Annotated in this window: 46 protein-coding genes; 18 read left to right on the forward strand and 28 right to left on the reverse strand. The window is 69.0% G+C overall.

Annotation, left to right across the window (positions count from 1 at the left end):
• The first annotated feature begins 128 nt into the window (after positions 1-128).
• From M4I32_RS13670 to M4I32_RS13690, 5 genes are all read left to right on the forward strand, one after another.
• Complete coding sequence (locus M4I32_RS13670; protein WP_319035035.1) at positions 129-1,778, forward strand: glycerol-3-phosphate dehydrogenase/oxidase; 1,650 nt, start codon at positions 129-131, stop codon at positions 1,776-1,778.
• Positions 1,779-1,798: 20 nt separating this feature from the next.
• Positions 1,799-3,289, forward strand: coding sequence for an FGGY-family carbohydrate kinase (locus M4I32_RS13675; RefSeq protein ID WP_319035036.1), 1,491 nt, complete (start codon positions 1,799-1,801; stop codon positions 3,287-3,289).
• Positions 3,286-5,217 carry an SDR family oxidoreductase gene (locus tag M4I32_RS13680; RefSeq protein WP_319035037.1) on the forward strand — a complete coding sequence of 644 codons (1,932 nt, stop codon included), beginning with the start codon at positions 3,286-3,288 and terminating at the stop codon, positions 5,215-5,217. The genes M4I32_RS13675 and M4I32_RS13680 overlap by 4 nt, the downstream gene beginning before the upstream one ends.
• A gap of 35 nt (positions 5,218-5,252) precedes the next feature.
• Positions 5,253-5,990, forward strand: coding sequence for a VIT family protein (locus M4I32_RS13685; protein WP_319035038.1), 738 nt, complete (start codon positions 5,253-5,255; stop codon positions 5,988-5,990).
• 239 nt (positions 5,991-6,229) lie between these two features.
• Entirely contained in the window at positions 6,230-8,002 is a 1,773-nt protein-coding gene (locus M4I32_RS13690; RefSeq protein WP_319035039.1) for a hypothetical protein, read from the forward strand.
• Here the strand turns inward: M4I32_RS13690 and M4I32_RS13695 are convergent.
• On the reverse strand, positions 7,984-9,678 hold the full coding sequence (locus M4I32_RS13695) for a sensor histidine kinase (protein WP_319035040.1): 1,695 nt from the start codon (positions 9,676-9,678) through the stop codon (positions 7,984-7,986). The two genes, M4I32_RS13690 and M4I32_RS13695, sit on opposite strands and share 19 nt — an antisense overlap.
• Before the next feature lie 277 nt (positions 9,679-9,955).
• The gene (locus M4I32_RS13700) at positions 9,956-10,561 is read right to left on the reverse strand and encodes a TetR family transcriptional regulator (RefSeq protein ID WP_319035041.1); all 606 of its coding nucleotides are present in this window, start codon (positions 10,559-10,561) and stop codon (positions 9,956-9,958) included.
• Positions 10,562-10,657: 96 nt separating this feature from the next.
• On the opposite strand from M4I32_RS13700, the gene M4I32_RS13705 reads away from it, so the two are divergent.
• A complete protein-coding gene (locus tag M4I32_RS13705) occupies positions 10,658-12,268 on the forward strand; it encodes an FAD-binding protein (protein WP_319035042.1) in 1,611 nt (536 codons plus the stop codon).
• Between the two features lie 121 nt (positions 12,269-12,389).
• Entirely contained in the window at positions 12,390-13,067 is a 678-nt protein-coding gene (locus tag M4I32_RS13710; RefSeq protein WP_319035043.1) for an SDR family NAD(P)-dependent oxidoreductase, read from the forward strand.
• A gap of 24 nt (positions 13,068-13,091) precedes the next feature.
• Here the strand turns inward: M4I32_RS13710 and M4I32_RS13715 are convergent, their stop codons facing one another.
• The 7 genes from M4I32_RS13715 to M4I32_RS13745 all read right to left on the reverse strand — a co-directional run bounded on the left by M4I32_RS13715 (position 13,092) and on the right by M4I32_RS13745 (position 22,530).
• Entirely contained in the window at positions 13,092-13,982 is an 891-nt protein-coding gene (locus M4I32_RS13715) for a metallophosphoesterase (protein ID WP_319035044.1), read from the reverse strand.
• A gap of 429 nt (positions 13,983-14,411) precedes the next feature.
• The gene (locus M4I32_RS13720; protein WP_319035045.1) at positions 14,412-15,098 is read right to left on the reverse strand and encodes a TetR/AcrR family transcriptional regulator; all 687 of its coding nucleotides are present in this window, start codon (positions 15,096-15,098) and stop codon (positions 14,412-14,414) included.
• Positions 15,082-15,927 (reverse strand): hypothetical protein, encoded by an 846-nt coding sequence (locus M4I32_RS13725; protein ID WP_319035046.1) that lies wholly within the window; start codon positions 15,925-15,927, stop codon positions 15,082-15,084. Before M4I32_RS13725 ends, M4I32_RS13720 begins: the two co-directional genes overlap by 17 nt.
• Entirely contained in the window at positions 15,924-18,476 is a 2,553-nt protein-coding gene (locus M4I32_RS13730) for a dipeptide ABC transporter ATP-binding protein (RefSeq protein WP_319035047.1), read from the reverse strand. Before M4I32_RS13730 ends, M4I32_RS13725 begins: the two co-directional genes overlap by 4 nt.
• Before the next feature lie 68 nt (positions 18,477-18,544).
• Positions 18,545-19,486: an ABC transporter permease gene (locus tag M4I32_RS13735; protein WP_319035048.1), complete on the reverse strand. Its 942-nt coding sequence runs from the start codon at positions 19,484-19,486 to the stop codon at positions 18,545-18,547.
• Positions 19,487-19,515: 29 nt separating this feature from the next.
• Complete coding sequence (locus tag M4I32_RS13740) at positions 19,516-21,054, reverse strand: ABC transporter substrate-binding protein (RefSeq protein WP_319035049.1); 1,539 nt, start codon at positions 21,052-21,054, stop codon at positions 19,516-19,518.
• Positions 21,055-21,102: 48 nt separating this feature from the next.
• The gene (locus M4I32_RS13745; RefSeq protein WP_319035050.1) at positions 21,103-22,530 is read right to left on the reverse strand and encodes a GH1 family beta-glucosidase; all 1,428 of its coding nucleotides are present in this window, start codon (positions 22,528-22,530) and stop codon (positions 21,103-21,105) included.
• 443 nt (positions 22,531-22,973) lie between these two features.
• Here M4I32_RS13745 and M4I32_RS13750 point away from each other — a divergent pair, with 443 nt between their 5' ends.
• The 4 genes from M4I32_RS13750 (at position 22,974) to M4I32_RS13765 (ending at position 24,426) form a co-directional block, all read left to right on the forward strand.
• Positions 22,974-23,348 (forward strand): nuclear transport factor 2 family protein, encoded by a 375-nt coding sequence (locus M4I32_RS13750; protein WP_319035051.1) that lies wholly within the window; start codon positions 22,974-22,976, stop codon positions 23,346-23,348.
• Between the two features lie 15 nt (positions 23,349-23,363).
• A complete protein-coding gene (locus M4I32_RS13755; protein WP_319035052.1) occupies positions 23,364-23,768 on the forward strand; it encodes a cupin domain-containing protein in 405 nt (134 codons plus the stop codon).
• A 61-nt stretch (positions 23,769-23,829) separates the two neighbouring features.
• Positions 23,830-24,096, forward strand: a complete 267-nt coding sequence (locus M4I32_RS13760; RefSeq protein ID WP_319035053.1) for a hypothetical protein — start codon at positions 23,830-23,832, stop codon at positions 24,094-24,096.
• Between the two features lie 126 nt (positions 24,097-24,222).
• The gene (locus M4I32_RS13765; RefSeq protein WP_319035054.1) at positions 24,223-24,426 is read left to right on the forward strand and encodes a hypothetical protein; all 204 of its coding nucleotides are present in this window, start codon (positions 24,223-24,225) and stop codon (positions 24,424-24,426) included.
• 14 nt (positions 24,427-24,440) lie between these two features.
• Here the strand turns inward: M4I32_RS13765 and M4I32_RS13770 are convergent, their stop codons facing one another.
• The 3 genes from M4I32_RS13770 to M4I32_RS13780 all read right to left on the reverse strand — a co-directional run bounded on the left by M4I32_RS13770 (position 24,441) and on the right by M4I32_RS13780 (position 28,956).
• The gene (locus M4I32_RS13770; RefSeq protein WP_319035055.1) at positions 24,441-26,564 is read right to left on the reverse strand and encodes a right-handed parallel beta-helix repeat-containing protein; all 2,124 of its coding nucleotides are present in this window, start codon (positions 26,562-26,564) and stop codon (positions 24,441-24,443) included.
• The gene (locus tag M4I32_RS13775) at positions 26,561-27,838 is read right to left on the reverse strand and encodes a glycosyltransferase (protein ID WP_319035056.1); all 1,278 of its coding nucleotides are present in this window, start codon (positions 27,836-27,838) and stop codon (positions 26,561-26,563) included. Before M4I32_RS13775 ends, M4I32_RS13770 begins: the two co-directional genes overlap by 4 nt.
• Before the next feature lie 89 nt (positions 27,839-27,927).
• Positions 27,928-28,956, reverse strand: coding sequence for a nitrous oxide reductase family maturation protein NosD (locus M4I32_RS13780; protein ID WP_319035057.1), 1,029 nt, complete (start codon positions 28,954-28,956; stop codon positions 27,928-27,930).
• A 291-nt stretch (positions 28,957-29,247) separates the two neighbouring features.
• Between M4I32_RS13780 and M4I32_RS13785 the strand changes: the two genes are divergently transcribed.
• Together M4I32_RS13785 and M4I32_RS13790 are read left to right on the forward strand one after the other, a co-directional pair.
• Positions 29,248-29,634, forward strand: coding sequence for a cupin domain-containing protein (locus tag M4I32_RS13785; RefSeq protein ID WP_319035058.1), 387 nt, complete (start codon positions 29,248-29,250; stop codon positions 29,632-29,634).
• Between the two features lie 71 nt (positions 29,635-29,705).
• Positions 29,706-29,951: a hypothetical protein gene (locus M4I32_RS13790; protein WP_319035059.1), complete on the forward strand. Its 246-nt coding sequence runs from the start codon at positions 29,706-29,708 to the stop codon at positions 29,949-29,951.
• Between the two features lie 71 nt (positions 29,952-30,022).
• Here the strand turns inward: M4I32_RS13790 and M4I32_RS13795 are convergent, their stop codons facing one another.
• From M4I32_RS13795 to M4I32_RS13805, 3 genes are all read right to left on the reverse strand, one after another.
• Positions 30,023-30,214, reverse strand: coding sequence for a hypothetical protein (locus tag M4I32_RS13795; protein ID WP_319035060.1), 192 nt, complete (start codon positions 30,212-30,214; stop codon positions 30,023-30,025).
• The gene (locus tag M4I32_RS13800) at positions 30,211-31,674 is read right to left on the reverse strand and encodes an SIR2 family protein (RefSeq protein WP_319035061.1); all 1,464 of its coding nucleotides are present in this window, start codon (positions 31,672-31,674) and stop codon (positions 30,211-30,213) included. The genes M4I32_RS13795 and M4I32_RS13800 overlap by 4 nt, the downstream gene beginning before the upstream one ends.
• Before the next feature lie 75 nt (positions 31,675-31,749).
• Entirely contained in the window at positions 31,750-32,670 is a 921-nt protein-coding gene (locus M4I32_RS13805; RefSeq protein ID WP_319035062.1) for a hypothetical protein, read from the reverse strand.
• Positions 32,671-32,790: 120 nt separating this feature from the next.
• Here M4I32_RS13805 and M4I32_RS13810 point away from each other — a divergent pair, with 120 nt between their 5' ends.
• Both M4I32_RS13810 and M4I32_RS13815 read left to right on the forward strand, forming a co-directional pair.
• The gene (locus tag M4I32_RS13810) at positions 32,791-32,994 is read left to right on the forward strand and encodes a hypothetical protein (protein ID WP_319035063.1); all 204 of its coding nucleotides are present in this window, start codon (positions 32,791-32,793) and stop codon (positions 32,992-32,994) included.
• Between the two features lie 184 nt (positions 32,995-33,178).
• Positions 33,179-34,342 (forward strand): M23 family metallopeptidase, encoded by a 1,164-nt coding sequence (locus M4I32_RS13815; protein ID WP_319035064.1) that lies wholly within the window; start codon positions 33,179-33,181, stop codon positions 34,340-34,342.
• Between the two features lie 149 nt (positions 34,343-34,491).
• On the opposite strand, the gene M4I32_RS13820 is transcribed toward M4I32_RS13815, so the two are convergent.
• From M4I32_RS13820 to M4I32_RS13845, 6 genes are all read right to left on the reverse strand, one after another.
• On the reverse strand, positions 34,492-35,787 hold the full coding sequence (locus tag M4I32_RS13820; RefSeq protein WP_319035065.1) for an HNH endonuclease signature motif containing protein: 1,296 nt from the start codon (positions 35,785-35,787) through the stop codon (positions 34,492-34,494).
• 242 nt (positions 35,788-36,029) lie between these two features.
• Positions 36,030-36,248, reverse strand: a complete 219-nt coding sequence (locus M4I32_RS13825) for a hypothetical protein (RefSeq protein WP_319035066.1) — start codon at positions 36,246-36,248, stop codon at positions 36,030-36,032.
• Positions 36,249-36,438: 190 nt separating this feature from the next.
• Positions 36,439-37,788, reverse strand: coding sequence for a TIGR02679 family protein (locus M4I32_RS13830; protein WP_319035067.1), 1,350 nt, complete (start codon positions 37,786-37,788; stop codon positions 36,439-36,441).
• Entirely contained in the window at positions 37,785-41,873 is a 4,089-nt protein-coding gene (locus M4I32_RS13835; protein ID WP_319035068.1) for a TIGR02680 family protein, read from the reverse strand. The genes M4I32_RS13830 and M4I32_RS13835 overlap by 4 nt, the downstream gene beginning before the upstream one ends.
• Entirely contained in the window at positions 41,870-43,117 is a 1,248-nt protein-coding gene (locus tag M4I32_RS13840) for a TIGR02678 family protein (protein WP_319035069.1), read from the reverse strand. Before M4I32_RS13840 ends, M4I32_RS13835 begins: the two co-directional genes overlap by 4 nt.
• Positions 43,114-44,721, reverse strand: coding sequence for a TIGR02677 family protein (locus tag M4I32_RS13845; protein ID WP_319035070.1), 1,608 nt, complete (start codon positions 44,719-44,721; stop codon positions 43,114-43,116). Before M4I32_RS13845 ends, M4I32_RS13840 begins: the two co-directional genes overlap by 4 nt.
• Positions 44,722-44,773: 52 nt before the next feature.
• Here M4I32_RS13845 and M4I32_RS13850 point away from each other — a divergent pair, with 52 nt between their 5' ends.
• Positions 44,774-46,264, forward strand: a complete 1,491-nt coding sequence (locus M4I32_RS13850; RefSeq protein WP_319035071.1) for a plasmid pRiA4b ORF-3 family protein — start codon at positions 44,774-44,776, stop codon at positions 46,262-46,264.
• Positions 46,265-46,325: 61 nt separating this feature from the next.
• Here the strand turns inward: M4I32_RS13850 and M4I32_RS13855 are convergent, their stop codons facing one another.
• From M4I32_RS13855 to M4I32_RS13870, 4 genes are all read right to left on the reverse strand, one after another.
• Entirely contained in the window at positions 46,326-46,592 is a 267-nt protein-coding gene (locus M4I32_RS13855) for a type II toxin-antitoxin system RelE/ParE family toxin (RefSeq protein ID WP_319035072.1), read from the reverse strand.
• Positions 46,589-46,849 carry a type II toxin-antitoxin system Phd/YefM family antitoxin gene (locus M4I32_RS13860; protein WP_319035073.1) on the reverse strand — a complete coding sequence of 87 codons (261 nt, stop codon included), beginning with the start codon at positions 46,847-46,849 and terminating at the stop codon, positions 46,589-46,591. Before M4I32_RS13860 ends, M4I32_RS13855 begins: the two co-directional genes overlap by 4 nt.
• A 92-nt stretch (positions 46,850-46,941) precedes the next feature.
• Positions 46,942-48,168 carry a type II toxin-antitoxin system HipA family toxin gene (locus M4I32_RS13865; protein ID WP_319035074.1) on the reverse strand — a complete coding sequence of 409 codons (1,227 nt, stop codon included), beginning with the start codon at positions 48,166-48,168 and terminating at the stop codon, positions 46,942-46,944.
• Entirely contained in the window at positions 48,165-48,401 is a 237-nt protein-coding gene (locus M4I32_RS13870) for a helix-turn-helix domain-containing protein (protein WP_319035075.1), read from the reverse strand. Before M4I32_RS13870 ends, M4I32_RS13865 begins: the two co-directional genes overlap by 4 nt.
• Positions 48,402-48,648: 247 nt before the next feature.
• On the opposite strand from M4I32_RS13870, the gene M4I32_RS13875 reads away from it, so the two are divergent.
• Positions 48,649-48,897, forward strand: coding sequence for a ribbon-helix-helix protein, CopG family (locus tag M4I32_RS13875; RefSeq protein ID WP_319035076.1), 249 nt, complete (start codon positions 48,649-48,651; stop codon positions 48,895-48,897).
• Positions 48,894-49,181, forward strand: a complete 288-nt coding sequence (locus M4I32_RS13880; RefSeq protein ID WP_319035077.1) for a type II toxin-antitoxin system RelE/ParE family toxin — start codon at positions 48,894-48,896, stop codon at positions 49,179-49,181. The genes M4I32_RS13875 and M4I32_RS13880 overlap by 4 nt, the downstream gene beginning before the upstream one ends.
• A gap of 140 nt (positions 49,182-49,321) precedes the next feature.
• On the opposite strand, the gene M4I32_RS13885 is transcribed toward M4I32_RS13880, so the two are convergent.
• From M4I32_RS13885 to M4I32_RS13895, 3 genes are all read right to left on the reverse strand, one after another.
• Positions 49,322-50,605 carry an HNH endonuclease signature motif containing protein gene (locus tag M4I32_RS13885; protein WP_319035078.1) on the reverse strand — a complete coding sequence of 428 codons (1,284 nt, stop codon included), beginning with the start codon at positions 50,603-50,605 and terminating at the stop codon, positions 49,322-49,324.
• Positions 50,606-50,970: 365 nt separating this feature from the next.
• Complete coding sequence (locus tag M4I32_RS13890; RefSeq protein ID WP_319035079.1) at positions 50,971-51,393, reverse strand: hypothetical protein; 423 nt, start codon at positions 51,391-51,393, stop codon at positions 50,971-50,973.
• Positions 51,386-51,864 (reverse strand): hypothetical protein (locus M4I32_RS13895; RefSeq protein WP_319035080.1); only part of this gene is annotated, 479 nt, incomplete at its 5' end. The genes M4I32_RS13890 and M4I32_RS13895, both read right to left, overlap by 8 nt.

Genomic DNA, 51,864 nt, shown 5'->3' on the forward strand with positions numbered 1-51,864 from the left:
GGGTGGCGGGGGGGGGCGCCCCCCCCCCCGCCCCCCCCCCGCCCGCGGGGCCCCGCCGCCCCCCCCCCCCCCCCCCCGCCCCGGGCCCGGGGCGCCGCGGGGCCCCCCCCGCGACTCGAGGAACAGCCATGTCCACTGTGAGTACCTATGCCGCTCCGACGACGGCAGACGTCGTCGTGATCGGAGCCGGCATCAACGGCCTCGCCATCACGCGCGAGATCGCGCGCCGCGGCCTGCACGTCGTGATGATCGACCAGGACGACATCGCCGCGCGCACATCGGCCATCTCGACGCGTCTGATCCACGGCGGTCTGAAGTACCTCGAGCGGCTCGAGGTGCCGCTGGTCTTCGAGTCGATCCGGGAGCGCAACATCCTCCTGCGCACCGCGCCTCATCTGGTGAAGCCGTACCCGATGCTCATCCCCTTCTCGAAGTCGGCATCACGGCCCGGATGGCTGCTCTCGTGCGGGCTCGTGCTGCACGACGTCTTGTCGATCGGCAAGCGACTGCCGCTCAACCGCATCGTCTTCTCCTCGCGGTTGAAGCGCGAGTGGCCCTCCGTTGCGGCAGGCGGCGTCAAGTGGGGCGGCCTGTTCCAGGACGCCCACGTGCCCGTGACGGAGCGTTTCGCGATCGAGCTCGCGATCGACGCGTCCCGGCACGGGGCGACCGTGCTCACTCACACTCCGGTGACGGGTCTGCTCCACGAGAGTGGACGCGTCGCCGGCGTCAGGTATCGCGATCGGCTGAGCGGCGAGGAACGCGAGGTGCGGGCGAGCGTCGTCGTGAACTCTGCGGGGCCGTGGGTGGATGCCGTCCTGGATCTCGAGGGCGGTCACCCGCGCAAGATCGGGCCCACCAAAGGAAGCCACTTCGTCGTCGATCGCTTCGAGGGCGCTCCCGAGACATGCATCTTCTTCGAGTCGCCGGATGACCAGCGCCCCATGTTCGTGCTGCCCTGGTGGGACGGCAAGTACATGATCGGCACGACGGACCTGCCGTACACGGGGTCGATCGACGACGTCGTGATCGACGCCGACGAGATCGACTACCTGCTGCGCGCGGTCAACGGCCTGCTCCCCGGGGCAGGCCTGACGCCGGACGATGTGCTGTGGTCGTACTCCGGCGTCCGTCCGCTGCCGTTCGTGGGCGACGTGGACAATCCGGCATCCGTCAGCCGCGACAGCGAGATCATCAGCCATGACGGCGATAGCGCCGGACTCGTGACGGTGATCGGGGGCAAGTACACCACGCATCGGGCGCTCGGCGAGGAGGTGCTGCATCGCATCGAGAAGACCCTGGGGGTCGAGCACCGCGCCTCGTCGACGCGCCGGGCACCGTTTCCCGGTGCACCGGCGATGCCCATGGTGCGGTTCCGCAAGGCATTCGTCGACCGCAGTGTGCTGCCTGTCCGCTCGGCCGCGCGGCTCGCCGACCTCTACGGGTCGCTCGCGCACGGCATCGAGATGCTCGCGGCATCCGATCCCGCCCTGGCGGAGGTGATCGACGACGAGACCGGAGCCATTGCCGCCGAGCTCGTCCATGCCGTACGCAACGAGGGCGCGGTCACGCTCGAGGACGTGCTGCTGCGACGCAGCGCCATCGCTTTGAACAGCGATGTGGCGCTTTCGTGTGCGCCGCGCGCAGCCGACCTGCTGGTCACGCACGCGGGGTGGGATGCGGAGTATGCCCTGGGCGAAGTGAGGCGTTACCGTGAATCGGTTCGGCGCTTCGCACCGCGTGCGCTGCAGACGTCGCCGCGCGGGATGGCGCCGTGAGAGAAGAAGACGAGGGATCAGTGAAGATCTGTGTGATCGGCATCGACGTCGGGCTGACCGCCGCCAAGGCTGCGGCCTTCGACGAGGCGGGGCGGGAGATCTGCACCTTCTCGGCCCCGAACCCGCGAGTAGCCGTCTCGCGTGAGCGTCAAGAAGTCGACATGGACGCGCTGTGGGAGGTCGTCGCCGACGTGTTGCGCGACCTCACCGGCGAGCTCAAGCGCCGAGCGTGGACCGTCGGGGGCGTCGCGGCCACCGGTCACGGCAACGGCCTCTACCTCGTGGATGAGGACCTCCGGCCCACGCGTGCGGCGATCGCCTCGACCGACAGTCGGGCGGAGGCGGTGGTGGCCGCATTGGACCCGGGCACGGTCGAGGGGGTGCGCCGCGTCACCGGATCGATGCCGTGGGCGGCGCAGCCCGCCGTGCTGCTGCGTTGGCTGCGTGAGAACGAGCCCGAGGTGCTCGCTCGCACACGGTGGGCGCTGACCTGCAAGGACTGGTTGACGCTCTGCATGACCGGGGCGCCGAGCGCCGACCTCTCCGATTCGTCCGGCTGCGGCCTCGTGAACCTGCAGGCGCGGGAGTATGAGCCCGCCGTGCTCGACATGCTGGGTCTGCCGGCCGAGATGGCCCGCATCTTCCCGCCGCTCGCGGGGTCGGAAGACGTCGTCGGCCACGTCACCGAGGCAGCCGCCGCCCAGACGGGCCTGCCGGTCGGCACGCCCGTCGTCGCCGGCTGCATGGATTGCGTCGCGAGCCCCCTCGGGGCCGGTTCGGCTCAGCGTGGCGACGTCACGATCATCGTCGGCACCTGGGCCATCAACAGCGTCGTCGTGCCTTCGCACATCGAGCCGCCCCGTGTGACAATCAACGCCCTGCTGCCGGAGCCGGGCATGATGCTGGCGATGGAGGTGGCGCCCACGTCGGCGGCCAGCATCGAGTGGGCCTCGCAGGTGCTGGGGGCCACGGCCACCATGCCGATCACTCCGCGCGACCTTCTCGATGCCGCGCAGCACGCGCCACCGCTCGCCGATGGGCTGATCTTCCTGCCCTTCATCCATGGGGCGCCCGAGCATCTGGGTGCTTCGGGCACCCTGCTCGGGATCAAGGGCAGCCATCGGTACGAGCACGTGGCGCGCGCCGTCGCCGAGGGGATCACCCAGTATCACCGGGTGCAGCTCGGCAAGGTGCGCTCCTGTGGCGCGACCGTGTCGGAAGGGCCGTGGACACTCGCCGGGGGAGGCGCCAAGAACCCTCTGTGGGCACAGATGTTCGCCGATATCGTCGGGCGGCCGATGCGCCGACAGCTCGGCACGGAGCTGGGCGCACGCGGGGTGGCGTCGCTCGCGGCGCGGGGGATCGGCATCGATGTCGGGCCCTGGAACACCGAACCGGATCCCGCCCTCGTGGTCCCGCCCGGCGAGGGACGCGCCGCCTACGAACAGCAGGCGCGGGTGTTCGACCGTTCGATCGCGGCGATGGGCGCCGTCTGGGAGGCAATGGCATGAGCACCGCGACCATCGACGTCGACACGGCGCTCGCCGAGATCGTGCGGGTGAGCCGCCGGCTGGGCGCCGACGCCTCGCTGGTCCTCCACGGTGGAGGCAACACCTCGATCAAGGCGACCGGCGTCGATGTCACCGGCGAGGCCGTCGACCTCGTTCTCGTCAAAGGAAGCGGCTGGAACCTCGCGACGATCGAATCCGGAGGCTTCGCCCCGCTGCGTCGCAGTCGACTCGACGCACTGCTGCAGCTCGAACACCTGGACGACCCCACGATGGTGAACGAACTGCGGCAGGCTTCACTCGACGCCGGCGCCCCCACGGCATCCATCGAGGCGCTCCTGCACGCCTACCTGCCCGGTCGCGTCGTGTTGCACTCGCACGCCGACGCGATCGTGGCGTTGACGAACCGGGACATCGACGTCGACGAGGTGCGCGATGCTCTGGGCGAGGGGGTGCTCGTGCTGCCGTATGTCATGCCCGGCTTTCCGCTTGCTCGGTTGATCGCACAGACCGACGTGGGTGGCGCGGATGCCGTGGTGCTGAGCAATCACGGCCTGTTCACCTTCGGCGACGACCCGGATGCCGTGCTCCGGCGCCACCGTGAGCTGGTCGAGCGTGCGGCCGAGGTCGCGGGCGTCGACGACTGGGGGAGCGAGGGCGACGCCATCGAGCGCCGCGGCGAGCCTCGCGAGATCGCGCAGCTGCGGCACGCGATCTGTGAGGTGGCGGCTGCGCCGATGCTGCTGCAACAGTCCGTCTCTGGGCGGGGCGCCGAGTACGCGCGGCGCGACGATCTCGACGCGGTCACCAGTCGAGGCACCGCCACCCCCGAGCACGTGCTCTATACCAAGCGCGCACCGCTCATCGGTCGCGACGTTGTCGCCTATGCCGACCGGTACCGCGAATATGTGCAGCGCCACCGGTCCCGGGCGACGACCGAGATCACCGAGCGTGATCCCGCGCCGAGAGTGGTCTTCGACGGCGAGCTGGGATTTCTCGTCGCCGGCGAGAGCGTGGCGGCGCTGCAGGTGACGCACGATGTGGCCGTGCACACGATGGATGTCGTGGATGCCGCCGACCGTCTGGGTGGCTACCGTTCGCTCGACGAGCCGCACACGTTCGACATCGAGTACTGGTCGCTCGAGCAGGCCAAGCTCGCAGGTCGCGTGCGCCGCCCCCTGACGGGCGAGGTCGCCATCGTCACCGGCGCCGCCTCGGGGATCGGCCGTGCCATCGCCGAGAGACTCCTCAGCGACGGGGGAGCGGTCGTCGGGATCGATCTTGACGCCAGAGTGAGGGACCTCGTCGACGACGACGCCTGGCGCGGTGTCGTCGGGGACGTGAGCGACCCACAGGTGCTCGCCGCAGCGGTCGACACCGCCGTGCGTGATTTCGGAGGCATCGACGTGGTCGTGATCGCCGCCGGGATCTTTCCGCCCAGCATGTCCATCGCAGACCTCGACGACGATGTATGGGACCGCGCTTTCAGGGTCAACGCGGCGGCGCCCGCCCGCCTGTTGCGCGCCGCGCACCCGTACCTCGCGCTCTCGCCGCGCGGTGGTCGCGTCGTGCTCGTCTCGACGAAGAATGTCGCCGCCCCCGGCCCCGGCGTCGGCGCATACTCGGCGAGCAAGGCCGCGGCCGCGCAGCTGGCTCGTGTCGCGGCGCTCGAGTGGGCCCCGGACGGCATCCGCGTCAACCAGGTCGAGCCGGATGCCGTCTTCGACACGGCCATCTGGACCGACGAGCTGCTCGAAGCCCGAGCCGCACACTACGGGCTCAGCGTGGAGGAGTATCGCACGCGCAACCTGCTGCGAATCGAGGTGAGAAGTGCGATGGTCGCGGACGCGGTCGCCGCCTTCTGTGAAGCCCTGCCGGCCACCACGGGCGCGCACCTCAGCGTTGACGGGGGCAATGAGCGCGTGATCTGAGGCCGTCCGAACTTCTCCCGTGGTTGTCTGTTCCCATGTCGCCGCACGGAACCGCACCCGTACCCGCCCCGCATCCCGACGAGCCGCACCGGGGAGGGCTCGCCCAGCGCCTCAACTGGCTGCGCGCGGGCGTGCTGGGCGCCAACGACGGCATCGTCTCGGTCGCCGCGATCGTCGTCGGCGTCGCCGGGGCGACCAGCGAGGTCGCGCCCATCCTCACGGCCGGTGTCGCCGGTCTGGTCGGTGGCGCCATCTCGATGGCGCTCGGCGAGTACGTGTCGGTGAGCAGCCAGAGCGACAGTGAGCGGGCGTTGATCTCCAAGGAGAAGCGCGAGCTGCGTGAGATGCCCGAGGAGGAGCTGCAGGAGCTCGCGGGCCTGTACGAGGCCAAGGGCCTGCGCCCCGAGACCGCCCACCAGGTCGCCGTCGAGCTCACCGCCCACGACGCGGTCGCCGCGCATCTGTCGGCCGAGCTGAACATCGACGAGACGGATGTCGTGAGCGCCTGGCATGCCGCCGGAGCGTCCACGCTCGCTTTCGCCGTCGGCGCCCTGCTGCCGCTGCTGGCGATCCTGCTGCCCCCGGAGGGCTGGCGTGTTGCCGCGACCTTCGTCTCGGTGCTCGTCGCGCTCGCGCTGACCGGCTGGATCTCGGCTCACCTCGGCGGCAGCTCCAAGCCCAGGTCCATCCTCCGTATCGTGATCGGCGGAGCCATCGCCCTGGCCGCCACCTTCGGCGTCGGCTCTCTGCTGGGGGCCTCGGGAGTGGTCTAGTCCCGTCTGGCGCGTCACCCCCCATTCATCCTTGTGCGAGCGGCGCGAACTGGATAGGAAAGGAGGCACACGAGAGCCACGCGTTCGACAGGGCGCAGCGGGGGTGGCGACGTGGATCGGCCGCATGCGTGGGTGTAAGTCGCCCGCGTCGGGCACCGGCGCCCCCGCGGTCATCGACTCTGGGGAGACGATCATGACGACATCCGCCCACCACGAAGCGCGGGCCTAGGCACATGCGAGTGCGCAGACCTCTCGCCGCGATCGCGCTGGCCGCGGCGACGTGGGCCGGCGCCACGGCCAGCGCCCACGCCGCAGACCGTGCCCCGGCATCCACCGCCCCCGCGTCCGCAGCGCCCGGCCCGGTCGTCTGCGACGACCTCATCGACCAGCCGCTGCAGGCCGAGCTCGCCGAGGCCGGCTATCGCCCCGCCGACATGGTGCAGACCAGCGACGAGCCGACGATGCACGACGAGAGCGTGGAGTGGAGCGCCTGGGCCTATATCTTCGAGCAGGACGGGCTGACCTGCTGGTGGCTGCGCGACGTCGATCCGGATGCCGCGGCCGTCGGCTATGCGGTGGTCTCCGACCAGGAGGCCCTCGAGGCCGACCTGGTCGAGAGCGGATACACCCTCGCCGACACGGAGTTCGGCCCCGTCTACACGCTCGCCCCCGAGTCCGAGGTTGGGGCGCCCGTCGTCACCTTCTCGGCGAATGAGGTGCTCCTGGGCGAGGGCGTGGTGATGGCCGCGCGGGGCCTGCATCACAGCGCGCTCGCGCAGATCCGCACCCGCATCCTGCCCCTGCTCGACATTCCCGAGCCCGTGGTCGAGGAGCCGGTGGTGGAGGAGCCGATCGCGGATGCCGACACGTCTGACGCAGACACATCCGACAGCGCCCTCGAACCCGCGACCGACACGGGCGTGCCCGCGGCGGCATCCGCGAGCCTCGACGATTCCGCGGCCGCCCCCTCGACCCTCAGCGGGCTGCGCACGCCCGGCCAGGTGAATCTCGACCCGGTGATCCTGGGCTGCACCCTCGCCATGACGCTGGTGTTCGCGGCGATCCTGGCGTTCCCGGGCAAGCTGATGGAGACGGCGATCAGCGAGAACTACGACCGCGTCTCCCGCGTGTGGGCGCCGCTCACCGCCGCGGGCCGGCGCGCCGGAGCGTCGCTGGCTCGGGCGCCGCTGACCCGAGCGGCGAGGTCTAGGGCGAGCCGGATGCCGCGCGCGGCGCCGCTGGCGATCGGGGTGCTCGCCGCGGCCATCATCGCCGGATTCGTCGATCCCTCGTTCGGCTTCAACGCCGGGTCGGTGCGCATGGTCGCCTCGAACCTGGTCTCGTTCGGCGTCGAGGCGATCGTCGGCGCCGCACTCGTCGCGGGGGTCGCGCGCCGCTGGGCGATCGCGCCGACCGCGCGCATCGGGCTGGTCGCCGGGTCGCTCGGCATCCTGCTGGTGACGGTGCTCGCGTCGCGGCTCACGGGCTTCGTGCCCGGCGTGGTGTTCGGCCTGATCGTCGCGGCGAGCGTGCCGTCGGCTCTGGCCAAGCGCGACGGACTGCGCCTCGCGGTCGTCGAGGTCGTCTACGTCGCCGGCGCCGGGATGCTGGCGTGGGCCTTCTACGGGGTGCTCGCCGAGCCGCTGGCCGCGTCCGGCGGCATCCTCGATCGCTTCGCCGTGGAGGCGCTCGCCGCGATCGCCGTGCTCGGCCTCTCGGCCCTGCCCATCCTGCTGCTGCCGTTCCGAGGGATGGCCGGCGCGGCGATCTTCGCGGTCAGCCGCGGCATGTGGATGGTCGCCTACGTGCTCGGCACGTCGCTGTTCATGCTCGTGCTGCTGCCGTTCCCGGGCAGCTGGGAGCAGACGTCGTCGCCGTTCTGGGTCTGGGTGACCCTGTTCGCGGTCTACGCGGTCGTCTCGGTGATCGTCTGGTTCGTGCTCACGAAGACGCGGCGCCGGCCGGGCGGGGAGTCGCAGCCCAACGCGGTCGATCACGCCCGTGTCAGGTGAGCGCGCGGAGCAGCCGGCGCCCCGGCCGGCACCGTGAACGTCACGCGCGTGCCTTCGCCCAAGCGACTGTGGATGTGCACGTGGCCCCCGTGGGCGCGCGCGATGCTGCGCACCAGCGCCAGCCCGAGCCCGAACCCCGGAACGGCCTGGCGGCGCGATGCCGGCGAACGGTAGAAGCGGTCGAAGGCGCGGGCCTGCTCGCCGACGGTCAGTCCGAGGCCCTCGTCGGCGACGAAGACGCCCACGATGCCGTCCTGCTGCTGCACGCCGACGATGACGGACGAGCCGGCCGGAGAGAACTTGAGCGCGTTCGTGATGAGCTCGTCGATTGCCTGCGTCGCGAGCCGTGGATCCAGATGAGCAGTCACCCCGTCGGCGGCGTGCGCCACGGTCAGCTCGATCCACCGCGCCTCAGCCGGCTCGGAGTGCCGCGCGACCAGTTGCGTGACAAGACCGGTGACGTCGATCGTGCGAGGTCGGATGTCGTGCGATGAGTCTGCGGCAGACACGAGCTCGGCGATGCGTGCGGCCAGGTGGTGCGTCTTTCGCTGCACGATGGCCATCAGACGGTCCGACTTCGGGTCCGGCTGCGGGGCGGACTCGAGATGCTCCTGCAGCAGGTCGAGGTATCCGGTGATGGGGGTCAGCGGGGTGCGCAGCTCGTGCGAGACGGTGCGCAGGAACTCCTCCCGCACCTGCACGGCTTCTGCGAGCTCGGTCACGTCGTAGAGCACCGCCACCGTGCCGAGCGGCACACCGTCCTTGCGGCGCACCTTGCTTCGCGAGGCGACGACCGCCACCTGGCGCGAGGCCGGGCCCCACCACTGCAGCGAGCCGTCGATGTGCTCACCGCGGAACACACGTGAGAGCACCTGCTCGTCGAGCGAGACGAAGGTCTCGCGGTCGGCCGCTCGCACGTTCGGCCCCACGTACGGGGGCGTGTCGAGACGGATCCCGGCCAGTTCGGTCAGATCGCGCGCGATCTGGTTCGACAGCAGCACGTCGCCGTTCGCGTCGAGGAACACGACGCCGGCATCCACGGCATCCACGATGCCGCGCGCGAGGATCTCGTTGTCTTGCGCCCGGCGGAGGGCCTCGCCCTGCGTGCGGTGCGCCGAGATGAGCTGCGTCGTGCGCTGCCGCAGCTGACGCGACGCGATGTTCGCGACGAGCGCGATGCCGATCGCCAGCGCCGGCAGCGTGACGACGTTCAGCCAGGCGACCGCGTCCGCCGGCCACGACCTCGCATAGACGAAGGGAAAGCTCGGGATGAACAGCGCGCTCACGACGCAGGCGACCAGCATGCGTGCCCCGAAGCCGTATGCCAGCCACAGCACCGGAAAGATCGTGAGCAGGCCGGCGGCGGGAACCAGGGGAAGCAGCTCGGTGCGCAGGAACGCCACGCCGACGACGTCCGCGAAGGCCACGGCCAGCAGCCACGGCGGCGGAAACCTCTCCCACGGCACCATGAGCCCCGCCGTGGTCGCGACGATGATCACGGCCGTGCCGGCGAGAAACAGCGGGCTCATGAGGATCTCTGGCATGACGAGACCGGTCGAGACCACCACGAACGCCGCGCTGCCGAAAAGCGGCAGCTGCGCGCGGGTGAACACCCGCAGCCGGCCGGCCCTCGTCGTGGCCTCCTCGAACATCGGCACGCGGGCCTCTCCCTTCACGCGGCACAGGCCACTCAGGGCATTATGCGATCTGATCCGCTCGCGGCCGGGATCTCGGCGGCAGTGGCGCCGAGCACGGCCGGCTCGACGGCGTGGTGGTGACCGCCGCACCCAGTGCGCGCACGCTCGACCCGGCACTGGCGTCGGATCCCGACGACGTGCTCGATGCGATCGCAACGCCGCCCTCATCCTCGCGGCGAAGAATCTGGCGGATGCTGCCGCGGGTAGCGGTGTGACGGGCGACGCCGCCGCCGAGCCGGGCACGCCCCGAATCCTCTCAGCGGGCGAAGGATGCCGTGAAGCCGACTTCGAGCGCGTCCAGCGCCTCGCAGACCACCCCAACCGGATCGTCGGCGGCTCCGTGCGTCGCCCACCATGTCAGAGCCGACATCGTGGTCGCCTGCACCGCCGCGCCGGCGACGACGGCAAGCAGGGCGGTGGGCTCCGATCCTGTGCGCGTGGCGACGAAATCGGTGATCGCCTGGCGCCAGCGCACGAAGGGCTCCGAGCCGTGGGAGTGCAGTTCGGGGGTGCGGCCGATGAGCCGCATCCGCATGCGCGTGGTGAGCTCGTCTTCGTCGTGGTCGGCGAAGGACGCGGTGATCCCGTCGCGCAGGGCCACCTGCAGAGGCACGTCGATCGGCGTTTCGTCGAGTCGCCGCCGCAACGTCGCGAACGAGGTGTCCACCGGCCCCCACACGATGTCGGCCTTCGTCGGGAAGTACCGATGAAGGGTGCGGATGCTGAGCCCCACCTCGGCCGCGACGTCCGACATCGTGCAGTCGCGGTAGCCGTGGAGGTCCAGCACACTGAGCGCCCGCGCGGCGAGCGTCTTGGCGTCCGCAAGCCTCGGTCGCCCTCGCCCCGTCACCGTATGGCCCACGGGCTCAGGCTACCCGCTCCTCTAGACCCGCTCCCGTTTGTGGCATAGCCTGCCAAAAGTGGCGGTGACGCCGGACGGATGGCAAAGGAGCTCGACGTGGAAACGACAGCGGAGCAGTTCGATGTGATCGTGGTGGGTTTCGGCGCGGCGGGAGCATCGGCCGCGATCGAGGCGGCGGATGCGGGCGCGCGAGTGCTCGTTCTCGACCGCGGATATGGCGGCGGAGCATCAGCCCTGTCGGGCGGTGTGGTCTACGCCGGGGGCGGCACAAAGATTCAGCAGCAGGCGGGGATCGAGGATTCGCCCGAGAACATGTTCGCCTACCTCAGGCAGGAGACGGGCGGGGTGGTCTCTGACGAGACCTTGCGCCGCTTCTGCGAGGGCAGCCGCGATCAGGTCGCGTGGCTCGAGGAACAGGGCGCGGAGTACCGGGGCACACTCGCGCCGTACAAGACCTCGTACCCCACCGACGCGCATTACCTGTACTACTCCGGCAACGAGAAGGCCCACCCCTACAAGGAGGCCGCCTCGCCCGCTGCGCGCGGACACCGTCACGTCGCGAAGGGACTCGGCTCGGGCAAGGCGTGGTTCGCGCAGCTTCGCCGATCGGCCCTCGCCAAAGGCGTGGACTTCCGTCCCCTCAGCCACGTCGAAGAGCTGGTGATCGAGGACGGCGCCGTCGTCGGTGTGACCTATCGCACGCTTCCGGCCGATGCGGCGGGCCGTGCACAGCACAAGCGCCTCACCGCGCTCGGGGGCAAGCTCGGCATCTGGGCGCCGCCGATCGGAGCGAAGATCAACCGTCGGGCGCAGAACATCTGGGAGCGTGGTGCCCGCGACCAGGTGGCCCGCGCATCGTCGGTGATCCTCAGCGCCGGCGGGTTCGTCTTCAACCCGGAATGGAAGGCGCGGTACGGCGCGCCGTACAAAGACATCACACCGCTGGGCACCAGTGGCGACGATGGGCACGGCATCGAGCTGGGTATGTCGGCAGGGGGGTCGATCTCGCAGATGGAACGGATGACGGCGTGGAGGTTCATGTCTCCGCCCAGCGCCATGATCGAAGGCGTCTCGGTCGGTGGCGAAGGAACCCGCATCCTCAACGAGGACCTGTATGGCGCAACGCATTCCGAGGCGCTCATCCACCAGCATGGCGGGCGCGGCTACCTCGTCGTCGACTCCCGCATCTGGAAGAAGGCGCGCGGGCAGGTTCGGGAGCAGACCCAGGCGTTCCAAGCCGCCCAACTGCTCTACGTCTTCACCCTCGGCCACAAGAAGGCGGCAACCCTGGCCCAGCTGGCGAAGAAGATCGGCGTCCCCGCCGCAGCCCTGCAGCAGACCGTGTCTGCCTACAATTCGGGGATCGCGGCCGGGGGCGACGGAGATCCCGCCCACAAGGCGCCCGAGTTGTGCAGCCCTGTGCAGGAGGGCCCGTTCTACGCCATCGACATCTCGATCAAGAACTCGCCCTTCTACCCGGCCCCGGGTCTCACTCTCGGCGGGCTTCGCGTCGACGAGCAATCGGGCAACGTCATCACGGATCAGAACATGCCGATCCCGGGGCTGTACGCCGCGGGCCGCAACGCCGTCGGCATCTGCTCCAACAGCTACATCAGTGGACTTTCGCTGGCCGACTGCGTCTTCAGCGGCCGCCGGGCGGGCGTCCACGCGGTCAGCGCGGGCCAGTCGACGCCGCAGAAGGCGTAGGTCGAGCCAGGACGACGAGCGTTGTCGGCCGCGATCCCCTCTCCGCCTCGGAAGGGGCGAGCACGATGAATGGCCGAGCACGACAAGGGTGCGGCTCCCGGAAGCGCGGTACCGTCTCACCATGGATCTTCGTCTCGATGAACGCGTCATTCTGGTGGTGGGCGGTGCCGGGTACATCGGCTCCGCAATCGCCGCGGCGCTGGCGGCCGAGGGCGCGACGGTGGTCGGCGCATCGCGGCACGGCGGCGACCTCACCATGGACGCCCGTGACGCGACCTCGGTGGCCGCCGCGGTCGAGAAGGTGCTCGCTGAGCACGGCCGGCTCGACGGCGTGGTGGTGACCGCCGCCCCCAGCGCGCGCACGCTCGACCCGGCCCTGTCCACCGATCCCGACGACGTGCTCGATGCGATCGATGGCAAGGCGATGTCGTTCCTGCGCGTGGCGCGGGCCGCGCTCGGCCCGATGCGCGAGGCCGGCTACGGCAGGATCGTCGGCATATCGGGTCAGAACGCGTTTCTGACCGGCGACCTGCGCGGGTCGGTGCGCAACGCGGCCCTCATCCTCGCGGCGAAGAATCTGGCGGATGCTGCCGCGGGTAGCGGTGTGACGGTGAACGTCGTCAATCCCGGGACCGTCGTCGATGAGCCGAGCACGACGGTCAGCGTAGGCAAGAGCGGAGAGTCGGCGCCGACCGACATCGCCGCACTGGTCGCTTTTCTCGTCTCTCCGCTCGCCGGGGCGATCTCGGGGGAGTCGATCGCCGTCGGCCACCGGGTGCGCGGTGCGTCCGGCCTCTGACCGGGCGCGGCTCGCGGGGTTCGCTCAACCCCCGTTGGCCGCCACCAGCTCGAAGTACACGACCTGCGGCGGAGCGTTGAACCGGGCCGGGATGCCGCTGAAGCCGATGCCGCAGGTGACGTAGAGCATGTTGCCCTCCGCCCCGAAATCATCCGGGGCGTATCCATCGGCAACCATCGGGTCTTCGGTGGTGAGCGCCATCCACGACGAGTGGGGTGAGCCCGGCATCGCGAACTGTCCGCAGTGCGTGTGTCCGGCGACGGCGAGCGGGGCGGCATCCGCCGGGATGCGGGGGAACACCTGCGGGTTGTGCATCATCACCACGCGGGGCTGTTCGGCCGAGACGCCCGCGAAGGCGGTGTCGATGTCGGCCAGGCCCGCGTGTGCGGGCGCGATGCCGACGACCCAGAGCGGGCGCTGCACGTCCGACCCCTCCAGCGGCACGATTGCGGCGTCATTGCTCAGCACGCGGATGCCGGCGGCCTCGAGCGCCGCGGTCATCTCCGCCGCCCCGTCCGATTCGTAGTCGTGGTTGCCCAGCACCGCGAACGAGGGAATCCCGGACTCCACCAGCGGCGCGAGCGCGTCCATGACGGTCTCGACCTGCTTCTCGGCATCCGGGGTCTGGCTGTAGAGAAAGTCGCCGGCCAGCAGCACCGCAGCCGGTCGCTCCTCGACGATCTGCTCGACGGCCTGCTCGGCCATGTCGGTGTTGGCGAACCACATGCCCACCTGAAAGTCCGAGACCACCGCGATTGTCTCGCCCTCCCACGCCTCGTCGAGGTGGGGGATCTCGGCCTCGTGATGTCGCTCTTCGAGCAGCAACTGCGGCTCGATGAACACGGCGTACCCGAGCATCACGACGAGCACGCCCACGACCACAGCCCCGACGGAGCCGAGTACCCGCGCGATCATGACGCTGCCCACCTCTCCCCACGCCGATGCGACGTGCCGGCCCCCAGGCTCCCCACGCCCGGCGCATCCCCGCAACCCCCTTGCGGCCTTGCCCCGGCCCCGCCACGTGCACAACTGCGGCAGAGCCCGCCGACACCCCGCACGAACGGAGCGCAACCACGGCGCGGCGCCCCGGCATCCGCAGTTGTGCACGGCGAGCTTTCCGATCGCGGGCACGTGCGCCGCCCACGGCCGCCGCGTTGCGGCCTACCCTGGCACCATGCACCATGCACCATGCACCATGCACCATGCACCATGCACCATGCACCATGCACCTTCGCGCCGCCGACGGCGAGCCGCGCCCCGCGCTGTATCAGCAGAACGACCGCCACCCACTGAACCGACCGCCCGAGCCCTCGCGCTCCCATCGCCGGTCGCGTTCAGCCGGCGCTAAGAGACGGGTTCGGCGTCGGGATCGTGCGGTGCCGCGACCATCGAATCCGCAAGCAGCGATGCGACCGCCCGAAAGCTGCCGGCCATGTCAACCGTCTCGTCGATCAGCCACTGGTATTGGAGGCCGTCCATCAATGCCAGGAGGGCGGTCGCAAGCCCGTGGGTATCTACCTCGGCCTTGATGATGCCGCGCTGCTGCGCATCCTCAAGATGACCGTGCAGCAATTCTCGTGCGCGACGGAATCTTTGGGAGAAGTACTCGTGGCTCGGATGCTCCTCCGAGACGCTCTCGGCCAGCAGCACCGAGAAGAGCAGGACATCCGCGCGCTGCCCTTGATTCTCTTCGACGAGGTTTCCGAGACGCGTGAGCAGTTCGGTGCCGTCTGTACTCGGCTCCGTCAGGAGTATCTCGTCGTCGCGCCCGAATCGCGTCTCGAGCAGGGCCATCAGAAGGCCGGCCTTCGACTGGAAGTGATGGAGGAGGCCGGGATTGGTCACCCCTGCTTCTGCAGCTATTGCTGCGGTCGAGACGCCGCGAAAGCCGCCCTGCCCGAAGTGAGCCTTTGCGATCTCGAGAATCTGACCACGGGTCAGCTGGCCGCGCGAGTTCGTGACGGGGCGGCGACCACGCGCCGCCGCCCCGTGCGAGCCTCGCGGCTGCGCCTGGTCACCAGGCTTCGTCATAGACACGTGCTTCCTTGATCAGACCGTCCTCGCCGAGCTCGTATGCGGCGACCCCTGCCGAGGTGCGGTTTACGGGGTGATTGGCGTGGATGATGTTGAACTCGAGGATCGTCGTCGTGCCGTCGGTGAAAGAGTTCAGCTTCTCGATGATCGCACCTGCGTGCTCCTCTTCGCCGCTTTCGTAGCCGGCTTCCTCATCGCCCACCTCGAACATCTGCTTGAGGACCGCGCGGATGTTCTCGCGTCCCTTGTATACGCCCATGCCGAGACCGTCGCGCAGGTCCTGCGACTCGCCGTGACCGTTGAACACGCCGTCGGGACTGAACGTGTCGGCCTGACCGTCGGGGTCGCCGGCACGAAGCTGCTTCTGGTATTCGGCGAGCGTCGGGTTGAACGGCTCGAGATTGATCGGTTCCTCACCGAGAATCCGCGTGCGCACGTGCTGCTCGCCGGTGACGCGTGCCAGGCGGTAATATAGGCGGTTGCGGACGAGGCCGCCGGTCTCGTTGAACTCGCTCACCACGACGATGTCGAGATCTTTGTCGGCCCCGTTCTTGTCGAGCGTGAGGGTGATCTCGGTGCCGTTGAAGCGGCCGTTCGCACCCGTGACCGAGTGCGTGACGTTCGAGGCCTTGACGCGCGTGATGGTCGCGGGGGCCCATTCGCGCACCAGCTTCTCGAATCCGCCATCGATCTGCCGGCCCGCCGCCGAGTCGTCGATGTCGGCCGGACCGTCATACAGAGCGCGCACGGCGGCGACGTCGTGTGAAACGAGTCCCTCGATCAGTGCGGCGGCGACATCCTGCGGGTTGGTGGTGGAGGTGGTCATGGGCTTCCTTCTGTTTCGGTGGTGGTGGTTCTGCTCGCGAGCCAGAGCTTGCGGCGTTCGGCCTGCTCGACCGGGTCCGGGACGGGCGCGGCCAGCAGAAGACGTCGTGTGTAGGGGTGACGGGGTGAGGCCCCGATCGTCTCGGGGTCGCCCGTCTCCATGACCTCGCCCCGGTAGAGGACCACGACCCGGTCGCTGATATTGCGGACGACGGCGAGATCGTGGCCGATGAACAGGTAGGCGACGCCCGTGTCTCGCTGGATATCGTGCAGCAGTTCGACGACACGCGCCTGCGTAGAGAGGTCGAGAGCCGAGAGGGCCTCGTCGCACACGATGAGCCGAGGCGACATGGCGAGCGCCCGTGCGATGGCGATTCGTTGCCGCTGTCCGCCGCTGAACTCGGATGGACGGCGCTGGAGGGCGTCCGCGGGAAGGTGGACGCGATCCAGCAGTTCGGTGACACGTCTGCGTGCGGCCGCGCCGCGGTAGACGCCATGCGCCTTGAGCGGTTCCTCGAGGATCTGCCCGATGGTCAACCTGGGATCGAGTGAGCTGTAGGGGTCTTGGAAGACGACCTGGATGTCGGTGCTCAACTCTCGCCGGCGCCGCGCGGAGGCGTGCGTGATGTCTTCGCCATCGAAGATCACGCGTCCGGATGCCGCAGGCGTCAACCCGAGGATGGCCCGTCCGATCGTCGTCTTTCCGGATCCCGACTCGCCCACCAGCCCGACGGTCTCGCCGGGGCGGACGTCGAGCGAGACTCCCTTGAGTGCGTGGAAGGGTTCGCGAAATGCACCCTGGCGGAACGCCACCTTCAGGTCCTCGACGGCGAGGAGCGGGGGGGCGTCGACGGCGGCGCGCGTCGTCGTCTGCGGCCACGCGTCCGGCACAGCCTCGAGGAGTGTGCGGGTGTAGGCGTCCTGGGGTCGCGCGAACGTGCGCTGGACGTCACCCGATTCCACCACGCGACCGGAGCGCATCACCGCGACGTGGTCGCAGATGTCAGCGACGACCCCGAAGTTGTGGGTCACGATGAGAACGGCCATCCCGAGATCGTCCCTGAGCGTTCTCAGAAGTTCGAGGATCTCGGCTTGAACGGTCACATCCAGTGCGGTCGTCGGCTCGTCAGCTACCAATACCCGTGGCTGCCCGGTGAGGGCGACCGCGATCGCCACGCGCTGGGCCATGCCGCCCGACAGCTGGAACGGGTATCGACGCAGTATCGCGGAGGGGTCGGGGATGCCGACCTGTGCGAGGAGCGTCGAGGCGAGCCGGTGCGCCTCGCCTCGGGAGATGCGCCGATGCTTGCGCAACGGTTCGACGAGAAGCGCGCGCACGGTGCTGGACGGGTCGAGCGCGACCATAGGCTCTTGTGACACGTAGGCGATCGTGGAACCCCGCAGCGGGGCGAGCGTCTGATCGGATGCGTCCGTGACGTCGCGATCTGCAATGCGGATGCGTCCGCCGGTCATCCGGACACCGTCGGGAAGAAGCCCGAGCGCAGCCAGCGCCGTGAGTGTCTTGCCCGATCCGGACTCGCCCACGAGGCCCAGGGTCTGCCCGTCGCGCACCGCGAAGGAGATGCCGTGGACGAGCGGTGTGCCCGATTCCGTCGCTATCGTCAGGTCGGTCACCGACAACGCCGCGGGCGTGTTGTGGTCACCTGACGTGGCCGAATCCGACTCCGGCGTGGATGCCGGCACGGGGCGTCGCCGTCGGGTGCGCCGATGCGGACGGATGGATGTCGTGTCGACGAGCGCATCGCCGATGACGTTGAACGCGAGCGCCGTGAGGATGATGGCAAGGCCGGTGGGAACCATCAGCCACGGGAACCGGTAGATCACATCGGACGCTTCGCGCACCATCGAGCCCCACTGCGGCGCGGGGGGCGGCGGACCTTGGCCGAGAAAGCTGAGCCCGGCCTGCAACAGCAGGGCGAGCGTGGCGGTGATCGACGCCTGCACGATCGTGGGACGGAGGACGTTCGGGAGCACGTGGCGAGCCAAGATGGGCAGGACCCGGATGCCGGCGACTTTCGCGGCATCGACGTGCAGCTCCTTCGAGACCACCAGCGTGCTCGACCGCACGATGCGGAAGACACCGGCGCTCAGCAGGATTCCGAGTGTCGCCATGCCGACGGCGAGGTCGGTGCCGAAGATCGCGACCGCGAGCAGCATCACGATGATGCCCGGCAGGGTCTGCAGTACTTCGCCCACCGTGGAGGCGGCGGCGTCCACCGCCCCGCCGTAGTATCCGGCCAGCAAGCCGAGCGACAGCCCGAGCAGCGTGGCGATGGCGACGCAGAGCAGAACGCCGGCAATGGCCTCGCCTCCGGCGAAGATCAGGCGCGACAGCACGTCTCGCCCGAGAGTGTCGGTGCCGAGCCAATGGGATGTGGACGGCAGCGCACCGGCGTCGGCAAGATCCTGGGCGAGCGGGTCGGCCAGTACCCCCCACTCCACCAACGGAAGGGTGGTGGCGGCGATGCTGGTGATCGCGACGAGAAGAATCCACGCGACCGCGACGATCGCGGAGGGGGTTCGCAGCAACTCCCTTGTCGCGGAGCGTGGCCGGGGGCGGTGAAGATCGACAGTCTGTCCGTCGGCGATGTGTGTGCTCATGAGATTCGTGCCCGGGGGTTGAGTGCCGCGACGGCGACGTCGATGACGATGTTCACGATCAGAACGACGATGGCGCTCACGACGACGGCGCCGAGGAGAACCGGCAGGTCACGTGCGGAGGCCGACTGCACGATCGCGCGCCCGAGACCGGGAAGCGCGAAGACCTGTTCGATGATGATGGCCCCGCCGAGCACCCCGACGAACTGCAGGCCCGCGGTGTTGAGAACGGGCGCCGCAGCGTTGCGCAGGGTGTGGCGCGAGACGATGCTCGCGCGGGATATTCCTGCGCCCCGCAGGGTGCGGACGTAGTCGCTGCTCAGCTGCTCGATCATGCTGGTGCGCGTCTGGCGAGCGAACGACGCGATCATGGCGATCGCGAGAGTGGCGACAGGGAGGATCAGATGATTCGCCCACTGCGCGGGATCCGATGTGAACGGCACATAGCCCGTGGCGGGGACGAGCGCGAGGTTGAGGCTGAAGATCAGCACCAGGATCGATGCCAGCCAGAAGTTCGGCAGGGCCAGGCCCACGCCAGAGCCGCCGGTCAGCACGCGGTCGATCCAGCCACCGCGTACGGCGGCACCCGTGCCGATGAGGATGCCGATGAGCATCGCGACGAGGGTCGCCAATGTCGCGAGCGTCATGGTGACGGGCAGGCGCGAGGCCAGGATCTCTGCGACCGGTTGCTCTGTGAGCCATGATTCACCGAGGTCGAGGACGAGCAGGCGTCCCATGTACTCCGCGTACTGCACCAATACCGGACGATCGAGCCCTAGACCGGTCTCGAATCGCGCGATCGCTTCGGGTGTCGCCTGGGTCCCCAGCACGGCGGCGGCCGGGGACCCAGGCGTGAACTGCACGAGGAAGAACGCGACGGTCGCAACGACGAGCACGAGCGGTATGCCCATGAGCGCGCGCCGAAGTATCAGCCTGATCATCGTTGTCGTCCTTCACTCGTGCGAGGGGTTCAGTCGGCCGGAGCCCACTGGTAGTACATCGGCGGACGGAACGTCTGCCATTCGACGCCCGTAACGTCGTCCGACAACGCGTAGCCGTAGGCGTCGTTGAACATCGGCAGGAACCAGGCGAGCTCCACCACGCGCGCGTTCAGCTGTTCGAGGATGGCGGCGCGTTCCTCGTCGTTGGTAGCGGAACCGGCTTCGGCGTAGAGGTCGTTGATCTGTTCGTCGCTCGACCCCATCGGGTTGAAGCCGCCTTCGGGCGTCACCAGCTGACCGAAGTCGAAGTACGCGTCGACCATCCCGTACGGGAGGAAGGCTGTCGGGTACTCGCCGCTCAGGATGCTGGGGATGTACTGGTCCGGCGGCACGTTCACCACGTTGAGGGTCACGCCGACCTCGGCCAGGTAGCCGACCAGCGCCTGCACCTGGGTGTCCGCGAGGGAGATGCTCACGGCATCCATCTCGAACCCATCCGGGTAGCCGGCCTCGGCGAGCAGCTCACGCGCCATTTCGGGGTCGTAGGGGTAGACGTTGTTGAGCGTCTCGTCATAGCCCGCCATGCCCGGCTTGACCAGCTGGGTCGTGGGGGAGCCGAGTCCCTGGTTGACCGACTCGACGATGGCCGCACGGTCGATGGCGTGGTTCAGCGCCTGGCGCACCTCGACCTCGCCGAGTGCAGGCACGAGCTCCCCCGCGCGGTCTTCGAGGTGAAGGGTCCAGACGTTGTTCGAGGCGCCGGTGAAGTCCAGCCCCGCGTTCTCAACCCGCACGATGTCGCCCGCGGTGCCGAGCTCGACCATGTCGACCTGCCCGGACTCGAGTGCGTTGACTGCCGCCGCGGCATCCGGGATCACCTTGACCTCGATGCGGTCGTAGGGGTAGTCGTCGCTAGCCCAGTAGTCATCACGCTTCTCGTACACGTAGGTGTCATTGCTGATCGACTCGTCGGCCAGGTACTCATACGGACCGGAACCATCGGGCTGCGTCGCGAGTTCGCCGCCTTCGATCGCGGCTGGGTTCGCGATCATTCCGGACACCCCCGAGAGGGTGAGGGGGAGGGAGGGGTTGGGCGTGCTGAGCGTGATCACGACGCGGTTGTCGTCTACCGCTTCGATGCTGTCGATCGTCGCGAAGTCCGAAGCGAGGGGCCCCGTACCGTTCTTCACGTTCTCGAGGTTGGCCACGACCGCAGCGGCGTCGAGCGGTGTTCCGTCCGCGAAGGTGACGTCGTCCCGCAGCGTCATACTGAATTCGGTGGGGCTCTCGTACCCCCACTCGGTCGCGAGATTCGGCTCGTAGCTACCATCGCTGAGGCGACGGAGGAGCGTGTCGTAGACCGGCGCCAGGTAGGTGGTTACGGTGATCGAACCGACTCCCGGGTCGAAGTTGATCTGCGTATTGCCATCGTGGGCCATCGTCAGTGTGCTGTCGGAGTCGCCGCCGGTGTCGGCGTCTCCTCCGGTGCCGCAACCGCTGACGGCGAGAGCGAGGACGACGAGTCCCCCCAGGCCGGCTGCGACCGAACGGCCGAATCTTGCGCGCATTACATTCTCCTTTGGATGCAAGGCCCCTTACGAGGCGTGGGTGGTGCGTTAGTGGGATCCCCCGCTGATCGCGTTGGACTGGATGACGCGCCGGTACCAGTGAAAGCTGGACTTCGGCGTGCGGCGGCCTGTGGGGTAGTCGACGTACGTGATCCCGAAGCGCGGCAGGTAGCCCTCGGCCCACTCGAAATTGTCGAGGAAGCTCCACAGAAAGTAGCCGCGCAAGTCGACGCCGGCGGCGATGGCTTCGCCGGCCGCTGCGATGTGGCCGCGAAGGTAATCGATCCGTTCGGGGTCCTTCGCCTCACCTGTCTGGTCGAGATAGTCCGCGCCCGCAAAGCCGTTCTCGCTCACGTAGAGCGGCAGATCCGGGTACAGCTGAGAGACCTTGATCAGGATGTCGCGCAGGCCCTGCGGTTCGAGGATCCACCCCATGATGCTCTTCGGTGCGGACCCGCGAGTGACGTCGACGAAGGGCTGGCCGATCGTGAACGGCGTGCCGGACTCGCCGACCCAGCCGTCGCGGCGCACCGTGTCGAGGTCTTCGGGCGCCACGACATATCGGGGGTGGTACTCGTTGATCGACAACCAGTCGGGGCGCTGCCTTGCGATGGCGGGCAGGTCGTCCTCGGCGACGATGTCGCCGTCTGCGCTCCACAGCTCGCTGTAGCCGACGAGATTCGCGGGGTACTCGCCCCCCATGAGGGGCGCGAGGAACGACGTGACCAGTTGGTCGAAGGCCAGTGCGGCGGCATCCCGTGATGCGGCGGTGTCGGTGGCGGGATAGATCTCGCTCATGTTCAGAGCGATTCCGATCGAGGCATCGGTCACGGTCTCGCGCAGGGCGGCGGCCCCGGCAGCGTGGGCGAGGAGGATGTTGTGGTGCACCCGCGCGGCGGCCGTCGTGCTCGTCTTGCCCGGGGCATGTGCGCCGACCGCGTAGCCGAGGTAGGTGAGCACCCATGGTTCGTTGATGGTGGTCCACATCGACACCCGGTCCCCGTATCGCCGGCCCATGAGCGTCGCATACTCTGCGAACGCCTCGACCGTGGAGCGCTCCTCCCAGCCACCTTCGTCGTCAAGAGCTTGGGGCAGATCCCAGTGATACAGCGTGGCGACGGGCCGGATGCCCCGTGCGAGCAGGCCATCGATCAGGCGGTCGTAGAAGGTGAGCCCGGCCTCATTGACCGTGCCCCGGCCGCTCGGCAGAACACGCGACCACGAGAACGAGAAACGGTAGACCTTCGTCCCGAGCTCGGCCAGCAGGTCCAGGTCCTCGTCGAGACGGTGGTAGTGGTCGGTGGCCACGTCGCCCGTGTCGCCGTGGAGTACGCGACCTGCCTCATGGCTGAATGTGTCCCAGATGCTCGGCCCGCGCCCGTCTTCCGCTGCGGCGCCCTCGATCTGGTAAGCCGCCGTCGAGACGCCCCACAGAAAATCGTGCGGGAAGGGCAGGGGCGCAGGGGACTGTTCCACAAGGACTCCGTTGTCTAGAGCGTTTACTTACTTAGTGCTAGGTAAGTAAACCTCGAATCTGTTTAGGTGTCAACAGGTCCGATACCGTCGCCGAGCCCCACAAGCCAACCGCCACGGCATCGAAAGCCTGCCTCCCACCACGCTGAGACTCACCGCAACCCGTCGCCCCACGCCGCCCACGCCGCCGCGACGTCACCGCTCACGCCCGCCCCCGGTCCACGGTCCTGCTCAGGGCCTTGTCGCCTACTCCTGCGCCTGCAACGGCGCGTTCCGCCGACTCCTGCAGGCGCGTGCACAACTGCGGCAGAGCCTGCCAACACCCCGCACGAACGGAGCGCAACCACGGCGCGGCGCCCCGGCATCCGCAGTTGTGCACGGCGAGCTTTCCGATCGCGGGCACGTGCGCCGCCCACGGCCGCCGCGTTGCGGCCTACCCTGGCCCCATGCACCCTCTCACGGTCGAGAACCTGCTCGCCCTCGAGCGCGCCGGCTGGGATTCGCTCTGCACCTCGACAGGCGCGAACTTCTACGGCGACCTCATGACAGCGGATGCCGTGATGATCCTGGTCAACGGCATGGTGCTCGATCGCGCGACCGTCGCCGCCTCGCTCGACGAATCCCCGCCGTGGTCGGGATACGACCTCACCGACGTGCGCCTCGTGCCCATCGACGACGCGACGGCCGCGCTGCTCTATCGCGCCACCGCGACGCGCGACGGCGACGAGCACCCCTTCGTCGCACGCATGGCGAGCACCTATACCGTCGTCGCCGGCGAGCCGCGCCTCGTGCTGTATCAGCAGACGACCGTCACCCACTGAACCGGAGTCCGCCTCGTGCCCAGCCGCCCCGTAGACAGCACCCACCCCGCAGACAGCACCCCCGACCTACCCCGCATCGTCGGAGAGACCAGCGCGGACGTGCATGCGGATGCCGCCGGCTCGGTCTGGCAGCTGACTCCCGCGCAGCGCGATCTCGATTCCAACGTCATCGTGCTGCCGCCCGGCGACGAGATCCGTCGTCACGTCGGCCCCGACCTCGACGTGCTGGTGCTCGTGCTCGATGGTTCCGGCACTCTCGAGACCGAGGGCGACACCCTCGCGCTCCAGCCTGGGGCGATCGTCTGGCTGCCGCGCCGCTCGCAGCGCCGCTTCATCGCCGGCGACGGCGGCTTGCGCTACTTCTCGGTGCATCAGCGCAAACCCGGCCTCGGCATCACGAAGCGGCCCGGCGACGTGTGACGCCCTCTGCTACCTTCGGTCGGGATCGTCCACACCCGAGCGCCGAGGGAGTTGCTCAATCATGACGCCCAAGAAACCAGCGAAAGGCGCTTACACCGGTGTCGGACTTGCGGTGGGTGTCGGCGTCGGGACCGCATTGGGTGTCGCGACCGACAACATCGCACTGTGGCTGGCGATCGGCCTCGGCCTGGGGATCGCGATCGGGGTCGCCCTCGACGCCAACGGCAACGGCGGCAGCGGCGAAGACGACAGCACAGACGGCCCCGGCCCCGGCCCCGGCGACAGCACAGACGGCCCCGGCGAAGACGACGAGCACGGCTCCCGCTGACCCCCTCACGCGGCAACCCCCTCACCACGCACCGCAGCCGCAGCTCACCCCGCACCGGCTTGATCACGCCGCCCCGTCACCCGCAACCCCCTCCCGCCGCATCGCGCGCGGGCGGAGACTGCCGGTATGGACGATCGAGACGACATCAGACAGCCCCAGGACCACCTGCCTCCGCAGGAGGAACGCGACGACGAGACCGAGGTCGAGCAGCCGGAGTACCCCGACACGGGTGAGCCCGCGGGCGGGTCTCCCGTCTCGCCCGACACCGCCGCCGAGCCCGACGCCCCCAACCGTCACGGCATCGACAGCATTCCGCCCCGAGCGCGCTGAGACTCACCGCAACGTCACCGCTGACGCTCGGCCCCGTCCCCGCCCGCGGCCTCATCGCGCGCCTCCTGCGCCCGCACGGCGCGCTCGACCGACTCCTGCAGGCGCCACGACGACAGCCGGAACAGCGACGCCACCGTGCGCAGCGGATACCCGCCCTCGAGCACCGCGGCGATCGCGAAGTCCTGCATCGAGGCGAACTCACGGTCGGCGAGGGGCCCCGTCCGCAGGTCGGTGAGCGACCGTGGCGCAACCGGCGCAACCGGCGCATCAGGCGTGCCAGCTTGCACACCCGAAGTATCCCGGATGCCGGTGGCCTCACCGGCCGCCGACACCGCGGGCCGCGCGGCCACACCCGCCCCCGCGAACTGCTCCGCACCCCCGTCACCAGAAGTTCCCGAACCCCCGTCCGCAGCAGCCCCCTCATCCCCGTACCCGGCGATCTGCGCCGCGCCGTACCGCACCAGCGCCTGCTCGAACAGCGCGCGCAGCTCGCGGTGGCGCCGGCGTCGGCGGGCGATCAGCGGCAGCCCGATCGCCGGCACCACCAGCACCACGAGCCACAGCCATCCCAGCGGGTGCTCGTTGAGCCACCGCGTCGCCTCCCACTCGACGCTCCACCCCGACGCGTCGGTGCCGTTGTCGGCCACGCTCGCCGCGTTCGCCACCTGCATCGCCGACGGCCCCGACCCCGAGAGGGCGTTGTCGGTCGCCGTGACATTCGCCGAGCCCGCGACGACGACGGCGTGCCCGTCGCCGGTGATCGTGTTGGCCGTCACGACCGCATCGACGTCGTCAAGCATCACGCCCGTGCGCCCGGTGAGCGTGTTCTCGGTCACCGCCACGCCCTCCGCGGGCCCGATCAGCGCCAGCGCGGTGCCGTCTTCGGCGACGGTGCTGCCGAAGATCTCGGCCGCGTCCATCGAGAGCACCCGGATGCCGCCCTGACCGTTGCCCGATGTCTTCGCCCCGTCGATCACGAGCCCCTCCGAGTGGCGCGTGCCATATCCCTGCGGGTTGGGTCCGTCGGCCAGCGCGTTGCCGTCGACCTCGATGCCCCACCCGCCCGATCCGGTGACCGACGTGCCCGACACCTCGATCGCCGTGCTCTCGCGCCGCACCGCGATCCCCGTGCCCGCCGAACCGACGACGGACCCGCCCGTCACGCTCACGGCGCGGGAGTCGTCGGTGATCAGGATGCCGTCGGTCAGGGAATCCGTGACCGTCACCGCCTCGAGGGCCGCCGTCTGCGTGCGCGAGAGGAACGCCCCCAGATGCAGGCCCGTGTGCGTCGTGCGGGTCAGGGTGGCGGTCGCTGCTCCGTCTTCGGTGGCGACCGCCGCGACTCCGCCGGTGCGCCCGCTCCAGAAGCCCAGGTCGCGAAAGGTCGTGTCGGTCGCGGTCAGCGACCCGTCGCGGGCCAGCACGTACGTCCGCCCGTCGTCGGTCTGGATGTCGGTGGCCCCGGCCTCCTCGCTCCAGCTCTGCAGCACGAGGGGCGAGTCGGGTGCGCCCGCGAGCACGAGGTCGCCGCCCCACGCGACGATGCTCGTGAATCCTTCGGGTGTGCTCGTCATCTGCAGGGTCACGCCGGGCTGGTCGATGCGCAGGGTGGCCCCCGATCGCACGATCACGGCGAGGCTCAGCACGAACGTGTTGCTGCGTGCCTCCTCGACGGCGCCCGCCTTGATGAGGTCGGCGAACGTGTATGCGGCGGGGCGCGACCCGAGCACGAGAGTGTGCTCCTCAGCATTCACGCGTGCGCGACCGTTGAGCGACGAGCTGCCCAGCTTGCGCAGGCGCGCATCCTCGGCCGACACCCGCTCGGCCGTTGTCAGCGGCGTGGAACCGGGGGAGGGCGTCGCCCCCGCCGTGGCGCCGGGGCTCGGCGCACCCCCGGGCGAGGCGGATGCCGCGGCTCGCGCGCTTGCACCGGCACCGGCACCGGCACCGGCACCGGCATCGGCATCCGCGGCATCCCACGGCCACCTGCCCTCGGACGTGTTGCCCACGACGACGACCACGATGACCGCGGCGACCAGCAGGCCGACGAGCCCGATGCGCACCAGCCGTCGGACACCCGGCGAGAGCGTCTCGCCGCGTTCCTCTCGGGTGAATTCCGGCGTCTCGGGCGACGTCATACGGTGACGCTCTCGGTCGACCCGCCAGCGTCCCCAGCGCCGCCAACGTCCCCCGACCCGCCAGTGCCCAGGCTCGCCTCGCTCTGCCCCTCACCGCCCTCGTGATCGGCGGAGCGGGTGAGCCACCCCTGCTTGTTCATCGTCAGCAGCGCGTAGAACTTGATCGGCAGCGCGACGAGGATGATCGTCACCGTCACGAGTGGCAGCAGCCAGAGGTCTTCGGGGCGGCGCCACAGGTGCGAGATGCCGCGGATGCCGCGCCCGATGAACATCCACACCAGGGCCAGCGCCAGCGCGAGCGCGGGGTGGTCCGACCGCACCGACAGGGCGATGTAGGCGAGGGCGACGAACATGGTGAACGGGGTCAGCAGCACCTGCATGATCGTCAGCTGCGAGATGATCGGCGTCTTGAAGATCCATCCGTGCCGGATCGCGGTCAGGTAGCACCGGTACGAGTTGCGGCTCCACCGCACGCGCTGCTTGACGAACGCCCGGAACGTGCCGGGGAACATCGACAGCGCGCGCGCACTGTCTTGCTGCACCACCCGGAATCCCTGCGACAGCACCATCCACGTGAGGCGCCCGTCGTCGCCGGCGATGCACTCGCGCCCCAGAAAGATCTCGTGTTCGAGGTCGTGCACCCGCGGCTGCACGAGCTTCGTGCGATACGCGGCCGTGCGGCCCGACGCGCAGATGACCCCGCCGTAGCGCCCCATCGCGGGGGCGTAGTCGAAGTAGCGCAGGTCGATGATCCAGTCGGCGACGCGCCGCCAGATGTTCGACTTGGGCATGTAGACGTTCTGCCGGGTGCTGACCGCCCCCACCGCGGGGTCGAGGAAGGGCATCTGGATCGCCTCGTACATGTCCGGTTCCCACGCGGTGTCGGAGTCGACGAAGATCGTCAGCTCGGTGTCGACCATGCGGATGCCGACGCCCAGCGCCGAGCGTTTGCCGTGGTGCGCGAACATCACGGCCTCGACGTTCGGCAGGTCGAGTGTCTCGATGCGCTGCTGCGCTTCGGTGTCGGCGACGTCGAGCACGATGATGATGCGCGTGGGGTTCTGTCGCAGCCAGGTGCCCAGGCAGCGCATGAGCACGTCGGGGTCTTCGTGGAACGAGGGCACGACGATCGTCGTCGTTGTCCGGAACGAGTTGACGACGGGCCGGGTGATGGCCGAGAGGAACTTGCGGGTGCCCCAGAGTCCCCACGAGAGGATGCCGATCACGCCGAAGGGCAGAATCCAGAGCAGATTCGGCATCTCGATGCTCGGCATTGTTCGGGGATCCTCCGGGCGGCACCGGCGGTGCCCGGCGCCCGAAGCCTAGCGGGGTTGTGTGGTTGGTGTGTTTCGTGGGGCCCCTGCTACCGACATGAGACGTTGCTGCTGACGCGGGCGCCCGCGGGCGTCGCGTTGTCGCACCGCACGATGTTGCCGGCCGCGCGCGCGTCGCCGACGACCTCGATGCCCAGCCGGTCATCGGGCACGGCGATGACGTTGCCGCCGAGCACGTTCTGCGCCCCCCAGCCCGGCACGATGACGTGGATGCTGGCGCCGTCGCCGCGCGTGGAGGTGAGGGTGTTTCCCGACACCTCCCACTGCGCGCCCTTCAGGTCGATGAGCGAGTCGACGACGGCGCGGTCGGAGCCGGTGAGGGCGTTGCCCACCAGGCGCCCCCCGGTGGTGCCCTCCTTGATGTCGATCGCCTCGGCGGTGGTGTCGACGATCGTGTTGCCGCGGATGGTGTTGCGGTCGCTGCGGTCGGGTTCGCAGCCGGTGTATTCGCACCAGTTCGATTCGGCGCTGCCGACGTAGATGCCCTCGCCGAACTCGGGCGTGCGCAGTCCCGTCGCCGAGATCGTGTTGCCCTCGACCACGTTGTCGCTGCTGTGGGCGCGCAGGTGGATGCCCTCGTCGCCGATTCGCGAGACCTCGATGCCGGTGATCTCGTTGTGATTCGAATCATCGAGCACGATGCCCTTGCCGCCGTTCGTGATCCGAAACCCCTCGAGCCGCCAGTGCGACGCACCGCGCAGGTGCAGCACGTAGCCCCCGTCGGTCGCGCCGCCCTCGATCACCGAGTCTTCGGACCCGCACAGCACGATCGGCGCCGCTTCGGTGCCCGACCGGGTGATCTCGAGCGTGCCGGTGTAGGTCGTCTCGGCGAGGGCGAGCACGTCGCCGGGCCGGGCGCCGTCGACCGCCGCCTGCAGGTCTGCCAGTTGAGGCCCGACCGAGATCGCATCTGCGGCACACGCATCCCCGGACCCGCCCCCGGAGGCCGACGGCGCCGCAGGCGCGTTTGCGTCGAGCCCCCCGCCACACCCCGCCAGCCCGAGCACGACGACCACCATCCCGGCGAGACGCCAGGCGAGGCGGGTGCGGCGCAACATCCCTCGAAGTATCCCACCCCGCCCGCCCGCCCTCGCTCGGGCGCTCACCGAGCGCGGCGCGGGCGCCCCGCGTGCACAACTGCGGATCTCGCGCCCGACACCCCGCAGGCACACGCGATGCCACGGCGCGTCGCTCCCGGCACCCGCAGTTGCGCACGCTCAGGGCTCGGCAGGTGCGTGTCGACATGTCGACACCGGCCTTTCCAGCCAACCCCGCCCACATCCATCCCTCCCGCCCCCGCCCCTACGATGACCCCATGCACCCCATCACCCACTGACCGGAGCCCCCTCGTGCCCACCCACCCCACAGACAGCACTCCCGACCGGCCCCGCATCGTCGGAGAGGCCAATGCCGAGACGCAACCGGATGCCGCCGGCTCGGTCTGGCAGCTGACTCCGGCGCAGCGCGACCTCGATTCCAACGTCATCGTGCTGCCGCCCGGCGACGAGATCCGTCGCCACGACGGCCCCGACCTCGACGTTCTGGTGCTCGTGCTCGAGGGCTCCGGCACCCTCGAGACCGCGGAGGACGCCATCGCCCTTTACCCCGGAGCGATCGTGTGGCTGCCGCGCCGCTCGCAGCGCCGCTTCATCGCCGGCGATGACGGCCTGCGCTACTTCTCGGTGCACCAGCGCAAGCCCGGTCTCGGCATCACGAAGCGGCCCAGCGATAGCTGATCGTCAACCGAGCCCTCTGCTACGTTCGGTCGGGATCGCCTGCACCCGAGCGCCGAGGGAGTTGCTCAACCATGACCCCCAAGAAGCCAGCCAGAGGCGCGTACACCGGCGTCGGACTTGCGGTGGGTGTCGGCGTGGGGACCGCATTGGGTGTCGCAACCGACAACCTCGCGCTGTGGCTGGCGATCGGCCTCGGCCTGGGGATCGCGATCGGGGCCGCGCTCGACGCCAACGGCACCCGTGACACCGACAAAGACGACAGCAGCGACAGCCCCGACGGCAGCGACAGTCCCGACGGCTCGGACGCAGACAACTAGCGGCCTTGCGCTAGTCACCGGAGGGACGTGGTTGCCCGGTCGGCTGCTTCAGGACCTGCAGTCCGCAGCAATCAAGGCGTTGCGTCCGCTGCGTCTGCGCTGCGTCGAACGGTGATCGAGCCACTTGCGTTCCGCGTGATCTCGGACTCGGCGGCACGCTTGGTGGTGTAGTTCCCGGTCATTGCATCTCGTCTGGATGCGGTGATGACGTAGGCGCCTCCGGAGAGGCGGTGGTACTTGCCGGACACGGCAGCATTCGTCATGGTGCGCCTCCTAGGTGATTGTCGATCTTAGTCTCGCTGCGAGAGAACGCGTGGTCTTGCAGTCGTTTTCCCCACTCAATTGCGACCTTGTCCACCGCTTCGGCCCACTCGTCCTGCGCAGCGCGATATTGACTCGCTTTGTCAGGCAGGCCGAACGTCACCACTCCGCATCCGAAGGACGGGTGTAGGCCGTCTGAGACGAATATCGGCACGGCGAGTACCGATTGCCATTGTCTCGTCGGATCTGGCCCGCCTGGCCGCCCTTTGACGAGTACCTCTTCGGTGCCGAGCGCTTGCCCTGCAACCCAGGCGCTGTCGTATCCACTCGGGATGTGTCGCAAGTGTGGAGCGGAGGTGTAGATCCGGTCCTGCGACGCCCACCTGCAGAGGCCGCCGTCGGGATGCGCGAGCCAAAGCGTGCCGCTTGTGAGCGCGGATCCGAAGACTCTTTCAAGCCCCAGGGCATCACCCGCGAGTTGGTTCGAATGGGCCGCCTGCAGAACGTCGAATTCGGTCGCGTGTGCATCCCAAACGGTACGGGCTCGGTCGTGCGGGGCAGCGTAGCCGGGGTCACGCACGTGCCGTAGTTCGCGGAGGATCTGGGCGGTGTCTGCGAAGTCGTCGACCGGGACCGCACGAAGTCCGATGGACTCCCACACGCCTACGAGCGCTGACCGTGCGAGCGCGAATTCCTCTTTGCTGAGGCCGAAGGCCTGGCGAACGATCAGCACGACGGCGGGGTGCTTCGGTTGTTTGTCGCGCAGGATCACATGAAGCCAGTGCCGGATGTCTGGATCTCGGTAGGACGTTCCGACGAGGAGAAGGGTCCCGTTCTCGAGTGCGGATTCGAGGATTTCGCGCTGCCACGGTGAGCGCGCGTCGACCAGCTCCGCATAGTCGCTGTACCCGACAATGGGGTCCAGAGCGAAGTCCGACGTGATGACACCGTGCAGATGGTGAACGGTTGCGTCATTCCCCTCGCCCGGTTGGGATTCGTGGGGCTCGTCGCGACCGACTTTCACCTCGACGGATGACGCTCCAGCTCCGACCAGAGCCAGCTCAAGAAGAACGTCGTAGTTCAATGTGAGGAGAGTCGTCCTCGTCGTCGATGTGGCGCGAAAATGTCCGGCCGCCGCGAGGTGTACGGATGATGGCTTGAGCGGAGCATCTCCTTCGTAGAGTGCACGCTGCAGTGCTTCGTGCCATCGGTCCTTTGCCGCCGCGTGGGCGGCTTCGACGACGATGCTCGGCTCCTGTTCCTTCGACTTGACCAGCACATCGGCAGTCTTGCGTGAGGTGACAGCTCCGCTCGTGACAAGGAGGCGCGCAGCGAACTCGTCCCAACTGGGCAGTCCTACAGGGATGGATGCTCCTGCACCGAGCAGGATCGTCACGTGTGACTCGGCGCCAGCGGCGAAGAGCTGCCCCATCACGTTGGCATCCAGGTCGGGAGCACTCATTCCCTCACGGTAGACCGCACCGCCGACACCGCTCTTCCCCTTAGTAGCCGCGAAGCTGTCCAGCGCACGCTTGCGTCACCCTTCTTCTTCCGGCTCCTCGATGTCGGCGAGTTGGTGGACGAGCTTCATTCCTTCGGAAAGGAAGGCTCTCTCCGGCAACGGCGCGAAGTCCTCACGTGGATCGGTTGCGATGTACTCCTGCATGTGGCCGCGCTGGGTGGTCTCGGTCACGACTGCCCATGCATCCGCGAGGTAGATCAAGACGGCGGCGCCACGAGTCCTTGTTGTGAAGCCGTGCCCGACCTGGCCACGCCCGCTCTTGTGCACGGAGAAGACAGCTCGGTGCTCGTCGATTCCGGCGTGCGCCGACTTCGACAGCTGTCCGTACAGTCGACCAAGATGCGGCAGCGTACGCGCCAGGCGCCCGATCGTTTTTGTGGTGTTGATCGCATCGAGTTGCTCGTGCGAGTCCATGGTCTCGGCAGTGAGAGCCCACCCCAGTTGCTCAAGCATCTGGCGAGCGACGGTGTCCGCTTCGAATACGAGCCCGAACTGGTACAGAAGATGCGCCGCGAAGAGCGTGTACTTCAGTCGCTGTAGGGCGATGGATGCCGCGAATACACCGAGAGATGCGTCCGCTTCGGGCTCAGGCTTCAACGACTCCCATACACGAGTCATGTGGTTTGTCGCGAGCCGGTAGGAAGCCGTATAGAGAGCGTGAGCGGGCGCCGCAGTCGCGGCTGAGATGCGCTCCTCGTCCACATACAAACGTCGCACTCGATCCACGCTCTTGAGGCGAGCATTCGTCGCGATGGCGGCAGCGCTCAGGTTGGTCGCGAAATCGCTGAACGAAGCAAGTGAACCGTTGTAGAGCACAGCACCCGTCGCGGGCGTGTAAACGACGCGGACGTCTTCGAGAGTCGCGAAGATATCGGCTAGTCCCAGGGAGAGCTCCTCGAGCGGGTCCTCGAAGATGTCGCCCGGATCTCGTTCCATCTCTGCAGGCTATGTCCCGTCCCAAAGAAATGACGAGCGGTCCCGCCCCGTCTTGATCACGCCCCGCCGCCGCTCGCAACCCCCTCCCGCAGCACTGCCACGAAGTCGCAGACTGCCCACATGAACGATCGAGACGAAGCCAAGCAGCCCCAGGACCACCTGCCCCCGCAGGAGGAGCGCGACGACGACACCGAGGTCGAGCAGCCGGAGTATCCCGATGGAGGTGCCCCCGCGGGCGGCTCTCCCGTGTCGCCCGACACCGCCGCTGAGCCCGACCAGCCCAACCGTCACGGCATCGACAGCATCCCACCCAGAGCGCGCTGACAGCCCCACCGTCCCCGGCGAGCGGATGCCGCCTCGCCCCGCACCAACCGGGCGGATGCCGCAATCCGCCCGCCGAGCGGGTGCCGCAATCCGCCCGCCGAGCGGGTGCCACCGTGCGCCCCTCTCGAGCCGCCCCCGGCCAGCCTCACCAGCACCACAGGCACCGCTCTATACGATACAAACCGTGTCAGATCGCGCGGGCTCTTCCTCCGACGCCGCCCTCCCGGCGGCGTTCGACGCCGCGCTTGATGCGCCCGAGACGATCCTCGACCGCCTCGCCATCTCGCGCCGCTCGATGGTCGGCGGGGGCATTCTCGCCGCGCTCGGCCTGACTGCCCTGGGTGGCTCCGTGTACCCGACTCCGGCTGCCGCAGCCGCCGACTGGTACTACCCGTTCAGCACGCGCGGGCGCATCAACAACCCCTTCGACCCCTACAACACGTGGTATGCCGACGGGCACAAAGGCATCGACTGCCACGAGGCCAGTGGGGCCGACGAGTCCATCCGCGCCATCCGCAGCGGCACGGTCGCCTATGCCGGCTCGCTCGGCCAACTCGGCAACACCGCGATCGTCAACCATGCCCAGCACTGGTCGCTCTACGCTCACATGACCCCGGGGTCGCCCTACGTCTCGGTCGGCGAGACCGTGCTCGCGGGGTCCGTGCTCGGGATGAAGGGCACCACCGGTCTGAGCACCGGCCCGCACCTGCACCTCGAGATCGGGCGCGGCGCGTGGCGGGGTATGTCTGGACGTACCTACAGCTACCTTCTCGATCCTGAGACGCTCGTGGGCGATGCGCCGCCGGCCCCGACAACGCCGATTCCCACAGCCCCGAATCTGTCGATCCCTGGAGATGAATACTTGCGCGTCATCAAGAACACCAGCAGTGGCCAGCACTATGTGGTCGGCCCGCAGTACATCTGCCACATCACGAGCGACACGCAGGCGGCGGTGATGGGCAGTCTGTACAACGTGGGCGTCGACTGGAACAAGCAGGCGAACAACGTCATCAACCTTTCGGACAACCAGTTCAACATCGTGCTCGACGCACTCGCCATTCCCCGATCGAGAAAGAACTCCGTGCTCTCGGGCGGGGACTGGTCGCTGGTGAGTGATTCGCACGCCCATACCGTCGCCGCTGCCCGCCGCAACTTCTATAAGAGGGACGGGTCGACGCTCTGGCTGTATGTCCTGCCCAGCGGGGACTACATTCGAACGATCTACCACTGGAAAGCAACGCTGTACAAAGAGATCGGCGGCGGCTTGACGTCGCTCACCATCTCGGCCGACGCGTTCGACCGGCTGGTGTCGGACCTGCAGGCGGGCGGCGGCCGAAACCTCGCCTAGACCCCACGCGTTCGTTGAGCGAGCGAAGCGAGCCGAAACGCGCGCTACTCCGCCGCTCGGTTCTGTTGTCGCCGCAGAACGGCGGATGCTGCCGCCTATGCCTCGAGCGACGGTGCACCCGCGGGCGCGGGGCTCAGAACGGCGCGGGTTCAGAACGGCGCCGGCTCCTCGGGGTCGCTGAATCGCACCATCGATGGTGGTGTGTCGGTGTAGACCAGCCCACCGGGCGACGTCCATTCGAGGACGCCGTGGTCGATCTGTTTCACTTTCCAGGCGGTCTCGCCCTTCACGGTGTGATGTCGTCGGCAGAGCGCCGCCAGGTTCCGGGCCTCGGTTTTGCCGCCGAGGGCATAGTCCAGGGTGTGGTCGAGGTCGCAGCGGTGGACGGGTTGTCGGCATCCGGGGAACCGGCAGTGCTGGTCCCGCGCCCGCAGGTACCGTTTCATGTCCGCCGAGGGGGTGTACCTGTCGACCGCGAGGATTCCACCGCTGATCGGATCGGTGAGCACCCGTTCCCATCCGGGTGCGCGGCCGGCGATCTCGCGGGCGGTGTGAATGTCGACCGGTGCCCGCCCGACCAGCTCGCCCGGCTCGGCGGTCACGCCGGCCAGCGCTGTCGCGGAGACGGTGACGTTGACCACGGGCGTGATCGATCCGAGTCCGCCGTACCCGTCGGCGAGTCCGTCCCCGGTGTCGACGTTGGGGGTGGAGGTGAGGAGCATGTCGGCGGCGAGGTCGGAGCGGATCTGATCCACCGTCCGCGGATCGTCCGGGTCGGCCGTCTTGATCGCCCGCGCCTGTGCCGTCAACCGTTCCTGGATGCCGTGGGCGAGGGTGATCGGTTGCACGATCAGGATCCCTCCCATCCCGTCCTCCAGCTCCTGCACCGACGTGCCCCGCGTCGCCCGCGCCTCCTGGTGCCGCTCGGCCAGCGACCGCGGCTGCAGCTCCTCCGACAGCCGGCCGATCGCGGCCCGCAGCCGCCCCGGTGTCGTCTCCGCCGCGCGCTCCAGCGCTTCACGCTCGAACATTGCCCGTGCAGTGCCGTCCTGGATGGGCATCCCGTGTTCGACGATCGCCGTCACGTGCCCCCGCGCGATCGCGCCGTGCTCCCACGCGCCCAATGTCGCGGGGAAGTGGCGGGCGATCATCGCCGCTTCATCCATCCGCCGCTGCACGGTCCGATCCGGCTGCCGCGCCGCCGCGCCCAGCTCCGCCGCCAACGCTCGCACGGGCAGCTCCGCTTCCCGAGCCGCCGCGGCCGGCAGTGCCGCGACCCGCTCCTCCGCGAGCGTCTCGGCTTCGGCCAGCACCCGCGCCACCGCGGCCTGCGCGGCCGCTTCAGCCCGGCATGCGGCCGCGTACCGCTCCGCAAGGTCCCGCGCGGCGACATCGATGCCGTCCTCGACACCGCCCTCGGGACCCACCGCGACTTTCGTCTTCATGTTCGAAACTCTACGACCGACCTCCGACATTGAACCCCGAAAGACGGCGTTCTCGGGCGACCCGTCAAAACTTCTTCATGAAACTTCTCTCATGTTTCGACGCGAGCCGGTTCGCCCACACCCGCCGACCGCTCCGTCGGTGGCAAGGGATCGCCCGCGATCCCGCGGCAGCCTTCTGCGGCGTTCGACCCGGACCGTTCACTCGACCGCGAAGAAGTCGTCCCCACCTGCGCCCTGAGCCGCTACAGCCCGAGCTGCCGAATGATGCGGTGCTGCCTGCGCGACCAGAACGATTCGGTGGGCTCGCGCGGCTCGGGCAGTGACGGGTCGTCTTCGACGTCGTCGAGATCGCCGAGTCCGCAGACGACGTTCGCGATGAGTCCGGTCGGAGCGAGCGGCTGATACTTCTCGACGAGCAGGGTGAGCCATTCTTCGACGGGAAGGTGCTCGTCCAGGCGCATGGCGTATTCGCCACCATCCGTCGTTCTCGGGGGCTGTGCCGCTGGCGACGATGTGCTCGCGTTCGCTCACGAGCTGCTGAGCGCGGAGTACCCGGAGTCCCGCGCACTTCCGGCTGGATTTCGGTGTCGAACCGCGTTCGGCAAGGATGTGGTCGACGACGTCTCGAGAGGCATACCTCGGGTGTCTGTTCTAGCCGGTGGACCGACGCTCCTGCACCAGGTCGTCGACCAGACCGTCGAGGACTGCCTCCTCTTCGACCGCGCGCCCGATCTCGACCATCGCCGCCGCGAGTCCCACATCCCAGGGTGATTCCGACGGACGACCCGCGAGTTCGAGCGACGCTTCTTCTGTGGCCGCAGCGGCGCGATAGTCGGCGGCGCCGAAACGCCATGCGACCCACGGCACGCGCATTCCGAGCGCGGCGGCGATCCGCAGTCCCGGCCAGTCGAAGTCGCCGTGGTAGCGGCATTCTGCGCCGGATGCCGTGAGCTGATCGAGCAGTTCGATCACGGCGAACGAGGGCTGACCCGATGTGCACACCAGCACGGGGTCGACATCTGCAGCCGCACGCGACCAGCGGTCGGCAGCGACCTCGACCACGGTGGGGTTCTCGCACACGTGCACGACGCCCTCGGGTGGCAGCACCCGCGCCCCTCCGGATCGGACCTGTTCGAGAGTCAGGATGACCGGAGCGCGAGCCGTGCGCATCGCCTCCAGCATGCTCGCCGTCGCAGCTCCGGTGCGCTCGCGCGGGACATCGTCCCGTCCGCCGACCCCGAGACACAGGACGGTCGATGCGAGGGCGGAGCGTTCGACGCCGGCGGCCTGCCACACCTCGCGCGATGACGGTCGCGCCGCATCCGTTCCGAATGCCGCCCACACGACAGCCAGCGCGAGACGCCCGAGGGGGCGGTCGGCGTCGAGTGCGTGTGCGTCGCCCACTGCTCGTCGGGCGATCATCGAGAGCGGTTCGCCCTTGGCCGGCAGCAACCGCAGCAGGTCGGCGACCGCCTGCACGAGGCGCTCGCCGGCCTCCGGGCCCGACGAGCCGATCCGCCGCGCCTCCGCTCGCGCGATGCGCGTGAGCCCGCCCGCCGCACACCATGACTCCCACCACGGTGCAAGGCCCGCAAACTGCGGGGTCTCGACGATGAGACGATCGCGCGCAGCCGTCCACGCCGCCCGCTCTCTCTCGCGCTCACCTCGGTGATCGATGACCGGGCCGGTGAGCGCCTGCACCGCATCGGCGAGTCCTGCTGGCCACGGACCCCGACGGAGGATCCGCTCAACCGCGGCGAGATCTACGGAGAGCGTCTGCCCCTGACGCCGGGGCATGCCGACAAGACGCACCGCGGCGGCGCGCTCGGCATCGCTGGGGTCGCGGCGCCGTACGACGCCGCGCATCTGCTCACCACCGGCATCCAGGATGCGTTCACGCACCCGCCCGACCAGCCACGCCGTCTCGGGTCCGCCGAGCAGTCGTTCGATCGCGTCGGCATCCGCGCGTGACGGTCCGGTTTCGTCCGCCGCCGCTGTCATCCGAACAGCATCTCCGGCTCCGGTTCCGGCGGTGGGCCGCCGGCCTGGCCCGACGCGTCGACCTGCGGGGCCCGGGTCTTCTGTCGGCCGTCCCATCGCCAGCGAGTGACCCCGACGGCGTCGATCCCCTCCACACGCGTGAGTTGCGCGATCGACAGTCCCGGCACCTGCGGGTAACATCCCCACTCGCGTTCGCTGGTCATCACGACGTCGAGGTCGAACGTCGCCAGCAGGCCGAGAGACTTGGCACGAGAGTCGTCGTCTACACCGGCGAAGGCCTCATCGAGCAGGATGAGACGCGGCGCGCGTGGGTCGGCGGAGTTGTAGTGGGCCGCCGCGGCGGCGAAGAGCGGCACCGACACGGCCAGCGCCCGCTCACCTCCGGATGCTGGACCGGAGGCCGATCGCCATTGCCCGTTCTGCCACCGCTCGACGACGAAGCCGTGCCATCGCCGGTAGTCCAGCGCCTCGCCCAGATGCTCCTGCCAGCCTCCGGCAGGGTCATCTTCGCGCACCTCGGCGATCCGCGCCTGCAGAAAGTCCTCGATCGCCGTGCGATCGTCGGCGCTCCAGGTCGCATCCGAGCGCACCAGCAGGCCGCGCGCCGCTGCCAGACCCGCGGGGCCATCGGGCCGTTCACGCCAACGCACCCGCAGCCGCATGCCCGTCGAGGTCTTGCGTTCGGCCAGCTCGCGGTTCATCCGGTCGATCTGCTGCTCGGCGGTCAGGATCCGCTCGTGCAGATGACCGGCCACCTCGCCCACGAGGTGCTCCTCCAGGATCTCGCGCTCGCGCGCGCTGAGTAGACGCTCGCGATCTGCCACGTCGTCGCTCAGTCGATCTGCCAGCCGATCGATGTCGATCTCGTCGCCGCGGTACCGGACTCGTTCGACGAGCACGTCCCCGTGCTGCTCGACGACGGCGGTGTGCCCGTGCCGGCTCATCTGTGAGGACAGTTCGGTGCTCGCCGTCGAGACGCGCTGCTGGGATCGCGCCCACGCCTCGTCGCTCTCGTCGATGTCGGCGAGCCGCTGCTCCACAGCGCGCGCGAGCGCGACCGATGCGGAGACGTTCCACCCGTCCTCTTCGTCGATCGCCGGTGTGTCGATCTCGCGCACCGCGACGCGCAGCAGCCCGGTGGCGACGAATCGTCGCAGGTCGCCGATCCGCTCGTCGCGTGCGAGCGAGGCTTCCTCGCGCCTGCTCACCAGGCCGTCGACGCGCTCGGCGGCCGTTCCCTCTTCGGCGCTGGCGGCGAGGCGGTCCTTCGCTAGCTGCTTCAACTCGGCCGCAACGGACGTGCGTGCCGCGGCGACCTCGGTCAGCCGGGCCTGCAACTCGGCCACGCTCTCGCCGACGGTGGCGTGCAACGCGTCGTACGCGGCGCGTAGCCGCGTTGCCGCGCCGCGCAGCTCGCCGTGCTCCTCTTCGCGCCGCTCGCGCACCCGCGACGAATCCGCCGCGCGTTCGTCCGCCCGCATGGATGCGTCCCCCGCGAGAACGCGCGCATGTGCGGAGGCGCGCAGGTGTGTGAGGGCGACTTCGTAGTCGCCGATCGCTTCGCGCAGCCGCTCGAGGTCATCGACCGCGGTGGGTAGCGCAAGGTCGGCCGCCTCTTCAGCGAGCTGCTCCGCCGCCCGGTGTGCGGCGCCGTCGGCATCGTCCCAGGCCCATCGGGCGGCATCCGCCCTCTCGGTGGCGCGTGCCTGCTCGCGTTCCGCCGCCGCCGCATCGCCGTGTGCGACGAACAGCCGACGTTCGAGGCTCGCCGGATACGACGCCCGCTCCTGACGCACCACCTGTGCACGACGGCCCGCTTCGGCGATGCTGTCCCGCACGGCATCGAGTTGGCTCTCGAGCGCACCCGCACGGGCGTGCAGCCGCTCCAGCACCTCGCGCCGGTGAGCGTCCCGGGCGCTCGCGCCCACGAACTCGGCCCGTTCCTTCGTCCATGCCCCGCGGAGGGGACCCGTGCCCCAGCGTCCGTCCCCGTCGATCCAGAGGTGGGCGCCGGATGTCTCGCCCCAGCCGATCCGGCGCAGCACGGCCTGCACGGTGTCGCTTGCCACCACACTGTCGGCCGGCACCGCCGGCACGAGCACCGTAGCCAGCGACGCTTGCGGACTGTCGATCTCGGGGCCCGCGGACTCCAGCACGACATCGTCGTCCACACGCACGGTGCCGTCGGCGGACACCCAGGCATCCAGGAGTCCCGCCGACTGCAGCGCCGCCTCGATGCCGCTGCACTGCGTGTCCGGCACGTCGGCTGCGAAGTCGGTGAGCCGCCAGAACGGTGCACCTCGCCGCTGTTCCCGTGCGTCGTGGGCCCGAGCAGGCGTCGGCTGTGGTTCCGGGTCGCGACCTGCGTCGCGCTCGGCGATCTCCGCACGGACGGCGGCGAGGTCGGCATCGAGCAGCCCGGCCTCCTGCTCGGCCGCGCTGCGTTCATGAGTGATGCGCTCCAATTCCGCATCGGCGGCGGCATCGATCGCCAGGCGCGCGGGTGGCTCGGCGGATTGCGTGCGCGCCCATCCCTCCGACAGATCGGCGAGCTCGTCCAGGTCGCGGCCCGCGTCGACGACGACGACAGCCGCAAGCCACTCGCGCACGCCGTCGCGATACATCGCCACGGCCCTCTCGACGGCGTCTCGCGCCTCGGCGAGTTCTTCCGCCCGAGCTGCCGCGTCGGCCTCGGCGGAGTCGAGCGCCCGGCGCTGATTGTCCGCGGCAGCGACACGATGCGCTGCCGCGTCGGCGAGCGCGCGCACATGCGTCACCTGTGAGCGTCGGCTCGCCAGAGCGGATGCCGCTGCCTCGGCGTCGGCGGTGATCTCCGGGTGCTGTTCGGAGAGTCCTGCCGCCGTCGCCAGGAGCATGGCGGCGCGCTCGTGGCGCTGTTCCGCGGCGACGGCCTCGTCGTGTTGCGTCGCGGCCTCGGTGGCCGAGGCGGCGTCGCGTGTCGCGTGATCGGCGGCACGAGCCGCCTCCGTCCCTGCCGCGGCCGCGCGCTGTTCCGCGGCATCCGCATCGCGCCCCGCTCGATCCAGGTGATCGGCATCCCGCATCTCGGGACTCGATCGCAGGGCCTCTTCCTGTCCGCCGAGCATGCTCTCACGCTCGTCCGCCGCGTCGGCGTCACGCTCGAGCGCCGCCACCCGCTCCCGTGCCGCGGTCAACCGGTCGCGAGCCTCGCCCAGGCTGCGTCCCGCATGCTCGTACGCCGAGTTCGCCAGGCGGACCTCGGTGGTGTGCCGTCGCGAGGCGATGCGTGAATACGCGCGATAGTGGCGCAGAAAGTCCTCGGCGGCCGAGAGGGTGTCCTTCGCATCGGCGATGCCGATGCGCTCCTCCTCGAGAGAGCGGAACGACTCGGCGACATCGGCCACGACGGCCTGATCGAGCGGCGCGAGTGCCTCGGTGAGCGCGGCCGACAGTGCCTTCTCGTCGGGCTTCTTCGACAGCTGCGGCTGGCGCAGCTGGATGAGCAGGTCGACCAGTGCGCCGTACCGCTCGTCCCCCAGCCGGAACAGAGCCTCGTCGACGGCTCGGCGGTACGAGTCCTGGGTGGAGAAGACATGTCCCGCACTCGAGGAGGCCAGTTCGTCGCGCAGTCGTTCCTGGCTGATCACCGTGCGGCTGTCGTCGACGAGGCGCAGATCGCCGATGCGGCGCTCGCTGACGAAGTACCACGTCTTGACGATGCCGCGACCGGACGCGGCCTTCATCCCGATGCCGATCGTGGTGAACGTCTCGCTTCCATCGGGCTCGATGCGCCCGAACTCGGCCCACGAGTAGCCGGTGCGTTCTGAATGGCGATGTGCGCCGCCGAGCAGCAGGTTCCATTCCATGCGCTTGTGCGGATCGGCATCGGGCTCGACGCGTCGTGAGGCGATGGACCCGTCGAGGAGGAAGGGAAGCGTCAGCGCAAGCACCTTCGACTTGCCGGTTCCGTTGTTCCCTCTCAGCAGCAGACGCCCGTCGTGGAACCAGAACTGCTCGTCGTCGTAATAGAAGAGGTCGACCAGGCCCACGCGCAGCGGCTGCCAGCGTTCACTCGTCGGACGCGGCAACGCGTCGGCAGTCATCGAGTCTTCCTCTCGGTGATCGTGGGTTCGAGCACGGCGAATCGCGCCAACGCGGGCAGAGGATGCACGATGTCATCCTCTCCGGTCTGTTCGATCCGTGCGAGGCCGAGCGCAACGAGCCGGTCGACGGCGTCGGTCACGAGGGCGTTCTCTGCTCCCGCCTCGCGAGTGGTCTTGCGCCAGAATGCCGCGTTCTCGTGCGCGAGCCGTTTCGTCATCGCACGCAGGTCATCCACAGAAGTGGGACCGCGCTCGGCGAGATGCCCCGCGAGCAGCAGCGTGACATGACCGTCGGTGCCCTGCTCCGGCATCCGCAGATCGGTGAGCTGGTCCTCGGGGTCGACCAGCGCGACGCCCTCGGCTCGCAGCTCCGGTGTCAGCCCCGTGGCCACGGCGAGGCGACGTGTCAACGCGACGCGCTGGCTGACGAGGTAGGCGCGCTCGTCGTCGGGCAGCTCCTCGTAGTAGACGACGGGGTCGCACAGCAGCCGTCGCGTCACGGCGTGCCGTACCCGTCGGGTCGTCTCCTCGTCGGTGTAGGCCGGCGGCGGGGCATGCAAAGCGTCTTCGATCTGATCGATCGGGGCATCCACCCCGAGTTTCATCGCGACCAGCCCCGGCGCGTGCAGGGGGGCGAGCATGGTCGACAGCACGCGCCGGTCGACGTCATACAGCGCATCGCCGTTCGCCGAGACATACGACTCCTCGTCGCCGGCCACGCGCACCAGCACACCCCTGCCGAGCAGCAGTCTGATCGCCGCAACGAGGTCGGACCGCTGCTCGCGACCGGTCAGAGTGAACTCGATGTCGGCGAGTCCGGGCTGCCGCGCGGCCAGCACGATCTCCTCCGCGAGACGTCCGAGCGCGATCTGCAGGTCGGATCGCTCCAGCACCGACAGTGCCAGGCAGAGCAGGACGTACCGGCGCCGGGTGAACGGCGGGTCGCCGCGGCGGGCGCGGGCGGGGTGACGCTGCGCGATCGCCTCGGCGGTGGCGCCGCGCGGGACGTAGGAGTTCGCGAGTCTCACGGTCTGCGACTCGACGATGACACGCCACCCTGTCTCACGCTCGAGCCAGGTGCGCAGCACGTCGGCGTGCCGTCTGGCGAGCCGGAACAGTTCGCCGTCGGCGTCCGCGCGCAGCACCGGATGCATCAGGAGCGCACGCAGGACGCGGACGCGATCGCCGACATCACGCGCTTCGAGCGTTCCAGAGATTCCGGATGCCGCATCGAGAGGACTCATCGGGCGCCACCGCCGGAAGTCGGCGCGATGTCGACGATATGGTCGGGTCCGGTAAGCACGCCGTCGACCGTCACCAGAGCCATCGGCGGAGCGTCGTCGATTCGACGGAGGGTGACACGCAGCTCGCCGTCCGAGGTATGGACGGTCGATGTCGAGGCTCGCGGTCCCATCGACGCCAGCGCATCGCCGAGCAGACCCAGAAAGAGCCGGAACGCCTCGGGGTCGAGCTCGCCGAACGCGGAGAGCGACCGAGGTCCGTCGGTGAGGATGCGTCGACGGGCCGCCCCGGTCTGCGCGGCCTCGGCTTCGGCCTCGGCGGCCAGCATCGCCTTGGCGGCGGTACGGTCGGTCACCTGCGCGGGCTTGCCGCGGCGCTCGTAGGTGCCCGTCCGGCGCAGCTGCGGGCTGAGCTTCAGTGGCGGCGCGTCGCGCCACGGCGTCGAACTGCCCAGGCTGACCGAGTCCCACGCCTCCTCGGTCTCAGCGGTGACGCTGAGATGGCGCACCGGGGCCAGCCCGAATGCGGAGCGCCAGAGCCGGTGGCGGTCGCCGTCGCTCGGGAGTCGGGCGAACCACGAGGCCAGCGCCAGAAAGTCCTGGGTGCGGTCGGTGCGGCCCCCGGCGTTGTCGTGCAGCGCGCGCACGACCGCCAGCAGCGCGGGGACGGCGGCGCGAGCCCGTGCCCGCAGCAGCTTCGCTTCGCTTTCACGCTGCGGGGCGGTGATGAACCATCCCTCCAGCCCCGTCCACTGCGCCACCCACCGGTCGCGGGTCACGTCGAACGCGTGCTCCTTCTCTCCGGGGGCGGCGTCGGCGGCTTCTCGCTCGGCGGCGATCTCGGCGAGGGCGACCACACCGTCGTCGGGGATCTCGAGGAGCATCGCCGCGATGGTCGCGCCGCGCGTGAGCAGATCCCGGATGAAGCGCTCCAGATACTCGATCAGCTGCTCCTTGTAGGCCAGGAAGGCCTCGACATCCGCGTCGTGCAGATCGATCGTCCGCTGCACAGACCCCATGAAGGCGACGGCATTCTCGGCGAGCTCCGAGAAGCGATCGTGCAGTGTGCGCAGCGCCTGGTGGGTCGCCGCCGTGTCGATCGGATGGCCGTCCGCGCGCTGAACGATCGTATTGCGCAGCTGTGTCAAGAGAACCACGATGTCCTCGAGCGCGACCGATTGCAGGGCGCCGCGTGTACCGAGCGCAGCGTCGTACTGCGCCAGGGCACGCTCGGCGGCTTCGCCCTCGCGCGAGAGCTGATACAGCATCCGACGTCGGTAGAAGTCCTCCAACGCGGTGACCCGTGAGGAGTCGGCGAAGGCGAGGAGGTTGCCCCACGAAGGCTGAGCGAGCCGCTCCAGAGCCTCGGCGACCGCCGTCTCAGAGACCGCCGCCTCCGAGACCGTGCCGCCTCCGTCGGACTGGAGGGCGACATATACGGCATCCGACCGCATGTGCACCGTGAAGCGCTCCTTCTCGCTCATCAGCACGCGCATCACGCGGCGATACAGCGACGCGTTGGGGGCGCTGAGGTAGGCGAACGGACCATAGCGTCCAGCCGTGTCCTGCTCAACGTCCTCGTCGCCCACGGTGTCGTCGTCGGTCATAGGTCCCCATCATTCCATCGCCGTCCGACGTTGCAGCGGTACCGTATCCGTGATGGACGACCAAGAAGTGCAACGCCGGTTCGCCGAGATCGCCGAGGGAATGTCGTTCGCCGACCTGCAGGGCGCGATGGAGCAGATCGCCCGGGCCCGCATGGCGGAGTACCTCGACCACCCACGCCCCGAGCTCCGGCATCCGCCCCGCTCCGACACCGTCGTGTTCCGGGTGCGGGCCGACGTGGTGGGGGAGAAGCCGCCGGTGTGGCGGCGCCTCGACCTGCGCTCGTCGATGACGCTCGACGCGCTGCACGACGTGCTGCAGGCCGCGTTCGGGTGGACCGACTCCCACCTGCACCGCTTCTCCGTCGGCGGGGACGGCTGGGACCACGAGGCGCAGCTGTTCCTCTGTCCCTACGACGTCGACGAGGGCGAGGATGACGGGGTGCCCGAGGGTGAGGTGCGGCTCGACGAGGTCGTCGCCGGCGCCGGAGACACGCTGCACTACCTCTACGACTACGGCGACGACTGGCAGATCATCCTGCGGGTCGAAGAGGTGCGCACCGGCGACCGCCACGTGCCCCTCGCGGTGTGTGTCGACGGACGCCGCGCGGCCCCGCCCGAAGACAGCCGCGGCCTGGAGGGCGCCGCGCTGTTCGAGGTGCAGGGCGACCCCGCCCGGTTCGATCCGGATGAGGTCAACGAACAGCTGAGCGACCTGCGGTTCGGGTTGCGCGAGGCCGGCGTGCCGGCATTCGTCATCTCGCTCATCGATCGACTGCGGTATCTGCCCGGATCAGAGCACGTCGAAGCCGCTGCGCGAGCTCTTCTCGATGAGCCGCCCGCGCTCGATACGGCGGAGCGGGATGCCGCGCTGCGGGCCTGGACCTGGTTCCTCGAGCGCGCCGGAGAGGAGGGCATCCCACTCACCTCGGCCGGATACCTCACGCCGGCCGACGTCGTCGAGGCGAGTGCGATCGTGCCGTCCATGGGCCCGTGGATCGGCGCGCGCAACCGAGAGGTGCAGAGCGGGCCGCTGTTGCACTTTCGCGAGGCGCTCATTCACCACGGCTTCTTGCGCAAGTACAAGGGGCGGCTGCTGCTGACCCGTGCCGGCCGGGCGGGCCGAGACGACCCCGCGCGCATCTGGGATGATCTCATCGCGCATTGGCGCGGGGTGGTCGACGGCACGCACGCGGTGGGCGGGCGCTCGGGATCGATGAACGCGGAGTACTCCCAGGCTGCCGCCGTCGGCCTCCTGCTCATGGTCGTGGCGGGCGGGCGCTTCACGACCCGGGTTCTGGATGCTGCGCCGCAAGGCGAACATGCCGAAGGAGAACCCTCGCCGACCCTCGACACCGTCGCAACGTGGTTGACCGCGCTCGGCTGGCGCCGCGGTGACGGAGAAGTACGGGGTCACGACCTCTATGAGGAGACTCTGCGGGTCGTGCTCGAGAACCTCTGGGACGGACCGCGCGACCGCGCAGACCGCGGCGATATGAGCGCGGCCGCACGGCTGTTCGCCCGCGAGGTTCTGCGCCGCGCGTGAGCCAGAGATCGGTTGTGCGTTTCGTCTCGCACAGGGAAGCCATGACGCCCCGTGTCACGCATCACCGATCGTCGTAGACATCGCGGCAGTGTGCGACGCGGAAGACGGTCACGAGCACCGCACTGTCGACGACCTCATAGAGCACTCGGTCGTCTCCGATCCGAACTCGCCACGCGTTGTCGTAATCGACGAGTTGTCGGATGCCGGGGGGACGGGGATCTGACTCGAGGGCTGCGATGCCTGCGAGCACGCGTCGCCGGATCTGTGGATCGAGCTTTCGGATCTCCTTCGCCGCGGAGGCAGTGAACTCGACGCGGTACCGGCTCACGTCAGTTCGGCGCGCAACTCATCGAGGGTCACACGGTCACCGTCGTCGTCGGCCTTCGCGGCGCGGAACTCGGCCAGATCGCGTGCCGCCTCGAACTCCTCGAGCAGTTCCAGGTCGTCGACGCTGATGACGACTGCGGTGAGCTTGCCGTGACGGGTCACTCCGACGCGTTCGTGACCATAGGCGACTCCGCCCAGAACGTCGGCCAGGCCTTCTCGAAGCTCACGCGCCGGGATACTGCGGGCGATTGTGTTCATACTTCCACTTTAGCCAGCTATTCACAGAGTGGGATGAACGTAATATGTGTACACAAAAATAGTGCGGTCATGCCCAGCCGTGCCCGGCAACGTCACGCGTCAGCGCCGGCAGCCCGGCCCTCGATGAGGTTGCGCACGGATCGGCGGATCCGATCGTGCAGATTCGTCGCTGCGCCCTCGAGCGGTGTTTCCCGCCCAACGAGTGCGTCGATCTCTTCGAGCGTCGCGTCGACGACGCGTTGCGCTCTGCGAAGGCCCCACGCGGATGTCTCGGCGACGAGGTCGGCCGATGTCACCCGGGTGTGCGCGTACTCGCCGTTGACGGCGAGGGCGAGCCGCCCATCCACATCACTCCGATGCGCCATCGGGACCACGTCGTACGCGGGTGCCAGGGCCAGGTCGCCGTCCCGCGGGTGCAGGAGCGCGAGGTTCTTGGTGTGCAAGTCGAGATTGCCGACGGCCACGGTGAGCACCAGCATGCGCGCGAGCGTGCGAAGCTCCTCCGAGTGCGCGTGCCGGGTGAGCACATCCGCCACCCGAGCGAGGCTGACGACGCCGCCGATCTCCTGGTACTTCTGGTTGCCTCCGGCGCCGAGCGCCTGATTGAAGTCCTCCTGGTGGATCCTCGTGCCGCTCGCGCGGTCGAACCGTTCGATCACGAGTGTCGGCAGACCGTCGAACGAGCGCACCGTCGTGTCGAACGACGCCAGCCCGAGGCCCCGAGCCAACCGGGCCCCGTACTCCTCGTCGAAGATCACCGTCGGCAACGAGGCCAACTGGGGCTTGAGGATGTGCGTCGAGGGGAAGCCTCCGACCGCACGCGCCCATCCGTCTTCGATCCGTGCGAGCACGATCTTCGGTTGGACGCCGCCGAGCGACGACTTGCCCCCGGCGGTCTCATTGCCCAGCGGAGCGCCGAGCGGGTCCTCCAGCAGAACTCGTATCTCGCGCGCATCGACGGGGGTCGTTCGAGCGGTGGGCGGCTCGGTCGGATCGTCGACATCCCAGATCTGCAGGGCGCCGGCGACGTCACGCCCGTACGCAGCGAGGAACGCCGGCACGTCTCCGCGCCGCAAAGCCCGGCGGGCCAGCATATGGTCGAGCTGGTCTCCCTCGGGAAGAAGCTCCGCGAACCAGTTGCGGCGGCGGCCGGCGTGATGGCGTGGCAGGCGAGGTGAGAGGGGGAGCGCGACGGAGAGAACCCGGCTGTTCAGACCGAAGTGCGTCATCGCTTCACCAGAGATGTCGATGTCGAACGTGCGGGCATCGCCGGACAGGTGGCCGATCACCTCGCCGTACAGCTCGACAGCGATTTTCATCGCTCGTCGACGGGCAGTTCGGCCGTCAGTTCGACGCCGGTCGCTCGCAGCAGGTCGAAGACCTTGCGCATGTAGATCGTCGGCTTTCCCGATTCGATCTCGCTCACCGCGCGCTGAGACAACCCCAGCTGATCGGCCAGGGTGGTCTGCGAGAGCCCCCGCGCGAGCCGTGCCTGCTGGATGACCAGTCCGATGTCACTCGGAGAGTGGATGCGGGTGCGCGCAGTCGACATGGTCGCTTCCTATGCTGATTTCCGGATGGGCATCTTCTATTACATTTTCCAGATAGCAACCGAATATGTCAATATCCGGATAGCTGGAGTGAACACGGGCGGTCGCGTACGGGGCTGCCTGTGGCACGTGGGCTGACGGACGCTGCCGGAGGGCCACCGCTTCCCGGCGGCTCGCGCCATCCGCCCCATCGTTGTGGGAGCGACGCCAGGTATGCTTTCGTCATACCACCGAGACGGGGGAGGGAAGATGGCTGTACGCAAAGTCGCCATCACGCTGCCGGAGGAGCTCTTCGAGATCGTCGAGCGAGCCAGAGCTGTGGAGCACCGCACGCGTTCGGAGATGATCCAGGAGGCGCTGCGGACTCATTTCGGCGAGGCCGTGTACGTGCCCACTGACGAAGAGCGGCGTCAGCTTGTCGCCGCGCTCGACGAGCAGACGCAGGGCACCACCCGCGACTGGGGGCAGGTCCGCGCACAGCTGCACGCCGAGCAGTGACGCTCCGCCTCACGCAGCTCGCGGTCCGCGATCTGACCGACGCCCGCGACCACTACCGCGCGATCGACGAGCACCTCGAGCGACGCTTCCTCGACCAACTCGATCGCGTCATGGATCGGCTCGTCACGTTCCCGAACGGCGCTCCCCCGGTTGACGGGTTCGCGGGCGTGAGACGGGCGCGGTTGCATCAGTTCCCTTACGCCGTCTTCTATCGCCTCGACGAGAACGACATCCTGGTCCTTCGCGTGCTGCACACCCGACGTGATGCGGTGGACCTCGGCTGAGGCGTCCTTGAGGGCGTCGATCAGCACCGTCGATGACAGCCGAGACGAATCAGCGCGGCGGATGCTGATGGCTACGGTCCCCGCACGATGGAGCACATGCGGGAGGCGCTCAGAACGGCGCCGGCTCAGAACGACGCCACTCAGAACGGCGCGGGTTCGTCGGGTTCGGTGAAGCGCACCATCGAGGGTGGTGTGTCGATATAGACCAGCCCGCCCGGCGACGTCCACTCGAGAACCCCGTGGTCGAGTTGTTTCACTTTCCACGCGGTTTCGCCCTTCACGGTGTGATGTCGTCGACAGAGCGCCGCCAGATTCCGCACTTCGGTCTTGCCGCCCAACGCGTAGTCGAGGGTGTGGTCGAAGTCGCACCGGTGGACGGGTTGTCGGCAGCCGGGGAACCGGCAGTGCTGGTCCCGCACCCGCAGGTGTCGTTTCATGTCCGCCGAGGGCGTGTATCGGTCGACGGCGAGGATCCCGCCGCTGATCGGGTCGGTCAGCACCCGCTCCCATCCGGGGGCGCGTGCGGCGAGTTCGCGGGCGGTGTCGATGTCGACCGGTGCCCGCCCGACCAGTTCCGCGGGTTCGTCGGTGACGCCGGCCAGCGCTGTGGCCGCGACGGTGACGTTGACCACGGCGGTGATGGATCCGAGCCCGCCGTACCCGTCGGCGAGTCCTTCCCCGGTGTCGATGTTCGGGGTGGAGGTGAGGAGGGTGTCGGCGGCGATGTCCGCGCGGATCTGGTCGAGCGTCCGCGGATCGTCTGGGTCGGCGTTCTTGATCGCTTTCGCCTGTTCGGTGAGGCGGTCTTGGATGCCGCGGATGAGGGTGATCGGTTGGACGATCAGGATCCCGCCCATCCCGTCTTCCAGGTCCTGCACCGACGTGCCCCGCTTCGCCCGCGCCTCCTGGTGCCGCTCCGTCAACGACCGCGGCTGCAGCTCCTCCGACAACCGCCCGAGCGCAGCCCGCAGCCGCCCCGGTGTCGTCTCCGCCGCCCGCTCCAGCGCCTCCCGTTCGAACATGGCCCGCGCGGCGCCGTCCTGGATGGGCATGCCGTGTTCGACGATCGCGGTCACGTGCCCCCGCGCGATCGCGCCTTGCTCCCACGCGTCCAAGGTCGCGGGGAAGTGCCGGGCGATCACGGCTGCCTCGTCCATCCGCCGTTGCACGGTCCGGTCCGGCTCCCGCGCCGCCGCGCCCAGCTCTGCCGCGAGCGCGCGCACCGGCAACTCCGCCTCGCGCGACGCCGCCGCAGGCAGCGCCGCAACCCGCTGCTCCGCGAGCGTCTCAGCCTCCGCCAGCACCCGCGTGACTGCTGCCTGCGCCGCAGCCTCGGCTCGCCGCGCGGCCGCGTACCGCTCCGCAAGGTCCCGCGCGGCGAGGTCCGTCTCCTCCTCGAGGCCCACCGCTTCTTTCGTATTCATGTTCGAAACTCTACGGGTGGCCTCGGACATTGAACCCCGGAAAGACGGCGTTCTCTGGCGACCCGCAAGAATTCTTCATGAAACTTTTCTCATCTACCGCCACGAGCCGGCTCCCCGACCTGCCGCTGCCCTCGATGCCCGCCGAACCCCCTCCACCAGTGGCAAGGGATCGCCCCGAGATCCCGCGGCAGCCCTAGGTAGCCTTCCACCAGGATCGTTCATACGAGCGCGAAGGAGCTGGCCCGCCCGACTCGCTACAGACCGAATGGCCGAACGAAGCGGGTCCGGTTACTCGGTCGTTGGCTCACGCAGTCGTGGATGCGCCGAGGACTGCACCTTGGGTCTCGTTCAAGACCCTGTTTCCGTCAGGCGAAAGCGACGTCGCGCGCGTGTCTCGCTGTCGCGCCGGGCTCATCGGCACGTAGTACCGCTGGCACCTTCACTCCATGCGCCTGGATGCTGACGTAGTCGAGGAATGCTCCGACCGAAACGGTCCCGGCGGGGGCCTCGACGCTCAGGTCGTCGGCCTCGTTCTCGAAGAGCGCACTCTCCGACCGGATGACGCTGACCTGACGCACGTGGGTGCCTCTTGCGAATACGTTCGCGTAGCCTCCGACGTTCTCGATTCGGCGGATGAGCGTAGCGAGGTGTTCGTCGTCGAGCGCGACGATCACCGGTCTGCGGCCGGCCGCATCGACGACGTCGAGATCGATGTCTCCATTGGCGAGGTTCATCATGACCTCAAGGCGGAAATCCTCGACCGGGCGGGGTGCGACGTGGTCAGTCATGGCTTCCTCTCTCGTCTCGAAGTGTACGGGCGAAATCAATGATCTGGGCGCACGCAAGGCGAAACATCGTCTGCACGTCGGCGACGGTGTCGATACGCCCAATATGGGTGGGTGCGTCGTCCATCTTGTCTCCGATCAGTGCGTGGGCGTGCGCATGGCCATGGCAAATGTCGACTCGCGCCAGTTGCTTGTACTCCCATGCACTCCCATTCAACGTGAGCCCTTCAGCGACCAGGTGAAAGTCGACCATCTGCTTGCCGTTGCTCCACACGCGCACGTCGGCGCGAACCACATCTTCGTCATCGAGGGGCATGTAGTAGCTCCGTTCGATGCACTCGTCTCGCTGCGGCGGCCGGTACTCGCCATACGTCTGTTGCTCGGTGAGTGCTTTCTCGGCTCTTCGTAATTGACGGTGTAGTCGGGGTGCGCGTGGCGTTGGCGGGGTGGGCGTCGGGGTCTTCCAGGATGGAA

Origin of the sequence: Microbacterium sp. LRZ72 (assembly GCF_033792225.1) — a bacterium.
Taxonomy (GTDB): domain Bacteria; phylum Actinomycetota; class Actinomycetes; order Actinomycetales; family Microbacteriaceae; genus Microbacterium.

Coding starts and splice junctions, on each gene's coding strand:
- M4I32_RS13805 (WP_319035062.1), bottom strand. CDS start 32,670: ATGGAACGAGATCCGGGCGACATCTTCGAGGACCCGCTCGAGGAGCTC.
- M4I32_RS13685 (WP_319035038.1), top strand. CDS start 5,253: ATGTCGCCGCACGGAACCGCACCCGTACCCGCCCCGCATCCCGACGAG.
- M4I32_RS13775 (WP_319035056.1), bottom strand. CDS start 27,838: ATGCCGAGCATCGAGATGCCGAATCTGCTCTGGATTCTGCCCTTCGGC.
- M4I32_RS13670 (WP_319035035.1), top strand. CDS start 129: ATGTCCACTGTGAGTACCTATGCCGCTCCGACGACGGCAGACGTCGTC.
- M4I32_RS13865 (WP_319035074.1), bottom strand. CDS start 48,168: ATGAAAATCGCTGTCGAGCTGTACGGCGAGGTGATCGGCCACCTGTCC.
- M4I32_RS13770 (WP_319035055.1), bottom strand. CDS start 26,564: ATGACGTCGCCCGAGACGCCGGAATTCACCCGAGAGGAACGCGGCGAG.
- M4I32_RS13810 (WP_319035063.1), top strand. CDS start 32,791: ATGAACGATCGAGACGAAGCCAAGCAGCCCCAGGACCACCTGCCCCCG.
- M4I32_RS13760 (WP_319035053.1), top strand. CDS start 23,830: ATGACGCCCAAGAAACCAGCGAAAGGCGCTTACACCGGTGTCGGACTT.
- M4I32_RS13795 (WP_319035060.1), bottom strand. CDS start 30,214: ATGACGAATGCTGCCGTGTCCGGCAAGTACCACCGCCTCTCCGGAGGC.
- M4I32_RS13720 (WP_319035045.1), bottom strand. CDS start 15,098: ATGACGAAGCCTGGTGACCAGGCGCAGCCGCGAGGCTCGCACGGGGCG.
- M4I32_RS13740 (WP_319035049.1), bottom strand. CDS start 21,054: ATGCGCGCAAGATTCGGCCGTTCGGTCGCAGCCGGCCTGGGGGGACTC.
- M4I32_RS13765 (WP_319035054.1), top strand. CDS start 24,223: ATGGACGATCGAGACGACATCAGACAGCCCCAGGACCACCTGCCTCCG.
- M4I32_RS13870 (WP_319035075.1), bottom strand. CDS start 48,401: ATGTCGACTGCGCGCACCCGCATCCACTCTCCGAGTGACATCGGACTG.
- M4I32_RS13885 (WP_319035078.1), bottom strand. CDS start 50,605: ATGAATACGAAAGAAGCGGTGGGCCTCGAGGAGGAGACGGACCTCGCC.
- M4I32_RS13890 (WP_319035079.1), bottom strand. CDS start 51,393: ATGACTGACCACGTCGCACCCCGCCCGGTCGAGGATTTCCGCCTTGAG.
- M4I32_RS13830 (WP_319035067.1), bottom strand. CDS start 37,788: ATGACAGCGGCGGCGGACGAAACCGGACCGTCACGCGCGGATGCCGAC.
- M4I32_RS13680 (WP_319035037.1), top strand. CDS start 3,286: ATGAGCACCGCGACCATCGACGTCGACACGGCGCTCGCCGAGATCGTG.
- M4I32_RS13850 (WP_319035071.1), top strand. CDS start 44,774: ATGGACGACCAAGAAGTGCAACGCCGGTTCGCCGAGATCGCCGAGGGA.
- M4I32_RS13790 (WP_319035059.1), top strand. CDS start 29,706: ATGACCCCCAAGAAGCCAGCCAGAGGCGCGTACACCGGCGTCGGACTT.
- M4I32_RS13820 (WP_319035065.1), bottom strand. CDS start 35,787: ATGAAGACGAAAGTCGCGGTGGGTCCCGAGGGCGGTGTCGAGGACGGC.
- M4I32_RS13780 (WP_319035057.1), bottom strand. CDS start 28,956: ATGTTGCGCCGCACCCGCCTCGCCTGGCGTCTCGCCGGGATGGTGGTC.
- M4I32_RS13735 (WP_319035048.1), bottom strand. CDS start 19,486: ATGATCAGGCTGATACTTCGGCGCGCGCTCATGGGCATACCGCTCGTG.
- M4I32_RS13825 (WP_319035066.1), bottom strand. CDS start 36,248: ATGCGCCTGGACGAGCACCTTCCCGTCGAAGAATGGCTCACCCTGCTC.
- M4I32_RS13860 (WP_319035073.1), bottom strand. CDS start 46,849: ATGAACACAATCGCCCGCAGTATCCCGGCGCGTGAGCTTCGAGAAGGC.
- M4I32_RS13710 (WP_319035043.1), top strand. CDS start 12,390: ATGGATCTTCGTCTCGATGAACGCGTCATTCTGGTGGTGGGCGGTGCC.
- M4I32_RS13835 (WP_319035068.1), bottom strand. CDS start 41,873: ATGACTGCCGACGCGTTGCCGCGTCCGACGAGTGAACGCTGGCAGCCG.
- M4I32_RS13840 (WP_319035069.1), bottom strand. CDS start 43,117: ATGAGTCCTCTCGATGCGGCATCCGGAATCTCTGGAACGCTCGAAGCG.
- M4I32_RS13800 (WP_319035061.1), bottom strand. CDS start 31,674: ATGAGTGCTCCCGACCTGGATGCCAACGTGATGGGGCAGCTCTTCGCC.
- M4I32_RS13845 (WP_319035070.1), bottom strand. CDS start 44,721: ATGACCGACGACGACACCGTGGGCGACGAGGACGTTGAGCAGGACACG.
- M4I32_RS13750 (WP_319035051.1), top strand. CDS start 22,974: ATGCACCCTCTCACGGTCGAGAACCTGCTCGCCCTCGAGCGCGCCGGC.
- M4I32_RS13725 (WP_319035046.1), bottom strand. CDS start 15,927: ATGACCACCTCCACCACCAACCCGCAGGATGTCGCCGCCGCACTGATC.
- M4I32_RS13715 (WP_319035044.1), bottom strand. CDS start 13,982: ATGATCGCGCGGGTACTCGGCTCCGTCGGGGCTGTGGTCGTGGGCGTG.
- M4I32_RS13875 (WP_319035076.1), top strand. CDS start 48,649: ATGGCTGTACGCAAAGTCGCCATCACGCTGCCGGAGGAGCTCTTCGAG.